Origin of the sequence: Amycolatopsis sp. NPDC023774, from assembly GCF_040639695.1 — a bacterium.
Classification (GTDB): Bacteria; Actinomycetota; Actinomycetes; order Mycobacteriales; family Pseudonocardiaceae; genus Amycolatopsis.
On record NZ_JBFAAJ010000011.1, the window covers coordinates 167,766 to 221,783 of the forward strand.

Below are 54,018 nucleotides of genomic sequence, written 5' to 3' on the forward strand. Positions count from 1 at the left end.
CCCTCGACCGCCGGCGCTCACCCCACCCACACCCGCACCCCAAAGGGGGCGTTCGGTGCGTTCAACGCACCGAACGCCACATTGGGGTGCTTTCGCCACCGGCCAAGGTGACGGGACAACCCAGGCGCGCACCCAGCCCTGCCCCGCCGCCTTGGGCCATCGCGCGCTCCACGCTTCGAGCCATCGCCGCAGCTCAGTCCGAAGTGGACGTTCCACCCCGCGCCAGCACCGAATGCCGCCGACTGTACCCGAAATACACAACCATCCCGAGCACGAACCAGATCGCGAACCGCAACCACGTCTCCGGCTTCAGGAACGTGATGAGCCAGATCGAGAACACCACCCCGATGATCGGTACCACCGGCATCCCCGGCGTCCGGAACGTCCGCGGCAGGTCCGGCCGCTTGTACCGCAACACGATCACGGCAATACACACCACCACGAACGCCAGCAGGATCCCGATGTTGGTGAGCTCGGCCGCCTCACCGATCGGCAGGAACCCGGCGATGATCGCCGACGCCACGCCCAGGATCCACGTGGTGCGCGTGGGCACCTTGCGCACCGGGTGCGTCTTGCCGAACCACTTCGGCAGCAGGCCGTCGCGGCTCATCGAGTAGCCGACGCGCGTGGCGCCGAGCAGGAAGGTGAACAGTACGGTGAGGATGCCGATGATGGCGCCGACCGCGATCACCGCGCCCAGCCAGCCCAGGCCCACCGACGCGAACGCGCTGGAGAACGCCGCCTCCGGGTCGATGTCCTTGTAGTTCACCATGCCGGTCAGCACGAGGCAGGCCAGCACGTACAGCACCATCGAGATCGCGAGCGAGTACAGGATCGCCTTCGGCATGTGCTTCTGGGAGTCCTTGGACTCCTCGGCCGCGGTGGACATGGCGTCGTAGCCGAACACGGCGAAGAAGACCGTGGCCGCGCCCGTGAACGCGCCGCTCACACCGAACGGGAAGAAGTTGCTGTAGTTGCCCGTCTTGATGTGGAAGGCGCCGACCACGATCACCAGCACCACGAGCGCGACCTTCAGGTACACCAGCAGCGTCTCGAATCGCGCCGCGTTCTTCATGCCCTGGTTGAGGATGAACGCGATGAGCAGGCACAGCACCACGGCGAACAGGTTCACCACGTACGAACCTGCCGCCACGCCTTCGGGCTCCGTGCCCGGCGCGCCCGACATCCACTGCGGCAACGAGACGTGCAGGAAGCCCAGCAGGTCGTTGAAGTAGCCGGAGATGCCGATGGCCACCACCGCGACGATCGCGGTGTACTCCAGCAGCAGGTCCCACCCGATGAACCACCCGACGATCTCGCCGAGCACCGCGTAGCCGTAGGTGTAGGCCGAGCCGGCCCGCGGGATCAGCCCGGCGAACTCCGCGTACGAGAACGCCGCCGCCGCGCTCGCGACGCCCGCGATGAGAAACGAGATCAGCACGGCGGGGCCGGCCGTCTGGTTGGCCACCGCACCCGCCAGCGAGAAGATACCGGCGCCGATGATGCCGCCGACGCCGATCGCCGTCAGCTGGCGCAGCCCCAGCGTGCGTTGCAGCCCGTCACCGCCGCTCTCGATCGTCTCGATCGGTTTGCGCCGGAAGATGCCGGACCCTGATCCCAGGCTGCGCGGAGCGGACATCGATGTCTCCTCATACGTCGTGAACCGAGCCCGGGTCACGGGCTCTGGCAGCGCACCGTACTAGGCCGTGTCCACTGTGTCACCGATGTTCCTGCGGACGAGCCGAGCCGGTCGGCGGTCTTCGCTGTCACGGAAGAATCAGGAAGGAACTCATCGTGCACCGCACCACCGGCCTCTCCGCCGGGATCTTCGGCGAGCACGCCCGCGTGCACACGAGAGTCCTGGTCGAGGAGATCGCCGAGGGCGGCTGGGGCATCGGCGACGCCGTACTCGCCCTCGCCCGGCTCCGAGGCGACTGAACCGGGATCTCAGCCCGCGGCAGTGTCCTCCGCGGCCTGGGAGGCGGCGCGGGCCGGACGTTTCACGTCGCCGGAGCGGACGGCGCCGACGGCGAAGAAGGTGAGGAGCTCGGCGATCTCGGGCGGATCGTCGAGCTGGGGGCAGTGGCCCCAGTCCTCGCGGACGAGGAGGCGGCTGTGCGACACGAGGGTGTGCAGGCGGCGCCCGGCGGCCGAGGACACGAGCTTGTCCTTGCCGCAGGCCACGACCAGGAGCGGGACGTGCACGCGGTCGAGCTGGTAGGCGTCGGCGAGCTCGGTGACGAGCTGGCGCGCCTGCTCCAGGCGGGAGGTGGTGGCGCGGTAGTCGGGGAAGAGGGTGGTGAAGCGGCGCACCTGGCCGGCGTCGGCCGTGCCCGCGTCGGCATACAGCAGGCGGGGGACGACCTGCTCGGCGACGGCGCGGACGAGGAACCCGGGCACGGGCAGGGGGAGCGCCGAGTACAGGCGCAGCGGCAACGGGTTGCGCGCGACCGTGCGGACGAGCCACGAGTCGACGAAGCCGGGCGCGGCGATCGACACGACCCCGCCGAGCGGCAGCCGCGGGTTCTGGGCCGCGCGCAGGCCGAGCGTGCCGCCGAGGGAATTGCCGGCCAGCACCACGAGGCCGAGCACGGCCTGCTCGCGCACCACGGCGGCGGCGAACGCGTCGAGCTGGGGGAGCATCGGGCCCGGGCGCAGGGGCTGGGCGTCGCCGAAACCGGGCAGGTCCACGGCCACGGCCGAGATGCCCGCGGTGGCGAGCTCGGCCAGCACGGGACGCCAGGTGTCGGCGCTGTCGCAGTAGCCATGGAGCAGCACGAGCCGGGGTGCGCGGGGCTTCTCGGTGCCGCGCTTGCGAGACCGCTTGGGTGCCTCGGCTTCCACCACCGGTGGACCGACTTCGAGCACCCGCGTCCGCACTCCGGCGAAGCGCCGGAAGGAGACCCGGACGGGATCCGGTTCGCTGCTGGGCCGACCGCCCCGGACAGCGGGTGCGGGCCGCTTCGATGCGGTCATGTCTACAGGTTAACCGTTCAAGGTCGAGTTCTGGTCGAACTTCGGGGGTAACAAGCCGATTGCGAACTCGGGGAGTTGACGGTTCACGGAATGCAGCGTACAAGCACCGGCCCGGGCTGATCCGTGACGGAAAAGCCCAGGCCGGAGGGGTTCTGTCGACTCAGCGGGCGAAGACGATCTTGCCCGCGGTCTCGCCGTCGAGCATTGCGCGGAAGCCTTCCGCGGCGTCCTTGAGGGGCAGTTCTGTGCCGATCCGGGGCTTGATGCCCTTGAGATCGAGGTAGCTCAGCATGTCGGCCAGCTCGTCGCGCGTGCCCATGGTCGAGCCGGCGACGCGCAGCTGCAGGAAGAACACGCGCTGCAGGTCGGCCGACGGGTCCGGGCCGCTCGTGGATCCCGACACCACCACGATGCCGCCCGGCTTGAGCGACTTCAGGGTGTGCGCCCAAGTGGCCTTGCCCACGGTCTCGAACACCGCGTCGACGCGTTCGGGCAGCCGTGCGCCGGACTCGAACGTCTGGTGCGCGCCGACGCTCTCCGCCACCGCGCGCTTCTCCTCGCTGCGGCCCGTCACCCACACGCGGAAGCCCGCCGCGCGCCCGAGCGCGACGAGCGCCGTGGACACGCCGCCGGAGGCGCCCTGAACCAGCATCGTCTGGCCGGGGCGCAGGCCGGACTTCACGAACAGCATCCGGTACGCGGTGAGCCACGCCGTGCCCATCGTTGCGGCTTCGGAGAAGGTGAGGCCGGCCGGCTTGGGCACCGCGTTGCGCGCGGGCACCACGACCTGTTCGGCGAACGTGCCCTGGTGCTTCTCGGTCAGCAGGGTGCGTTTCGGGTCGAGCGTGTCGTCGCCCTGCCAGCCCGGGGCGTTGACCACGGAGTGGATCACGACCTCGGTGCCGTCGTCGAGCGTGCCGGCGCCGTCGCAGCCCAGGATCATCGGGAACTGGTCGGGCTTGATGCCGACGCCGCGCAGCGTCCACAGGTCGTGCATATTGAGGCTGGCGGCCTTGACGTGCACCCGGACCCAGCCTTCGGGTACCTCGGGCTCGGGCCGCTCGCCGGCGACCAGAGAATCGAGCGGAGCCTCGGCGTTGGGTTCCTTCGCGTATACGGCGAACATGGCAGCAACCTACCGCCCCTGGGCGCGCCGACGCAGCCTGGCGCGCGTACGCTCACACCTGTGTTCAACGGGCTGGCCGACTGGTGGGACGGGGTCGAGCTGTGGCTCGCCCAGGCTTGGTTCCCCGTGCAGTTCGTGCTGGTCATGGTCGTGGTCGTGCCGCTGTGCCTGCTCGCCGCGTGGATCATCGACAAGCTCGTGGGCCGCTTCGCACGCTGGTTCGGCCCGGCCCGCGACGACGACAACCCGCCCTCTTAGGCTCACTCACCATGGTCAACCGTAGGCGGATCACCGCCGCACTCGTCGGTCTCCTCGTGCTGGTGCTCGGGGGCTGGCTCGTGAAGGAGAACGTCGGGGACTCGTCCTCGTCGGCCCCCGTCGCGCCGAGCACCTCCGCCCCGGCCGGTGCTTCGGGCGTCGCCGCGAAGCTGCCGGGCAGCGACTCCGGGTTGCCGGTGAAACCCTTGTCCGCCTTGCCCTCGCAGGCGCGCGACACGTGGAAGCTGATCGAGGCGGGCGGCCCGTACCCCTATCCGCGCAACGACAACGTCGTGTTCGAGAATCGCGAGAAAGTGCTGCCGCGGAAGCAATCGGGTTACTACCACGAGTTCACGGTGGCCACGCCGAAGAGCCCCGACCGCGGCCCGCGCCGCCTGGTCACCGGGCAGGCCAAGGAGCTGTTCTACACCGACGACCACTACGCGTCGTTCGTCGTCGTGGACCCGAGCCGGTGACGCCGGCCGACGAGGCGAAGGCCGCCGCGGACGAGGCTTTCGCGCGGGGCGCTTACCCGCACCTGGTCGACGGCGGCACGGTGGACAAGGCCTCCACGCTCGACGCGATCGCGAAGGCGATGTCCTTTCCGGACTACTTCGGCCGCAACCTCGACGCGTTGTACGACATGCTCACGGACCTGTCGTGGCTGCCCGCCGGCGAACACGTGCTGATCTGGCGCGGGTCGGAAGCCCTGCGCAAGGCCGAACCGAAGAACTACCTGGCGATCCGCAGCGTGCTTTCCGACGCTCAGCGCACGCTCGGCCCGGCGGACGGCAAAGCCGATTCCTGGCAGCTGACGGTCGTTCTGGCCGACTCGTAACGTCTCGATCCCCGCCGGCGGTACGGGGATCGAGACGTGTGTGCTCAGTCCGTGTTGTCTGCGGGGACCCAGTTCGGCTTGCGCTTCTGGGCGAAGGCGAGGATGCCTTCCTGGCCCTCCTCACTGGCGAAGAACCCGGCCGACAGCTCGTTCATCGCGGCGAAGCCTTCCGAGGGCGTCGCCGGACGCGGCTTGCTCAGCAGCGTTTTGGTCGCTGCCAGCGCCTTCGGGCCGCCGAGCGTCAGCGATTTCAGGTACCGCTCCACGGTCTGGTCGAGCTCAGTGGCGGGCACGGCAGCGTTGAGCAAACCGATCTCCACGGCCCGCTGCGCGTCGAACACGTCGCCGGTGAGGAACAACTCGTGCGCGGCCCGGGGGTTCAGCCGCGGCAGCACCGTCAGCGAGATCACGGCCGGGACCACGCCGATGCGGACCTCGGAGAACGCGAACGTGGCCTCAGGAGCGGCGACCGCGATGTCGCACGCGGCGACCATGCCGATGCCACCGGCGCGGGCGGGGCCGGCCAGGCGCGCGACGACGGGCTTCGGGCTGGTCCAGAGCTGGTCGAGGATCTTCGGGAACTCGTTCACGCCCTGGTTGCCGGCATCGGCGCCGCGGGCCTCCTTGAGGTCCATGCCGGCGCAGAAGACCGGGCCGGTGTGCGTCAGGAGCACCACGCGCACGGCGTCGTCCTCGCGGGCCCTGTCCAGCGACTCGCTCAGCTCTCGGCGCAGCTGCGCGGACAGGGCGTTGCGGTTGTGCGGGGAGTCGAGGGTGATCGTGGCGGTGCCGCCCACCACGTTGTAGTGCACCAGTTCGTCAACCATGGCACCACAATCGCACACGCGGGCGGCGGAGACCGCTGTGACGTGCGTCGGGGGCCGCCCGGACGTGGGCGGCCCCCGGCAGTATTCAACCTCCGGCGGGTCAGCGGATGGTGGCGGTCGTGAAGACTCGCCCTGGACGAGGCTGACCTGATGCGGGCCGACGATCGGGGCGTCGGCCTGGCAGTCGAACGAGACGGTGGTGGCCGCCGAGGCGGGCGGCGAAACCGACCGAGAATCACAGTTCCCATGTGCGGGCGGTGAAGACCTGGCAACAGGCGCGCCCAAAACGCGCATTGGATATGCCTGCCTGCGCAGGAGCGTGCTGCTACAGCGGTATCCGGGTCACGACGTCGGCGTAGCGGTGCAGCACGGCGGCGGCCACGCGCGGGTCGGTGCCCAGCGGTTCGGCGAGGAACACTCCGCGATCGGCCTCGCGGGCGTGCACCGCGATGCGATCCGGCAGCAGGCCGGGCGCGAGGAACCACGACGCGACGGCGAACCGCCGCACGCCCCGCGCCCGCAGCCGTGCCACGGCGGCGCGTACGTCGGGCTGCGCCGCGCTCGCGAACGCCTCGGTGACCGGCAGTCCCAGCTCACCTTCCCAGCGTGCGGCCAGGTCGGCGACGGCCGCGTTGGCCCCGGCGTTCGACGAACCGACGGCACTCACCACGACCCCGTCGCCGGGACCGAGGCCGGCCCCGGAGAGCCGGTCGAGCGCCACGCGTTCCAGCACCGGGTCGACGCCCAGGACGTCGGACACGCGCACGTCGAACCCGGGGCACTCCGCCCCCACCTCGGCGACGAGCGCGGGCAGGTCCACGCGCGCGTGGAACGCGCTGCCGAGCAGCAGCGGCACCACGACGGCAGCGCGGTGCCCCTGCGTGTACAGGCGGCGCAGGACGTCGGTGACCCGCGGTTCCGAGAGGTCCAGGAAGGACTCGTAGACCTCGATCCTCGGCGCCTGCACGCGCACGCGCTCCACGAGCCCCCGCACGGTCATGGCCGAGCGGGGGTCGCGGCTGCCGTGCGCGACGGGGACGAGGGGAGCCGTCACGGGAACCGTTCGCCGACCAGCCCGGCGGCGAGGGTGTCGCCGTCCTTCGGGTCGATCACGAGGAACGCGCCCGTGCGCGGGCTGTCGGTGTAGTCGTCCACGCCCAGCGGTTCGGCCAGGCGCAGCTCGACGCGGCCGATGTCGTTGAGATCCAACGATTCCGGATCGTCCACGCTGGACAGCGTCTGCTCGTCGAAGCGCGCCGTGAGCTCGGTGACGACCGCCTGCACCGTGCGCGTGCCGTGCTTCACGAGCAGGCGCGCGCCCGGCTTGAGCTGCTTCGACGAGAGCCAGCACAGGGTGGCGGTCAGCTCGTCGGTCACGCGGGGTTGACGGTCGGCCACGGCGATGAGGTCGCCGCGGCTGATGTCGAGGTCGTCGGCCAGCAGCAGGGTCACGGACGTGCCGGCGCCCGCCTCTTCCAGCGGCCCGTCGGCGGTGTCGATGCGCTCGACCGTGCTGCGCAGCCCGGCGGGGAGCACCACGATCTGGTCGCCCGGGCGGATGGTGCCGGCGGCGATCTGCCCGGCGTAGCCGCGGTAGTCGAGGTACTCGGGCGTGCGCGGCCGGATCACGTACTGCACCGGGAAGCGGAACGCCGCCTCGTGCGGGTCGGGCGCGACGGGCACGGTTTCGAGGTGCTCCAGCAGCGTCGGGCCGTCGTACCAGGGGGTGCGCTCGGAGGTGGTGGCGACGTTGTCGCCCTCCAGGGCGGAGACCGGGATGGTGACGACGGAGCCGTGGCTGTAGCCGAGGGATTCGGCGTGGGCGGCGAATTCCTTGGCGATGACGGAGAACGTCTCTTCGTCGTAGTCGACGAGGTCGATCTTGTTCACCGCCAAGACCAGGCGCGGCACGCCGAGCAGGGCGAGCACGGCGGCGTGGCGGCGGGTCTGCTCCACGACGCCCTTGCGCGCGTCGACCAGCAGCACCGCCAGCTGAGCGGTCGAGGCACCGGTCACCGTGTTGCGCGTGTACTGCACATGCCCCGGGGTGTCGGCCAGCACGAACGAACGCCGCGGGGTGGCGAAGTAGCGGTAGGCGACGTCGATGGTGATGCCCTGCTCCCGCTCCGAGCGCAACCCGTCGACCAGCAGGGACAGGTCCGGAGTGGACAGTCCCTTGTCCACCGACGCGCGGGTGACCGCGTCGAGCTGGTCGGCCAGCACCGATTTCGTGTCGTACAACAGCCGCCCGACGAGAGTGGACTTGCCGTCGTCGACGCTGCCCGCCGTGGCGAGCCTCAGCAGCGAACTCATCAGAAGTAGCCCTCCCGCTTGCGGTCTTCCATGGCCGCTTCCGACATCCGGTCGTCCGCCCGCGTCGCCCCGCGCTCGGTCAGCCGCGACGCGGACACCTCCGCGATCACGTCCTGCACGGTCACCGCGGTGGACTCGATCGCGCCGGTGCACGAGCCATCACCGACGGTCCGGTAGCGCACCGACAGTTCCCGCACCTGCTCGCCGGGACGGGGGCCGCCCCACGGACCTTCGGCCAGCCACATCCCGTCGCGCTGGTAGACCTCGCGCTGGTGGGCGTAGTAGATCGAGGGCAGCTCGACCTTTTCGCGCGCGATGTAGTTCCACACGTCGGCCTCGGTCCAGTTCGACAGCGGGAAAACACGGACCTGCTCGCCGGGGCGGTGGCGGCCGTTGTAGAGGTTCCACAGCTCCGGCCGCTGCCGGCGCGGCTCCCACTGCCCGAAGGAGTTACGCAGGCTGAAGATGCGTTCCTTCGCCCGCGCCCGTTCCTCATCCCGACGGCCGCCGCCGAACACGGCGTCGAACTTGTGCTCCGCGATAGTGTCCAGCAACGGTGTGGTCTGCAACGGGTTGCGCATCCCGTCCGCGCGCTCCTCCAAGCGGCCGTCGTCGATCCAGTCCTGCACCCGCGCCACGACCAGCCGCAGCCCGTGCTTCTCCACGACATGATCTCGGAAAGCGAGCACCTCGGCGAAGTTGTGCCCGGTGTCCACGTGCAGCAACGGAAACGGCACCGGCGCCGGCCAGAACGCCTTGATCGCCAAATGCAAGAGCAACGTCGAGTCCTTGCCACCGGAGAACAAGATCACCGGCCGGTCGAACTCACCCGCCACCTCCCGGAAGATGTGGATGGCCTCGGACTCCAGTGCGGCCAGGTTGTCTGTGGCCGCGTCAGCCGCGGGTTCCAGAGTGGTCATCGGTCCCTTCCTCAGCCGTGCAGTCCGCACTCGGTCTTCGACTGGCCGGCCCAGCGGCCGCTGCGCGGGTCCTGCCCGGCCTCGACCTTCGCCGTGCACGGCGCGCAGCCGATGGACGGATAACCCACCGATACCAACGGGTTTTCGAGCACGCCGTGGTCGCGGATGTAGCCGTTGAACTCGTCGTCGGTCCACGCGGCGAGTGGGTTGACCTTCACCAGGCCGTTGCGCTCGTCCCAGGTGACGATCGGGGTGTTCGCGCGGGTCGGCGCGTCCACGCGGCGCACGCCGGTGACCCACGCCGAGTACTTCGACAGCGTGTCGCGCAGCGGCACGACCTTGCGCAGGAAGCAGCACTGGTTGGGGTCTCGGGCGAACAGGTCCTTGCCGTACTCGGCGTCCTGCTCGGCCACGCTCTGCTCGGCCTGCGCGTTGACGATGGTCACGTCGGGGTACACGGTCTGCACGGCGTCGCGCGTGCCGATCGTTTCCGGGAAGTGGTACCCGGTCTCGAGGAACAAAACGTCCACATCGGATTTGACCTGGGTGGCCAGGTCGATGAGCACGGCGTCCTGCATGTTCGACGCGACGATGAAGTCGTCGCCGAACTGCTCGACCGTCCAGCGCAGGGCTTCCTCCGCGGTGGCCTGGGCCAACTCTTTCTCCGCGCGTTCGGCCAGGGTCCGGTGGTCAGCTGTGGCCGTCATCCGAGCGCCTCCTCCGGTAGGGACAGTCCGTGGAACTCCACCGAGAACCCGCGCCGGCAGGCGCCGCAGAGCCAGCCGCCGTCCTCGGCGGGGCGCAGGTCCTCGTCACCGCAGAACGGGCAATAGTAGGGCACCGCTCGTTCCGTCGAGGTCACTGCAGCAGGCTTTCGTCCGCACGCCCGACCCACTGCGCGAACCGCTCGCCGGGCTCACGGCCGTCGAGGTAGGCGCGGACCACGCGCTCGACGTACTCGACCAGCTCGTCGGCGACGACCTTGTGCCCACGCAGCTTGCGGCCGAAGCCGGCGTCGAGGCCGAGCCCGCCGCCGAGGTGCACCTGGAAACCCTCGACCTGGCGGCCGCCGGCGTCGGTGACGATCTGGCCCTTGAGCCCGATGTCCGCGGTCTGGATGCGGGCGCACGAGTTGGGGCAGCCGTTGAGGTGCACGCTGACCGGGTTCTCCAGATCGCCCTGGACGTCGGCGAGCCGCTTCTCGAGATCGGTGACCAGCGCCTGCGCGCGGGCCTTCGTCTCGACGATCGCGAGCTTGCAGAACTCCAGGCCGGTGCACGCCATCACGCTGCGCCGCCACGGCGAAGGCTTGGTGTGCAGGCCCAGCTCGGCAAGCTCCGTCTCCAGGCCCGGCACCTCGGTCTCGGGCACGTCGAGGACCACGAGCTTCTGCTGCGGCGTCAAGCGCACCCGCTCGGACCCCGCGCGTTCGGCGGCCTTGGCCACGGCGAGCAGCGTCTCGCCGTTCACGCGGCCGGCGACGGGCGCGGCGCCCACGTAGAACTTGCCGTCGACCTGCCGGTGCACGCCGATGTGGTCGATCGGGGCGGGCGGCACGTCGGGCGCGGGGCCGTCGAGCAGCGGGCGCTTGAGGTACTTCTCCTCCAGCACCTCGCGGAACTTCGCAGCACCCCAATCCTTGACCAGGAACTTGATGCGGGCGCGCGAGCGCAGACGGCGATAGCCGTAGTCGCGGAAGACGCTGATCACGCCCTCCCACACGTCCGGCACCTCGTCGCGCGGCACCCAGGCGCCGAGGCGCTGGCCGATCATCGGGTTGGTCGACAGGCCGCCGCCCACCCAGACGTCGAAGCCGGGACCGTGCTCGGGGTGGTTCACGCCGACGAACGCGACGTCGTGGATCTCGTGCGCCACGTCCTGCTGGCCCGAGATCGCGGTCTTGAACTTGCGTGGCAGGTTCGCGTACTGCGGGTCGCCGATGTAGCGGCGCTTGATCTCCTCGATGGCGGGCGTGCCGTCGATGATCTCGTCGGCCGCGATCCCCGCGACGGGCGAGCCCAGGATCACGCGCGGGCTGTCGCCGCACGCCTCCATGGTGGTCATGCCCGCGTTCTCGAGCTTTTGCCAGATCGTGGGGACGTCCTCGATCCGGATCCAGTGGTACTGGATGTTCTGGCGGTCGGTGATGTCCGCGGTGCCGCGCGCGTGCGTCTGCGAGATCTCCGCCAGCACCGCGAGCTGCTGCGTGGTGAGCATGCCGCCGTCGAGACGCACGCGCATCATGAAGTAGCGGGCGTCCAGCTCTTCGGGCTCGAGCGTGGCGGTGCGGCCGCCGTCGATGCCTTCCTTGCGCTGGGTGTAGAGGCCGAACCAGCGGAAGCGGCCGCGCAGGTCGCCCGGGTCGATCGAGTCGAAGCCGCCGCGGGCGTAGATGTTCTCGATGCGCCCGCGGGCGTTGAGCGGGTTGTCATCCTTCTTCGACCGCTCGTTGGGGTTCAGCGGCTCTCGGTAGCCGAGCGCCCACTGTCCCTCGCCGCGCTTCTGCCGCGGGCGGCTCTTCGCGGGGGTTTCGCGCGTGGGTGAGGCCATGAGGAGTCCTCCGGTTAGTGGCTCCGGACGCCGCTGAGGTCGTGCCGCTTAGTGGCGGGCAACAGGGGATTGCGGCGGGTCCGGCGCCTGCGGTCCAGCTTCGGTGGGCTGAGCGTGGTGGGCTGGGTCGGGCGTCGGGAGTCAGCGGCGAGGGCGGCAGAGCGCGCTCGCGACCCGCAGAAGGTCGACGTGGCGGCGCGCCACGAGAAGGACACCGGCAGGACTCACCGCGTCAGACAACCACGCGTTCAGAACGTGGTTCAAACGCGTCCGGATCGTGGGAGGGCGTTCACGGGGGGCTTGCGTGTGCGCCGCCGATGTGGGTGGCGGATGCCGCTGCCTGCGGTTTTGTGCCGCGGCAGGGCTGCGGCGGGCGGCCGTCCGGGTGAGGTTCGGGCCGGGTCGGGCGGCGGTGGGGTTCGTTCGGCGGCCGAGCTTCCGCCCGGGTGGCGCGGGGCCGGGCGAGCACCCGGGCGGCGCGAGGGACAATGGACGTCGTGCCTGACGTAGCCGAGATGCCAGCCGAGACCGGATTGCCTGAAAGCGCCCTGGAGGGGCTGGGGCGGCGGCCGTTCGGCGTCTACGTGCACGTGCCGTTCTGCGCGACGCGCTGCGGGTACTGCGACTTCAACACCTACACCGCCGGAGAGCTGGGGTCGGCGGCGTCGCCGAGGTCGTGGCTCGACGGATTGCGCCAGGAGCTGGAGCTGGCCGCGCGGGTGCTGGGGGAGCCGCCTGCGGCCGACACGGTGTTCGTGGGCGGGGGCACGCCGTCGTTGCTGGGCGCGGACGGCCTGGCGGAAGTGCTGGACGTCGTGCGCGGCGCGTTCGGGCTGGCGCCGGGCGCCGAGGTGACGACCGAGTCCAACCCCGAGTCGACCTCGCGCGAGTTCTTCGAGCGGATCCGGGCGGCCGGGTACACGCGGGTGTCGCTGGGGATGCAGTCGGCCGCGCGGCACGTGCTGCGGGTGCTCGACCGCGTGCACACGCCCGGTCGGCCCGTGGACGCCGCGCGCGAGGCGCGGGCCGCCGGGTTCGAGCACGTGAACCTCGACGTTATCTACGGCACGCCCGGCGAGCGCCCGGAGGACCTGCGGGCCTCGCTCGACGCCGTGCTGTCCGCGGGCGTCGACCACGTCTCGGCGTACGCGCTGATCGTGGAGGAGGGCACCGCGCTCGCCCGCCGCGTGCGCCGCGGGGAGCTGCCCGCGCCCGACGATGACGTGCTCGCCACCGACTACGAGATGATCGACTCCGTGCTCTCGGCCGCCGGCCTGCGGTGGTACGAGGTGTCCAACTGGGCCACCGGCGACGCGGCCCGCTGCCGGCACAACCTCGGCTACTGGCAGGGCGGCGACTGGTGGGGCGCGGGTCCCGGTGCGCACAGCCACGTGGGCGGCGTGCGCTGGTGGAACGTCAAGCACCCGGCCAAGTACACGTCGCTGCTGGCCGAGGGAAACAGCCCCGAGGCCGGTCGTGAGCTGCTCACGGAGCAGGACCGGCACCTCGAGCGCATCATGCTCGAACTCCGTGTCGCGGAAGGACTCGCACTCGACGCGCTCGATGCCGCCGGCATCGCCGAAGCCCGCGCCGCGGCGGCGGAAGGACTCCTGGAACCGTCCGTTCTGGACAGTCGCGGCCGCGCCGTGCTGACGGACCGCGGGCGGCTGCTCGCCGACGGTGTGGTCCGCCGCCTGGCCGGCTGAATTTTCGCTCAGCGGGCATAAACCCGGCGGATGGTTCGTTGGTCGAAGTATCGACGAGCGAGGGAGTCGCGGATGCCGCAGGCGGTCAGGTACAGCGAACACGGCGGGATCGACGTCCTGAGGGTGGAAGACGTCGCCCGGCCGGTGCCCGGCCCCGGCCAAGTGCTCGTGGAGGTCAGAGCTGCCGGGATCAACCCCGGTGAAGCCGCCATCCGCGAAGGCGTGTTCGCGCAGCAGTTCCCCTCGACGTTCCCGTCCGGGCAGGGCAGCGACCTGGCCGGCGTGGTCGCCGAGCTGGGTGCGGACGTCGACGAGATCGAGCTCGGCGACGAGGTGATCGGCTTCGTGCACACCCGGTCCAGCCAGGCCGAGTTCGTGCTGGTCGACGCCGAGAACCTGACTCCGAAACCCAGCGGCGTGTCGTGGGAGGTGGCGGGCGGGCTGTTCGTCGCCGGCACCACCGCGTACGCCGCGGTGCGCGCGATCGGCCTGCGCGAGGACGACACCCTCGTGGTGTCCGGGGCGGCGGGAGGTGTCGGCTCCCTGGTCGTGCAGCTGGCGAAGCTCACCGGCGCGACCGTGGTCGGGATCGCGAGCGAGGCCAACCACGCGTGGCTGGAGGAGCAGGACGTGCGCCCGGTGGCCTACGGCGAGGGTCTCGAAGACCGTATCCGCGAGGTCACCGGCGGCAAGGTCGACGCGTTCATCGACACCTACGGCGACGGTTACGTCGAGCTGGCGCTGCGCCTGGGCGTCTACACAGGACGGATCGACACCGTGATCGACTTCGCCGCAGCGCGGAAGTACAACGTGAAGACCGACGGCAACATGGCCGCCGCGAGCGCCGAGGTCATGCGCGACCTCGCCGCGCTGGTGGACAAGGGCCTGCTCGAGGTGCCTGTCGCGGCCACGTACCCGCTGGCGCAGGTGCGGGACGCCTACCGCGAGCTGGAACGGCGCCACACGCGCGGCAAGATCGTGCTCAAGCCCTGACGAGGCTCTGCAGTCCGCCCACGAACATCGCGAGGGCGAACTCGAAGCGGTCCTTGCTCGTCTCGCCGGTGAAGAACTGCCCGGACTGCAACAGGTTCGGGAACGCGCCGGCCGGCAGGGACCGCATGTAGCCGGCCATCTGACGGCCGCGTTCGGCGACTTCCGCCTCGTCGTAGTCGCCGAACGTCCAGCTGCTCGCCTCGTAGGCGTAGGCCTTGGCGTACAAGCTCAACGCGTCGCCCGCGAACACCGCCTGCTTCAGATCCAGCCCCCCGGCGCGCAGGATCGCGAGCATCGCCTCGCCTTGGCGCAGTGAGTGGGGCGTGACGGGCACCGGCGTGTTCCACGCGACCTTCGCGATGCCGGGATAGGCCACCATCGCGCGGACCTGCTGCCGCACCTGCTCCTTCACCTGCTCGGCCCAGTTTTCGGGATCCGGCTCCGGCACCGGCACGTCGCCGAGCACGGCGTCGAGCATGAGCTCGTCGAGCTCCTCCTTGTTAGCCACGTGTGCGTAGAGCGACGCGGGCCCGGTCTCCAGTCGCTGCGCGATCCGGCGCATCGACACGGCCTCGAAGCCCTCGGCGGCGAGCATCTCCAGCGCCGTCTTCACCACCAGATCCCGTGACAGCAACGGCTTTTCGGCGCGCCGGCGGGGGCTCGGGCTACGGCGCCACGGCGGGGGCGGGACGGTCATGGACAGCAGCCTAGACGAATACCGGGCTTGACTCGAACGCCGTTCGTCGATAGAACGGTGTTCGTTATAACGAACGCCGTTCGACAAGGAGCGCGTCATGACCCAGCAGGAAGAAGTCCTCGCCGTGCTCGGCCGCCTCGCCGACGCCTGGAACAGCGGTGACGCCGCCGCGTTCGCGAGCTTGTTCACCGAGGATGCCGACTACGTGACGTTCTTCGGCATGCAGCTGTCCGGCCGCGAGCTGATCGAGAGCTCGCACCGCGCGTTGTTCGAGGGGCCGCTTCGGGGTTCGACGATCGGGGGGCCAGGCGACGCGTCGGTGCGCTTCCCACGCGAGGACGTCGCGATCGTCGTCTCCGGCGGCGGTTCGGCGCTCGACGGGGGCGACGCCGCTGCTCAGGGGCGGGCGAGCACGGTGACGTTCGTGCTGGTCCGCTCGGAAGCGGGCTGGTTGATCACGGCGTTCCAGAACACCCGCGTGCGCGATCCGCGCGCCGCGGCGTGATCCGTTCTGCCGGAGTGGAGCGGATGATCGCGCACGGCACGACGCGGGTCCGCAGCTATGCCCAGGTCGACGTCGACTGCGGGCTGGAGACGCTCGACGCCGCGCTGGCCGCGAAGGAGAAGTTCGCGGACCGAGCCGAGGTGCACGTGATCGCGTTCGCCCAGGCGGGGATCCTCCGCGAACCGGGCACGCTGGACGTCCTCGACACGGCTCTGCGGTTTGGCGCGACGGCGATCGGCGGCCTCGATCCGGGCACGCTGGACCGCGACCCGAAGGGCGTGCAAGACCGTCCGGTCCCGGCCGCGATCCATCACCGCGCTCGTCGGCGTCTCGCCGTCCACCAGGAACGATGTCCGCCCGGTCGCCCGCCGCGAGCCCGGGCGATCCGACACCCCGGCCAGGCAGGGCACGTCGTGGCTCAGGATCGAAGCCCCGCCCGTCGTCGCCACCGCCAAGGCCGGCTCGATGTGCTCGCCCCGCCGAAACCCGCGCGTGAACGCCGGCTGGGAGTCCGTACGGCAACTGCGACCTGCTGGACCAGACGTGGCAAGACGGCGTGGTCGTGGCCGACGGCATAGCCGTTGTCTGACCAATGCCGCTAGGCGGGACGGGGGACGGGCGCGTACGGTAGAGGCCAGATTAGGTAAGCCTTAGTGAATGGGTGGTGTCCGATGGCCGGTGCTCCGGCGCGCAAGGGAAACCCGGGCGTGCGCTTGTCGGTTCTGCGCAAGGAGAACCTGACCCCGCACATGATCCGGATCGTGGCCGGGGGCGAAGGCCTGCGCGATTTCACGCCCAACGCGTTCACCGACGCGTACGTGAAGGTGATCTTCAAGGTGCCGGGCGTCGAGTACCCGGAGCCGTTCGACCTGCAGCGCATCCGTGCGGAGTTCCCGCGTGAGCAGTGCCCGCGGATGCGCTCGTACACCGTGCGGTCCTACGACGAAGCGGCCGGCGAGCTCGTGCTCGACTTCGTGGTGCACGGCGACGAGGGGCTGGCCGGCCCGTGGGCGATGCGGGCGCAGCCGGGCGACGAGCTGCTGCTCGCGGGCCCCGGTGGCGTGTACGCCCCGCGCGCCGACGCGGGTTGGCACCTGCTCGTCGGCGACGAGGCCGCGTTGCCGGCCATCGCCGCGTCGCTGGAGGTCATGCCGGCGGGCGCGCGGGCGCACGTGTTCCTGCTCGTGTCCGACGCCTCGGAGGAGCAGCCGCTGGTGACGAAGGCCGACGCGCAGATCACGTGGCTGCACCGGTCGGCTGGTGCGGACCTCGCGGCCGAGGTGAAGGCGCTGCCGTGGCCGGGTGAGGACGTGCACGCGTTCGTCCACGGCGAGGCCGGCTTCGTGCGCGAGCTGCGGCGGTATCTCTTCGCCGAGCGCGGCGTCGCGAAGGAGTCGGTGTCGATCTCCGGCTACTGGCGCGAGGGCAAGAACGACGAGGCGTGGCGCGAAGAGAAGGCGGCCGAGCGGGCGCGCGAAAGGGCGTAATGTCGCCGGCATGAACGTGGAGACCGACCCGTCTTCGGCGGGGTTCGACGCTGACCGTCTGAAGCGGATCGACCGGCACTTCGACGCCTATGTGGACGACGGGCGGCTGCCCGGTTACCTCGCGGTGGTGAGCAGGCACGGGCGCATCGTCCACGTCGCTTCCCACGGCAAGCGGGACGTCGAGTCGGGCGCCCCCGTAGAGCACGACACCATCTGGCGCATCTTCTCGATGACCAAGCCGATCACCTCGGTGGCGGCGATGACCTTCGTCGAAGAGGGCGTGATCGACCTCACCGACCCGATCTCCCGCTGGCTGCCGGAGTTCGCGGCGCCGCAGGTGTACGTGAAGGGCTCGGCGCTGAGCCCGGTGACGGTGCCCGCGATCGAGCCCATTCGCCTGTGGCACCTGCTCACCCACACCAGCGGCCTCACCTACGGCTTCCACCACACCCACCCCATCGACACGATCTACCGCGCCGCGGGCTTCGAGTGGGGCACCCCGCCGGGTCTGGACCTCGCCGCCTGCACCCGCGCGCTGGCCGAGCTCCCCCTCGTCTTCCAGCCGGGCAGCGAGTGGAACTACTCCGTGTCGACGGACGTCCTCGGCCGCCTCGTGGAGGTCCTCGCGGGCAAGCCCCTGGACGAGGTCTTCGCGGAGCGGATCTTCGGGCCACTGGGCATGACGGACACCGGCTTCTTCACGAAGGACACGGACCGCCTGGCGGCCCTGTACGTCGCTCATCCGCGGACCAAGCTGCCCACCCGCAACGAGGCTTTCGGCTCCATCGGGGTTTCGCGGCCGGACTCGTTCTCGGGCGGCGGTGGGCTCGTGTCCACCGCTGCCGACTACCACCGCTTCACACAAATGCTGCTGCGCGGCGGCGCGCTGGACGATGCGCGAATCCTGGGGCCGCGCACGGTGTCGATGATGGCGAGCAACCACCTGCCGGGTCACGTCGATCTCGAGGCCTACGGCCGGCCGCTGTTCGCGGAGATGCCGTTTGACGGGTTCGGGTTCGGCCTCGGGTTCTCCGTGCTGGAGGACCCGGTGAAGGCGAAGACCCTGTCGAGCGCCGGTGAGTACGCCTGGGGCGGGGCCGCGTCGACGGCGTTCTGGGTGGATCCGGACGAGGACCTGACGGTGGCGTTCTACACGCAGCTGCTGCCGTCGAGCACGCATCCGATCCGGCAGCAGTTGCGGCAGCTGGTGTATCAGGCGCTGGTCGACTGAGCCGGCTGGTTTTGACCGGTGCCGGGGATCGGCCTGGTTCTCGTCCCCGGTGCCGGTCCACGACTTGCAGGCGGGCGCTTCGGCGGCCCGCCTGCGAACCGTGGATGGGCTGGGGTCACCGGGCGAAGTCCCACCGCGTCGCGCCGTGGGGTTCGGCCGTGGCGACGCCCACCGCGGTGCGCAGGTCCAGGCGGTAGACGGACCAAGGCGGTGGCCCCGCGCTCGGTGCGCTGTACGGAGCGGTGAAGGTGTCACCGTCGGCGGTGACGGGCCAGCCGTTGGCGTGGTAGACGGCAGCGAGGTGTTCGACCGTGGCGGGGTCCTTTACGCGGGTGGCGAAGCCTTCCAGCGTCAGGTCGATGCCCTGCAAACGGACGCCGACGCTGCAGGCCGCGTGGGATGCCAACAGACGTGACTTCAGGGTGTCCGGGCCGCTGGTGAAGTACAGGGCGTCCGAGTCCCAGAGGGCGTCCACTCCGGCCGAGTGGGGGCGCCCGTCGGGGCGGACGGTGGTGAGGAAGAAGGTCAGGTCGGCGCTTGGCGAAAGGATGAGGGCGTCGTGGGCACGGCTCCAGGGGAGTTCCACGTGGCCGTAGATGTCCAGGTTTCGGGTTCGGATGGGTTCAGTCATGTCAACGCGTCGAACGGCACCAGCGAGAATCGACAGCCCCTAAGCAGTTAGTTTGCCGACGATCTGCCCGCCGTACGCGGCCAGCGTCTCCTCGCGTTCGTCGTGCATCAGGTACAGGGCGAACTGGTTCACGCCCAGCTCCGCGAGCTCCTGCAGGCGCGCGATGTGCGCGGGGGCGGCCCCGAGCAGGCAGAACCGGTCGACGATCTCGTCCGGCACGAAGTCCGTGGACGGGTTGCCGGAGCGGCCGTGGTGGCTGTAGTCGTAGCCGGTGCGGGCGCGGATGTAGTCGGTGAGCTCGTGCGGCACCGGGCCCGCGTCGCCGTACCGCGCCACCAGGTCCGCGACGTGGTTGCCGACCATGCCGCCGAACCAGCGCAGCTGCTCGCGCTGGTGGGTGAGGTCTTCGCCGACGTACGCGGGCGCGGCCACGCAGAGCGTGATGCCACCCGGGTCGCGGCCGGCGGCGCGCGCGGCCTCACGCACCGCGCCGATCGTCCAGCGCGCGATGGCCGGGTCGGCGCACTGCAGGATGAAGCCGTCGGCGTGCTCGCCCACGGTCTTCAGCGCCTTCGGCCCGTACCCGGCCATCCACATCTCCAGCCGCCCGTTGCGCACCCACGGGATGCGCACGGCCGTGTCGTTCATCGTGACCTCGCGCCCCTCGGCGAGGTCGCGCACCACGCGCATGCAGTCGCGCAGCGTGGCCAAAGTGGACGGTGGCTTGCCGACGACCCGGTGCGCCGAGTCGCCGCGGCCGATGCCGCACACCGTGCGGTTGCCGTACATGTCGTTGAGGGTAGCGAAGGTCGACGCCATCACCGACCAGTCGCGCGTGGCCGGCGAGGTGACCATCGGCCCCACCACCAGCGAAGACGTCTCCGCCAGGACCCGCGAGTAGATCACGAAAGGTTCCTGCCACAGCACACACGAGTCGAACGTCCAGCCGTACCGGAACCCCTGGTCCTCGGCCGACTTCATCAGCCGCACGACGTCCGACGCCGGCGGGTCCGTCTGCAGCACGATCCCGAAATCCACGACGCCCCCTTCAGCTCAAGTATTGGTTGAGTCCGCGCGAGAGGAACTTCCCGTGCCCGGCCGAGCCGCTGAAGCCGGAAGGAGACACCACGACCCGGCCCCGCGACAGGACAGTGTGGACCTTCCCGGTCAGGGAAAACCCTTCGTACGCCGAGTAATCCACGTTCATGTGATGTGTCGAAGCCGACAGCGTCTGCGTCGCCGCGGGATCGTAGATCACGATGTCCGCATCCGATCCGGCCGCGATCACACCCTTGCGCGGATACAGCCCGAACATCCGCGCCGGCGTCGCCGAGCACGTCTCGACCCAGCGGCCCAGCGTGATCTCACCCGCGACCACGCCTTGGTGCAGCAGGTCCATCCGGTGCTCGACGCCCGGCATCCCGTTGGGGATCGCGCGGAAGTCGTCGCGGCCGAGCTCCTTCTGGTCCTTGAAGCAGAACGGGCAGTGGTCCGTGGACACCACCGACAGGTCGTTGGTCCGCAGCCCGCGCCACAGGTCCGCCTGGTGTGACTTGTCCCGCAACGGCGGCGAGGCCACGAACTTCGCGCCCTCGAAGCCCGGCCGCGCCAGATCCTCGATCGACAGGTACAGGTACTGTGGGCACGTCTCGGCGAACACGTTCTGCCCGTCGCCGCGCGCCTCCGCCACGGCCGCAAGCGCTTGCGACGCCGACAGGTGCACGATGTAGAGCGGCGCGCCCGTCACGGCCGCGAGCGTGATCGCCCGCGACGTCGCCTCGCCTTCCAGCTGCGGCGGCCGCGTGAGGCCGTGCTGCAGCGGGTCGACATTGCCCGCCGCCACCGCCTGCGCGGCCAGCTGGTCGATCGCGATGCCGTTCTCCGCGTGCATCATGATCGTCGCGCCGATCTCGCGCGCCTGTTGCATCGCGAGCAGGATCTCGCCGTCCGTGCTGTAGAACACGCCCGGATAAGCCATGAACATCTTGAAGCTGCCCACGCCGGCGTCCACACAGGACTGCATTTCCTTGAGCGTGGAGTCGTTGACGTCCGACATGATCATGTGGAACCCGTAGTCGATCGCGCAGTTGCCGTCGACCTTCGCGTGCCACTTGTCCAGCGTGGACTGCAACGACGTCCCCTTGGCTTGCACGGCGAAGTCGATGATCGTGGTCGTCCCGCCCCACGCCGCGGCGGTGGTGCCGGTCTCGAACGTGTCCACCGAGTGCGTGCCGCCGAACGGCATCTCCATGTGCGTGTGCGCGTCGATCCCACCGGGCAGCACGTACTTGCCGGTGGCGTCGATCGTCTCGTCGGCGTCGAGCACGCCGGGCGCGGCGACGGCGGCGATGCGCTCGCCGTCCACCAGCACGTCGGCAGACACCGCACCGGACGGTGAGACGACCTGGCCGCCCTTGATCAGTGTGGTCATCAGGCCTCCGTCAGGGGTCCGTAGCTGTCGGGGCGGCGGTCGCGGTAGAACGCCCACAGGTCGCGCACCTCGGCGAGCCGGCCCATGTCGAGATCGCGCACCACGATCTCCTCCTCGGTGTCCGACGCGGCGTCGCCCACGAGCTGGCCCCGCGGGTCCGCGAAGTAGGACTGGCCGTAGAAGTCGTTGTCGCCCAGGGGTTCCACGCCGACGCGGTTGATCGTGCCCACGTAGTACTCGTTCGCCACCGCGGCGGCCGGTTGCTCCAGGCGCCACAGGTACTCCGACAGGCCGCGGCTGGTCGCCGACGGGTTGAACACGATCTTCGCCCCGGCCAGGCCCAGCGCGCGCCAGCCCTCGGGGAAGTGGCGCTCGTAGCAGATGTAGACGCCGATGCGGCCCACCGCCGTGTCGAAGATCGGGTAGCCGAGGTTGCCGGGCCGGAAGTAGAACTTCTCCCAGAACCCCTTCACCTGCGGGATGTGGTTCTTGCGGTGCTTGCCCAGGTACTTGCCGTCCGCGTCGATCACCGCCGCGGTGTTGTAGTAGACGCCCGGCTGCTCCTGCTCGTACATCGGCACCACGAGCACCACGCCGTGGCGCTCGGCCACTTCTTGCATGAGCTTCGTGGTCGGGCCGTCGGGGATGCCCTCGGTGTAGGAGTAGTAGTCGGCGTCCTGGATCTGGCAGAAGTACGGGCCGTAGAACAGCTCTTGCAGGCAGACGACCTGCGCTCCCTGCGAGGCCGCCTTGCCGACAGCGGCCACGGCGTTCGCGATCATCGAATCCTTGTCACCCGTCCACCGCTGCTGGATCAATCCGGCTCGAACCAGGTCGCTCACTTGTCTCCTCCTCCTTCTTCTTCTTCTTCACCGGCAGGGCGAGCAGCACGTACGCGACGAATGCGCTGGCGAAGCCGATCACCCAGTTGTAGTCGTAGAGCGGTTTGAGGAACGGGATGAGACCGTCCGCGGGGAAGGGGCCGCCGTACGCTCCGCCGACGGCGAGGACCGCCCCCACCAGCGTCGCGACGAGGGCGCGCCAGTTCCAGCCCCCGCGGAACCAGTACACCCCACCGGGTGTGTAGAGGTCACGCAGCCGAAGCCGGGTCCGGTTGACCACCCAGTAGCCGGCCACGAGCACGCCGGCGACGGCGCCGAGCAGGCCGCCGTAGAACCCGAGCCACGCGAAGATGTAGATGCTCGGGTCGGAGTAGAGCCGCCACGGCTGGATCGCGATGCCGAGGATGCCGGTGATCAAGCCGCCGACCGCGAAGGTGACGCGCTTCGGGAAGGCGTTGGAGAAGTCGTAGGAGGGGCTCACGACGTTGGCTGCCAGGTTCGCCGAGATCGTGGCCAGTACCAGCGCCACCAGTGCCACGACCACCACGACCGGGCTCGCGAAGCGGTCGGCCAGCTGCGCCGGGTCCCAGATGTCCTCGCCGTAGAGCACGTGCCCGCCCGACGTCGTGAGAATCGCGACGATCGCGATGAACGTCATCGTGGTCGGCAGGCCGAGGACCTGCCCGCGCGCCTGCTTGCGCTGGCTGCCGCCGAAGCGCGTGAAGTCCGGCATGTTGAGCGAGAGCGTGGACCAGAACGCGATCATCGCCATCAGCGACGGCGCGAACACCTTCCAGAAGTCCGAACCCCAGCCGAGCTTGCCGCCGTCTTCGAGGATGGGGCCCAGGCCGCCGGCCTTGATGAGCACGTAGCCGAGCAGGATGAGGAACCCGACCGACACCAGCGGGGCCGTCCAGTTCTCGAACTTGCGCACCGCCTCCATGCCGCGCCAGATGATCAGCATCTGCACGATCCAGAACACGGCGAAGCTCAGCCACAGTGTCCAGTGCTGGCCCCACACGACCGTCGTGTCGCGCCAGCCGGAGCCGGCGAGGCGCCCGACGATCACGTAGATCGCCTCGCCGCCCACCCACGTCTGGATGCCGAACCAGCCGCACGCGATGAACGCGCGCAGCAGCGCGGCCAGGTTGGCGCCGCGCAGGCCGTAGAACGCGCGGGCGTACACCGGGAACGGGATGCCGTACTTTGTGCCGGCGTGGCTGTTGAGCAGCATCGGCGCGAGCACCACGAGGTTGCCGATGGTGATCGTGATGAGCGCCTGGACCCAGTTCATGCCGAGTGCGATGAGCGACGCGGCCAGGGCGTAGCTGGGGATGTTGTGCGCCATCCCCATCCAGAGCGCGAAGTAGTTGTACGTGGTCCAGGTGCGTTTGGCGACCGGGACCGGGGCCAGTTCCTCGTTGAAGAACCTGCTGCCCGCGAGGGACCGCACATCGGCGAGTTCCACGCGGCCGTCGGCGTGTTCGCGTGTCGTCGGCTCCATTGCGGAATCCTGCGCGCCGGGCGCGGGCGGGTGGCAGAGGCAGACTGTTCACTCTTCGCGTGCGCTCGGCGCAGACTGTCGATTGCACTTCGTCGCCCGGCAGTGCATGACGTGCGTCACAATCTGCCGGTATCTTCCGGGCAAAGTGACCGAAACACGGCGGGAGTTCTCCACAAGATCTCCACAGCTCACCCGGATGGCCTCCACGTTGGTTCCCTAGAGTCAGCGGCATGGACAAAGGGGGACGGCGGGTGCTGGTCGTCGAGGACGACCTCACGATCGCCGCGTCGATCGCCGCCCGGCTGCGGGCCGAGGGATTCACCGTGGACGTGGCCCACGATGGCCCGGCCGCGGTGGCGGGTGAAGCCGAGTTCGGCCCGGACCTCGTGGTGCTCGACGTGATGCTGCCGGGGTTCGACGGGCTCGAGGTGTGCCGCCGGATCCAGGCACGGCGCCCGGTGCCGGTCCTCATGCTCACCGCGCGTGCCGACGAGACCGACCTGCTCGTGGGCCTCGGTGTCGGTGCCGACGACTACCTGACCAAGCCGTTTTCGATGCGCGTGCTCAGCGCCCGGGTGAGCGCCCTGCTCCGGCGGATCGAACGGTCGGCGCAGGTCACGGCCCCGGAGCGGATCGTGCTGGGCGACCTGGAGATCGACATCGACCAGCGCCGGGTGGCCCGGGGCGGCGTGCCGGCGCAGCTCACCCCCATCGAGTTCGACTTGCTGGTGCACTTCGCGCGCCGGCCGCGAGCGGTCCAGCCGCGCGAACGGCTGCTCAGCGAGGTGTGGGACTGGGATGTGCCGACGGGCGGCGCCGGCACGCGCGCCGTCGACAGCCACATCAAAGCTCTGCGGCGCAAGCTCGGCGCGGATCTCATCCGCACGGTCCACGGGGTCGGGTACGCGTTGGAGGTGCCGGCGTGAAGGCCCTGCTGTCGAAGGCCGTCGACTTCCTGCCGCGGCCGCTCGATCCGATCCGGTCGATCAAGCTCAAGCTGGCGATCCTCATGCTGGCGGCGGGGGCGATCGCGTTTCTCTTCTTCTGGTCCCGCATCGGCTGGCTGCCGCCCGCGACCACGATCACGGCCATGCTCATCGCCCTGGTCACCTCGCAAATCCTGGCCCACGGCATGACCCGGCCGCTGCGCGAGATGACCGCGGCGGCCCGCGCGATGGCGAAGGGCGACTACACGCGCCGCATCCGCGCGACGGCCCGCGACGAGGTCGGTTCCCTCGCCCACGCGTTCAACCAGATGGCTGCCGACCTCGCGACCGCTGACCAGCAAAGGCGGGAGCTGATCGCGAACGTCTCGCACGAGCTGCGCACGCCCATCACCGCGTTGAGCGGCGTGCTCGAGAACCTGGTCGACGGCGTTTCGTCGCCCGACGCCGCGACCCTGCGCACGGCCCTGCACCAGAGCGAACGGCTGGGCCGGCTCGTCACCGAGCTGCTGGATCTCTCGCGGATCGACGCCGGGACGTTGTCGCTGGACCTCACTCGCGTGGACCTGGAGGCGCTGCTGGCCGAGGTGGCCGCCGAGGCGGAGGCCATGGCCGCGGCCACGGGGCGCGGGGTGCGCTTCGACGTGTCGGTGTCGCCCCCGGGCGCGTGCGTGCGGGCGGATCGCGAACGGCTGTACCAGGTGGTGGTGAACCTGCTGGAGAACGCCGCTCGCCACGGTCCCGCGGGTGGCTCGGTGGAGGTCCGCGCGGTCGTGAACGCCGGCGAGACCCGTATCGAAGTCCGCGACGAAGGCCCCGGCATTCCCGCCGCCGACCGCGACCGCGTCTTCGAGCGCTTCACTCGCGGTGAGCGCGCCGGCGGTGGCGGGACCGGATTGGGCCTGGCCATCGCGCGCTGGGTCGTGGAGCTGCACGGCGGGACCATCGCCGTGGTCGAACCCCCGGCCGACGTCGTGCTCGGCCCGGCGCCGGGGTGCCGGATCCGCGTGACGTTGCCGGCCTGATCTTCCTGGCGCTTCCCGTGAGGGACGCCGCCGCGCCCGACCATTTGCTAACGCGAACAAGGAGGTTTTTCGTGACCGAGGAAAGGCCGAGAGTCGCCCACGCGGTACCGCCGGAGAACGCGGTGGGTGGGGCAGTCGAGGGGGCTGCCCCACCCGCCGAGGACGCGGGAGCCGCCGGTTCGGGGGGAGCCGGCGGCGTCGCCGTCGCGGAGCCGTTCACGCCGATACTGGTGAGGCCCGCGCCGAAGTCGGCAGTGGTGCCGATGGTGGCCGGGGTGCTGCCGGCCGTCGCGGTGGCCGGAGTCGTGACCGCGACGTTGGTGCCACTGGATCGGCCGGGGCTCGGGTGGCTGCTGGCGGCGCTGGTGGTGACGGCGCTGATCGTGGTCGTGGATCGCCGCGCGCGGGAGGAGAAGACGACCCGGCGGGCGAGCGTCGCGTGGGCGCTGCTGGCGCTCGCGCTGGTGGCGGTCGGCGCGGTGCGGGCGTCGGAGTGGCTGTTCGGGCTGTGCGTCGTGGCCGCGCTGGTGGCCGGGTCGCTGGCGGTGGTGGGGCCGCGGTCGGTGAACTCGGCGGTCTACGACGCGCTCGCCGTGCCGCTGGAGGCGTTCCACGCGATCCCGTGGGTGGCGCGCGGGCTGCGGGGCCGGGGGACGCAGCACGGTCGCGTGCTGGGGGCCGCGCTCGGGGCGGCGGCGGTGCTGGCGGTGTTCCTGCCGTTGCTGACGAGTGCGGACGCGACGTTCGCGCACTTCGTCGGGGCGCTGGTGCCCGATCTGCGCGCGGATTCGGCCGTGCGGTGGGGATTCCTGTTCTGCGCCGGCGCCTTCGGCACGGCGGGGGCGTACTACGTGCTGGCCGCGCCGCCGCGCCGGGCGACCGACGGCAACCGCAAAGCCCAGGGCGAAGGTCTATTGTGGACGGTCCCGCTCGTGACCCTGGTGGCGCTGTTCGCCGCGTACGTCGTGGTGCGGCTCGTGGAGTTGTTCGGTGGCACGGGCTACGTGCTGCGCACCGGTGGCCTCACCTCGGCCGAATACGCTCGCGGCGGCTTCTGGCAGCTGTGCGCGTGCACGGTCCTCACGTTGGGCATCATCGCGCTGGCGTTGCGCTGGGCGCCGCAGGTGACCGCCGCGGAACGGTTGCGGCAGCGGGTGTTGCTCGGTGGCCTGGCGGCGCTGAGCCTCGTGCTCGTGGTGTCCGCGCTCAGTCGCATGTGGACCTACCAGGAGGCCTACGGCTTCACCGTGCTGCGGCTGCTCGTGGAGGTCTGCGAGCTCTGGCTCGGCTGCGTCTTCCTGCTCGTCGGGGCGGCGCTGGTCACCCTGCGCTCGTCGTGGCTGCCGCGCGCGGCCATCGCGACGGCCGCCGGCGCGTTGCTGGCGCTCGCGGTCGCGAACCCCGAGGCACTCATCGCCGGCGCGAATCTCGACCGCGCGCAGCACGGGAAATCGCTCGACCTGGCCTACCTGCGCGGGTTCTCCACCGACATCTTCCCCGTGGTCGCCGAACGCCTGCCGAACGCCGACTGCGTGCTGGGGCCGATGCTGCTGCGGCTGGACGACGACAGCTGGCCCGGCTGGAACCTCAGCCGGGCCAGGGCACTGGACGTCGAGCTACCGCCGCCGGGACACTGCTAGAAGCCGAACACGCCCGCGGTTTGGGCGTCGGCCGCGCACTTGTTCGAGAACGTGGCGTGGAACGTGACCGGCTTGCCGTGCCACGTGCCGAAGGCGGCGGCATCGACCGGCGAGTAGATCATCGTGCAGCGCTGCAGCCGCGGCTTGATGTGGGCGATGTCGCCGTCGACGCCCGCGAGGGTGGCACAGGCCGCGTCGGACTGGGGGTGGCTGCCGCCGGCCGGCTCGCAGGTGAGCGAAACGGAGCTGAGGCGGCCCGTCGTCTCGTGCAGGCTCAGCTGGAGCGTGGACGCGGGCAGCTGCGGCGCCGCGACACCACTGAGGCCGAGCACACACGCGGCGATCGGAGCGAAGGAAGAAAACACCATACTTCGGCTATCGGCACCCGGCAGCTGATCACTGTGCTGCACGTCCGGGTGAGTTTTCCTCCCCCGGAAGGGTGGGGTCGCCGGTCAGGTCGTGGGCCAGGAGTGCGACGTAGAGCGACAACATCGACTCCGGGTCTTCCAGCCGCACGCCGAGGACCTGCTCGATCCGCGCGAGCTGCTGGTAGTACGCCGTGCGCGAGGTGTGGGCCGCGACGGCCGCCGCCGACTTGTTGCCGCCGTGGGCGCAGTAGTGCCGCAGCGCCTGCACCAGCCGGCTGCCGGAAGCGGCGTCGCGCTGCAGCAGCGGCCCCAGCTCGCGCGCGGCGAACGACGTGACGCGCTCGTCGTCGGCCAGCAGGTGCAGCAGCCCGCGCAGCCGCACGTCGCGCAGCCGGTGCAGCGGCCGTTCGGTTTCTTCACTCAGTGCGGCCGCGGCCACCTGCGCGGCTTCGACCAGCGTCCGCCGGGCCTCGGCGGGCCCGGTCACGGTCGTGCCGACGGCGAGCACGGCAGGCGCACTCGCGCGGGCTTCGTGGATGTCGGTGGCCAGCCGCTGCAGCACGGCGTCGGCGTGCGCCTCGGGCGAAAGGGCGAGCAGGGCCCGCACGCCCGTCTCGTCGGTCGCCACGAGCGCCGACACCTTCGCCCGCCGCGCGGCCAGCGCCGTCGCCTCGGCCAGCTCCCGAAGCAGCAGCGGGGTCGACAGCGACTGCCGCGTGGTCGCCGTGATGCGCGGGCGCACCGCTAGGCCGATCAGCCGCCGCCCGGTCAGCGGCACGGCCAGCGCCGACGCCCGCGCGAGCAGTTCCGCCGACGGCGCCGGCGAAGCCAGCAGTTCCGTGATCACGGCCCGGTGCGCCAGGCGTTCCAGCGTGTCGGAGTCGCGGGCCACCAGCCGGTGCACGGCCAGGGCCGACGCCGCGCGTTCGGCCACCACGCGGTGGCGGTGCGGCGGTGGTTCCGCGCAGACGAGCACGAGCCGGCCCCAGTCGTGGCCGCGGGCACCGACGACCGTCACGAGCCAGCCCGCGTTCGCGTGGTAGCCCGTGCGCTCGCCGAGCTGCACCACGCGCGAGCGCGCCGGCCAGCCCGTGAGCAGTTCGGCGGGGTCCGTGCCGGCCGCGTCGTAGGCGAGCACCTCGTGGGCCAGCGTCTCCAGCACCACCGGCTGCTCGGTCAGCCGCGTCACCTCGCCGAGCACCACCCCGGGCTCCGCGCCCGCGACGGTGAGCGCGGTGAACGTCTCGTGCACCCGCTCGGCCGCGCGCAGCTCGGCCACCTGCGCGTCGACGATCAGCCCGTTCACGGCCTCGGTCACGGCGACGTAGCGCGTCTCACGCGAGAGCGTGATCAGCGGCAGGCCGTGCTGCTCGGCCGCCTCGACCAGGGCGTTCGGCAGGCGGTCGCTCCAGTGCCGGACCAGTTCCACGACCACGCCGGCCACGCCCACCTCGGCGAGGTCGGCGACGTAGCGGGCGAGCGACGGGCCGTCGTCCGGCAGCGCGACGCCGGTGGTGAGCACCAGCTCGCCGCCGCGCAGGAGGTGGGCGATGTCGGCGACCTCGGCCACGTGCGCCCAGCGCACCGGCCGGTCGAGCCCCGCGCTGCCCGCCACGAGGTGGGGCCGGCCCTGGCGCAGGGCCGGCAGCGCGAGCACCTCGGACACGGTCGGGTACATCCGGTTCTCGCCCCTCTTTCGCACACCGGCAGGCACAGACTGTACGGCCGGGCGCGGGACTCCGTACACGTTGCCGATGGCGTCCGCGTGGCGCGCGAGCCGAGACTCGGGTGGAGAGCGACCCGACAGAGCCAGGCAACAGCGACCCCCAGTGTTGAATCAAGAACGAGGAGCCGACGTCGTGACCGACCGCATCAGCCACTGGATCGACGGCAAGCCGTACACCGGCGCGGCCGGGCGCACCGGCGACGTGTACGACCCCGCGACCGGCGAGGTCCGGGCGAAGGTCGACTTCGCGGGCCAGGCCGAGGTAGACCAGGCCGTGGCGGCTGCTTCCGCCGCATTTCCGGGATGGCGCGGCACGTCGCTGGCCGGGCGTACGCGGGTGCTGTTCGCGTTCCGCGAGCTGCTGTCCGCGCGCAAGCACGAGCTGGCGAAGATCATCACGAGCGAGCACGGCAAGGTCGAGTCCGACGCGGCCGGCGAGATCGCACGGGCGATCGAGAACGTCGAATACGCGTGCGGCGCCGCGCAGCTGCTCAAGGGCGGCTTCAGCGAGAACGCCTCCACCGGCGTGGACGTGTACTCGATCGCGCAGCCGCTGGGCGTGGTCGGCGTGATCTCGCCGTTCAACTTCCCCGCGATGGTGCCGCTGTGGTTCGTGCCCAACGCGCTGGCGTGTGGCAACACCGTGGTGCTCAAGCCGAGCGAGAAGGACCCATCCGCGTCGTTGTTCATCGCGGAGCTGCTCGCCGAGGCCGGGCTGCCCGCGGGCGCGCTCAACGTGCTGCACGGCGACAAGGCCGCGGTCGACGGACTGCTGGAACACCGCGACGTGAAGGCGATCTCGTTCGTCGGCTCCACGCCCATCGCGCGCTACGTCTACGAGACGGGCACTCGCCACGGCAAGCGCGTGCAGGCGCTCGGCGGGGCGAAGAACCACATGGTCGTGCTGCCCGACGCCGACCTCGACCTGGCGGCCGACGCCGCCGTGTCGGCCGGGTTCGGGTCGGCGGGGGAGCGGTGCATGGCGGTGTCGGTGGTGGTGGCCGTCGACCCGGTCGGCGACGAGCTGGTCGCGAAGATCACCGAGCGGATGACCCGGCTGCGCGTCGGCGACGGCCGCGAACCCGAGTCGGAGATGGGTCCCCTGGTGACCAAGGCGCACCACGAGCGCGTGACGTCCTATGTGGACGCCGGCGTCGCCGAAGGCGCGCAGCTCGTGGTCGACGGCCGCGGCATCGAGATCGCGGGCGACGGTTTCTGGCTCGGCCCCACGCTGTTCGACCGCGTCGGACCCGGGATGTCGGTCTACACCGACGAGATCTTCGGTCCCGTGCTGTCGGTGGCGCGCGCGACGAGCTTCGACGACGCGCTCAGCCTGGTCAACGCCAGTCCGTACGGCAACGGCACCGCGATCTTCACCGGCGACGGCGCGGCCGCGCGGCGCTACCAGAACGAGGTGGAGGTGGGCATGGTCGGCGTGAACGTGCCCATCCCGGTACCGGTCGGGTACTACTCGTTCGGCGGCTGGAAGGACTCGCTCTTCGGGGACACCCATGCGTACGGGCCCGAAGGCTTCCACTTTTTCACGCGCACCAAGGTGGTCACCTCGCGCTGGCCGGACACCTCGCACGCCGGGGTGAACCTGGGCTTCCCGAAGAACTCCTGATCTCCTGGCCCGGGGCAGCTTCGCGGGGTGCTGCACCCGGGCCAGGTTGGCGGGCGCGCCGGAACAGGCATAAAGTGAACTGTACGTTCAGTTCACTTTATGAAGGAGAACGTTCCATGTCAGCACAGCCCGCGAAGTCGTCCGGCACGTTCGCGATCGGCGGGGATCTGCCCGTCGTGCGGCTCGGGTTCGGCGCGATGCAGCTGCCCGGCCCTGGCGTGTGGGGCGAGTCGCGTGACCCGGAGGGGGCCGTGCGCGTGCTGCGCAGGGCCGTCGAACTCGGGGTCAACCTCATCGACACCGCCGACTCGTACGGCCCGTTCGTGGCCGACCTGCTCATCCGCGAGGCCCTGCACCCGTACGCCGACGACCTGGTGATCGCCACCAAGGCCGGGTTCACCCGGCAGGGCCCCAACCAGTGGATCCCCGTCGGCCGGCCGGAGTACCTGCGCCAGCAGGTCGAGCTGAACCTGCGCCACCTCGGCCTCGAGCGCATCGACCTGCTGCAGCTGCACCGCATCGACCCGAAGGTGCCCGTCGCGGACCAGGTCGGGGAGCTCGCCACGCTGCAGTCGGAGGGCAAGATCCGGCACATCGGCCTGTCGGAGGTCTCGGTCGAGGATCTCGTCGAAGCCCAGAAGACGGCCACGATCGTCTCGGTGCAGAACCGCTTCAACCTGGCCGACCGGTACTCCGAGCCGCTGCTGGATCACGTGACGAAGGAGGGCATCGCGTTCATCCCGTGGTTCCCGCTGGCCACGGGTTCGCTGGCGGGTCCGGACAGCCCGCTTTCGCAAGTGTCGAAGGAGCACGGCGCGTCGCCTTCGCAGCTCGCGCTGGCGTGGCTGCTCAAGCGGTCGCCGGTGATGCTGCCGATCCCGGGCACGTCCAGTGTCGCGCACCTCGAGGACAACGTGGCGGCGGCCGAGATCGAGCTGACCGACGACGAGTTCGCGGCGCTGAGCGCGGCGGCTTCCCGATGAGTGTCTGGTTCGTCACCGGCGCGTCGCGGGGTTTCGGCCTCGAGATCGCGCGGGCGGCGCTGGAGCGCGGTGACCAGGTGGTGGCCACCGCGCGCCAGGCGTCGGCCGTGGAGAAGGAGTTCCCGGGCAATCCCCACGTGCTCGCGGTGGCGCTGGACGTCACGGACGAAGCCGCGGCCGCGGCTGCCGTGGGCGCCGCGCTCAACCGGTTCGGGCGCATCGACGTGCTGGTGAACAACGCCGGTCGCGGCCTGCTCGGCGCGGTGGAGGAGGCGTCGGACGAGGCCGTGCGCGCGGTGTTCGACGCCAACGTCTTCGGCCTGCTCGCCGTGACGCGCGCGGTGCTGCCCGTGCTGCGGCGCCAGCGTTCGGGGCACGTGGTGAACGTCAGCTCGGTCGGCGGGTTCACGACCGGCCCGGGCTGGGGCGTGTACGGGGCGACGAAGTTCGCCGTCGAGGCGCTTTCCGAGGCGCTGCACGGGGAACTGGCGCCGCTCGGCGTGCATGTGACGGTGGTCGAGCCGGGCTTCTTCCGGACCGACTTCCTCGACTCGTCGAGCCTGCACCGCGCCGAGGGTGAGATCGCCGACTACGCTGTTTCCGCCGGCGCGACGCGAGCGGCGGCGGACTCGCGGAACCACGCGCAGCCGGGCGACCCGCGCAAGGCCGCCTCGGCCATCGTTTCGGTGGTCGCTTCTTCCTCGCCGCCCCTGCGCATCCAGCTGGGCGCCGACTCCGTCGCCCGCGTCGAGGCGAAACTCGACTTCGTTCGCGACGAACTTTCGCGCTGGCGCGACCTTTCGGTTTCCACGGACCATGACTGACGAGGTGTCCTTGCGGCCCCGCAGCGCGCGCGCCCACGCGTGCGCAGTGTCGGCCGCGCGCGAACTGCTCGCCGAGGGCGGCCTCCCGGCCGCCACGGTCGATGCCATCAGCGCCCGGTCGGGCGTCAGCAAGGCGACGCTGTACAAGCACTGGCCCAGCCGGACGGCTCTGGCCGCGGAGGCCTTCGGTCGGGAGATGGCGGAGGCTCTGCCGTTGCCGTCCACCGGCGATCCGCGCGCCGACCTGGCTGAGCAGGTGCGCCGGGTGAGCGCCTTTTACGCGGGCCCGACGGGGGAGGTCTTCGCGCAACTGCTCGCCGCATGCGTCACCGATCCTTCGGCGGCTCCGTTTTTTCGGGAGTTCTTTTTGGACGGTCGACGCGCGGCGATCGCTGTGCTGTGGAAGCGGTTGGTGGATGGTGGTCTGGCCTCGCCGTCGGTGGATGTCGAAACGGCGACGGATCTGTTGTTCGGGCCGCTGATCTTTCGCCGTCTGACGGGCCACGCACCTCTGACGGTCGCGGAGGCCGATGCGATCTCTTCGGCTGCGTTGGAGGGGTTGCTCAAGCGGGGATGACGTTGATGATCAGCTTGGTCTTCGGGTACAGGCACAGAGTGTTGTTCCGCGCCGGCTTGATCTTCTCCCAGGTCTCGCGTTCGGTGAGATGTGCCTTCCTTCGACCCGGACCTCCCACCGGGCCACCGTGCGGGTGCTGCCGGCGCCGAAACGCAAGCCGGTCGGGTAGGTGTTCGTCGTCGGGGCCTGGCCGAAGTCGTGGGTCCAGCCGGTTACCACCACCAGCGGCTTGTGCAGGACGCGGTAGCGCCCCGGCGCGCAAACCCAGGTACACGACAGCGAGCAGCACGAGGAAGGGGAACGCGGCGAACGACTTGGCCCGCTGGGGTCCTTCGAACACGTCCATGGCCATTGGCAGTACCACGCACAGCAGTGCGGCGATCCCACCGACGGCGAGGCAGAGCCAGAACTTGAAGTCGATGACGATGTGGCGCTGACCCGGGTGGAGTCGCCCGGCGAGGTTGGCCGCGATGATTTCGTCGACCTTCACGACGGGATGACGTTCACGATCACCTTGCCGTTGGGGGTGAGGTAGATCGTGTTCTCGTGTTCGGGGCGGAACTTGGCGTGGACATCGTTGTGGATCTGTCGCTTCAGGCCGTTGAAGACGACGGTGTGCATCGGATTGCCGCCCTGGCTTTTGACGGTGTAGAGCAGAACCGGGTAGTTCGTCGGGAGCGGCCGGCTCAGTGCTGCGTCGTGGGTGAAGCCGGTGAAGGTCGTGACCGTGCCTTTGCGGAGGAAGAGCAGACGGCGTATGCAAAACGCCAGGAGCAGCAGCATGATGACGATGACCGGGACGGCGAACATGAAGCCGTACCCCTCCTGATAGCCGGGGATGCGCACCAACGCGTAGACGCCGAACGCGAGGCCGATGACGGCGAACCAGAAGTTGGACTCCAGCACGTTGCGCCACTGCGACGGATGAAGCCGACCGCTGCGGTTGAAGCGGTCGACTTCGGCTTGGTCGGCTTTCACAACGGGATCACGTTGATGATCTGCTTGCGGTTGGGGATGAGCACGATCGTGTTCTCCTGGTCCGGCTGGGCCCGTGCGTAGAGGTCTTTGGGGAGCAGCGGACGGCGGAGGCCGTCGAAGCGGGCCCAGTAGTACGGGTTGTTGCCTCGGCTGCGTTGGGTGTAGAGCAGGATCGGGTAGCGGTCGGGCGGCGGCAGCGGCCGGTGTTCTTCGGCGTCGTGCGTATAGCCGGTGAAGGTCACCACTTTGCCGCGCCGGACGATGCTCAGCCGGTAGAGGCAGTACCACGCGCACAACGCCATGCCGACTCCGATCGCCACCGCGGCGACGATGGTGTCGGTGGTGCCATAAGGCAGGGTCGCGAGGGCGAGGATGCCGATCGCGAACACGATGAGCACGAGCCAGAAACCGGCGTTGATGATCTGCCGGCTCTGGGCGGGGTGCAGCCGGCCCTCGAGGTTGAGGCGATCGACTTCGGGCTGGTTGACCTTCACTCGCCTCCGCCGCCCTCGGATCCAGCACCTTCGGATTCGGATTCGCCGTGTTCCTTCTCGTACGCCTCGCTCGCTTCGTGTTGACGCGCGAGCTGCTCGTTCTCCTGCCGGCGACCCTCGGTGGCTGCTCCCACTCCGTCCGCGAGGTTGAAGTCCGGGGGCGTACCGCCCGACTTCCGCCACTCCTTCTGGTTGAAGAAACTACGACCGTCCTCGGAAACGGCGTCACCAGCCCCTTCCAGGTGATCACGGAGCGGGACCTTCTTTTCCCACGCTTCGCCCCATCGATCGGCCTTCGCGGCGGCGCTTTCGTTCACGTGGGGCCGACCGGCGGCGCGTGCAGCGTCGGTGAGGTCGTTGCCCTTCTTCTCCATGTTCGCGGCGATGTCCACGCTCTTGTCGGTGATCTTGTCGGCGGCCTTGCCGACCTTCTTGAGCGCGTTGGTGGCCTCTTCGAGGGCGCCGCGGGATTTGCCGGCGCTCTGGATCAGCTTCTCGAGCTTTTCGACGACCTGGGCGATCCGGCCGCTGATCTTCTCCGCGAGGATCCCGCCCTCGATGACCGTGTCGGCGATGAAGGCCGCGACCGTGCCGCCGAAGGTGCACCACGAGGCGGCGAGCGCGGCGATCGCCTTGACGATCAGTTCGCCGACAAACGACGAGATCATGTCGCGGATCAGGCCGCGCTCGGTCCCGACCAGCGCGGCGGCGACGTTCATGCCGATCGCCGCGGCGTGCGCCTGGCCGGAGGCGCCGCGCAGCGTCGCGGCGTAGCCCTTGGCCGTGTTCTGGTACGCCGTGCCGCCGGCGCCCTGGAACTCGGGCGCCACCTTCGCGGCCGCCTGGTCGTACTGGGTGGCACTCTGCTCGAGCTGCTTCGAGACGTTCTCCCACGTCACAGCCTTGGCCGTGACTGCCTCGGGATTGCCGGCCAGCTTGTCGAGACCTTCTTTGAGGAAGCTGATGTGCTCGATCAGCCAGCCGACTCCGGCGCTGGCCAGCGAGCCCAGCGGGTCCATGGCCATGCCGAGCAGATCGAGGCCGACCGTCACGCCGTCGAACGCGAGGTTCGTCCAGTCCTTGCTGCGCCAGTCCGTGATGCCCGATGCGATGTCGTTGAAGACGCCCGCACCGGAGGTCTGGGCGTTGAGGTTGTCGAGCTCGTCGCTCGACGTGCCCATGTTCGTGGTGAAGCCGCTCGGCGACTCGGACTCGGCGACGAGCTGGTTCTCCTGCGTCTCGGTCATTCAGGGAGCTCCTTGCCGAACGAGTTGAGCTTGTTCTTCGAGGCCGTCTCGTGGTTGTCGTACTTGTCGTGGGCCTGCTGGAGCTTGTCGGCGATGTCCTCCGCCGAGTCCGCAACGCTGTTGATGAAGATCGACGCGATGCCGGTCCACAGCTCCATCGCCGCGCCGAACGGGGCGCCGACGATCCCGAACGCGTCGTCTCCCATCGCCTGGCCCTCGACGGTCGCCTCGGCGGCGGTCTTCACGCCCTCACCGATGTCCTGCACCTCACCCTTGTGCGTCTGCAACGCCGTGAGGTTCACCTGCTGCGTGCCTGCCATCAGTAGCCCCTCCCCAGGATCGAGCCGCCGTTGTAGTAGTCGTCGTCATCGGAGGGGTCGGCCGGGGGCCGGGCCGGGCGCGAAGGCCGGGCCGGGGGCGCGGGCGGGGCCGGGGGGCGCAGGCCCGGGGCCGGAGGAGCCGGCGGCCGGGGCGTAGGTGCTCCGCCGTCCTCATCCCGATTGAAGAATTGTCGCGTTTCCGGCTGCGCGGGCGGCGTCTCCTCGGGCACTTCCGGCGTGGGAATCTGCTCGTCGAGGAATTTCATCGCGTCGCTGTTTTCGCCGATGAGCGGGGCCATGATGGCGTGCAACTGCTGGGCTGCCTGCGCCTGGGCGCGGTGCGCCGTGGCGACGACGGCGGCGGCGAGCGCGCTGCGGCTGATCTCGTCGGCGCGGGGGCCGAAACTGAGCTGTTGCAGGGCTCCGCTGGTGTTCACGGTCACGGTCACCGCGCCGTCGTTGCTCGTCGCCGTGGCGGCGACGCGCTTGAGGCGCTCCTGGGCCTCCGCGGCTCGCTGTCCGATTTCGGCGATTTCGGGTGCGCGCCCGTTATTGTCCACGACTGCCCTCGGCTCTTGGGGATCCACCACGTTCTTCTGAGGCAGCAAACCGGTTAACGGTTCCCCTAGCAAGCGAAGATTTGATATGTCCGGTTCGCCGTTATTAATGGCTATTTGCCATTCTTTTACCTTGACGCAGCCGTCACGCGCGGAGCTCCGAGACACCACCGTGTCCGCGGGGTTGAGCGCCGGGCACTCAGGCTTCCGTAAACTCGTTGTGAGTAGCGGGGTCGAAAGCAGGGAGGTGCCGGTGGCGAACACGGACGAGCGTCGCTTCGAGGTGCTGCGCGCGATCGTGGCCGACTACGTCTCGAACCAGGAGCCGGTGGGTTCCAAGACGATCGTCGAGCGGCACAACCTGGGCGTTTCGAGCGCGACCGTGCGCAACGACATGGCCGCGCTCGAGGAAGAGGGGTACATCACCCAGCCGCACACCAGCGCGGGGCGGATCCCCACCGACAAGGGCTACCGGCTGTTCGTGGACAGGCTCTCGGAGATCAAACCGCTCTCGGCGGCCGAGCGGCGGGCGATCACGACGTTCCTCGATTCGGGCACCGACCTCGACGACGTGCTGCGCCGGTCGGTGCGGCTGCTCGCGCAGCTGACCCGGCAGGTCGCGGTGGTGCAGTATCCGATGCTGACCAACGCGGCGGTGCGGCACCTGGAAGTGGTTCCGCTCACACCGGCGCGGCTCATGCTCGTGCTCATCACCGACTCGGGCCGGGTCGACCAGCGCACGGTCGACCTCGGCGACGTGCTCACCGAGGAGAGCGTGCTGCGCCTGCGAACCGTGCTCAACGGCGCACTCGCCGGGCGCCGGCTCGTCGAAGCCGCCGCGCGCGTGGCCGAGCTGCCCGAGGTGGCGCCGAACGAGCTGCGCGACAGCCTCACCCGCATCTGCACGGTGCTGGTCGAGTCGCTGGTCGAGCACCCGGAGGAACGCCTGGTGCTGGGCGGCACGGCCAACCTGACCCGCAACGTCGCGGACTTCCCTGGCTCGCTGCGGCAGGTCCTCGAAGCGCTCGAGGAGCAGGTGGTCGTGCTCAAGCTGCTGGCCGCGGCCCGCAACCCCGGTGCGGTGACGGTCCTCATCGGCGAGGAAAATGAAGACGAGCAGATGCGCAGCACCTCGGTCGTGTCGATCGGCTACGGCCGGGACGACATGCTGCTGGGAGGCATGGGCATCGTCGGACCCACCCGGATGGATTACCCGGGCACCATCGCGGCCGTCCGCGCGGTGGCCAACTACGTGGGGCAGATCCTGTCCGGCCGCTGACGGCCCGGACAGAGCAGAAGGAGAAGGCAGAAAACGTGGCGAGGGACTACTACGGGATCCTCGGGGTGGCCAAGAACGCGACGGATCAGGAGATCAAGCGCGCGTACCGCAAGCTGGCCCGTGAGCTGCACCCCGACGTGAACCCGTCGGAGGACGCGCAGCACAAGTTCGGCGAGGTGACCACCGCCTACGAGGTGCTCTCCGACCCGCAGAAGCGCAAGATCGTCGACCTCGGCGGCGACCCGATGGACTCGGGCGCGCGCGGCGGCGGTGGCGGCGACCCGTTCGCCGGCTTCGGTGGGCTGGGCGACATCATGGACGCGTTCTTCGGCGCCGCCGGCGGCGGTGGCGGCGGTCGGGGCCGGGGACCGCGCAGCCGCGTGCAGCCGGGCTCCGATGCGCTGATCCGCCTCGCGCTCACGCTCGAGGAGTGCGCCACCGGCGCCGACCGCGAGATCACGGTCGACACGGCCGTGGTCTGCGACCTGTGCCGCGGCGCGGGCACCGCGGAGGGCACCACCACCAAAACGTGCGACACCTGCGGCGGCGCCGGCGAGGTGCAGTCGGTGCAGCGCTCGTTCCTCGGTCAGGTCGTCACGGCCCGCCCGTGCCCGGTCTGCCGCGGCTTCGGCGAGGTCATCCCCGACCCGTGCCGCCAGTGCGGCGGTGACGGGCGTATCCGCGCGCGCCGCAACGTCACGGCGAAGATCCCGCCGGGTGTCGGCGACGGCATGCGCATCCGGCTCTCCGGCCAGGGCGAGGTCGGGCCCGGCGGCGGCCCCGCGGGCGACCTGTACGTGGAGATCGACGAACTGCCCCACGAGGTGTTCGTCCGCGAGGGCAACGAGCTGCACTGCAACTTCCGCATCCCGATGACCACCGCGGCGCTCGGCGCGACCGTGCCGATCAGCACGCTCGTGGACGGCGACTACGAGCTCGACGTCGAGCCCGGCACCCAGCCCAACACCGAGCTCGTGCTCACCGGCAAGGGCATGCCGCGGCTGCGCTCGTCCGGGCGCGTCGACGGCCGCGGCGACCTCCACGTGCACATCGACGTGGTGGTGCCGACCAAGCTGGACGAGGCGCAGCGCGACCTGCTCGTGGAGCTGGCCCAGCAGCGCGGCGAAGAGGTGCCCACGCTGGCGGCCAACGGCAGCAAGCACGGCGGCCTGTTCTCCAAGCTGCGCACGAAGCACCGCTGACCCGTGCCCGACACCACGCTGCCGGTCTTCCTCGCCACCGCCGTGCCCGACCGCGGGTCGGCCGTGCTCGACGGCGAGGAAGCCCGGCACGCCGCCACCGTGCGCCGGCTGCGCGTGGGGGAGCAGCTCGTGCTCTCCGACGGCGCCGGGGCGATGGCCCGCTGCACCGTCGACGCGGTGCAGGCCGGGCGAGACGCCGCCCTCACCCTGACGGTCGTCGAACGCTGGACCGAGGAGCCGCCGGCGCTGCGCGTCCACGTCGCGCAGGCGCTGGCGAAGGGCGACCGCGGTGAGCTGGCCGTGGAGCTCGCCACCGAGGCCGGCGCCGACGCGATCGTGCCGTGGCGCGCGGCCCGCAGCGTCGCGAAGTGGGAAGACGGGGCACGCGGCGACAAGGCACTGGCCCGCTGGCGCGCGACCGCCCGCGCCGCCGCCAAGCAGGCCCGCCGCGCGCACGTGCCCGACGTCATCGAGCCCGTCGGCACTCGCGAGCTCGCTCAGCTGGCCGCCACGATGTCCCGCACGCTTGTGCTCGAGTCGGGCGTGAGCAGCCGCCTCACGGAGATCGACCTCCCGGACACCGGCGACATCCTGCTGGTCGTCGGCCCGGAAGGCGGCATCACCGACGACGAGCTCAGCACGCTCGAAGCCGCCGGCGCCACCACCGTCCGCCTCGGCCCGACTGTGCTGCGCACCTCCACCGCGGCCGCCGTCGCCCTCGGCGCCCTCGGTGCGCTGACCGGCCGCTGGAAGTGACCCGCAGGACACACCGCGCGTCCGGGAACGCGAATGCGGCCACATTTTGCGGCGAGTCATGGCGCGATCACACTCCGGACAGCTACGCTCGTCACCAACGCGCGACACGACGTTTGGGCGCGCCACTGGGTGGGTAACCCAGCTGCGCGCATCGGAAGACCCCGCCGGGCACCTCCCCCCTCGGTCCGGCGGCGCCGCGGCGCGGTGGGCCGACCCCCAGGGCCCACCGCGCCGCGGCATCTTCCTTTGTAGGGTGGGCGCATGAGTGATGCGGAGACCTTGTTCGAGCGGATCATCGCGGGGGAGATCCCGGCGGACGTGGTGTACGAAGACGACCGGACGTTCGCGTTTCGCGATATCAATCCGCAGGCCAAGGTGCACGTGCTCGTGGTGCCGAAGAAGCGCTACCGCAACGTGGGCGAGCTGGCCGCTTCGGATCCGGAGCTGCTGAGCGCGCTGGTCCTCGGCGCCCGCAAGGTCGCGGAGCTGGAGGGCATCGTGGAGTCCGGGTACCGCGTGGTGTTCAACACCGACGGCGACGCGGGGCAGACGGTGTTCCACGTGCACGCGCACGTGCTGGGCGGCGAGCAGCTCGGATTGTTCGGGCGCCACGCCTAAACCGACCTGCGGTGGGCAGTCGCGAGCAAGTAGCATCGGCAACGTCAGAAGTCCGTCAAGCGAAGCAGCAGAAAGCAGGCCAGAGGCCACGTGGCCGGAACCGCACAGGGTGGAGCCGCCCGACCCGACACCACCGCCGGCAAGGCGGCGCAGTCGAAGAATGAGGACGCCACCCCCGTGGCCCAGTCCCGCTTCCCCATCCCCGAAGCCGCCGTCCTGAGCCTGCTCGGCTCGCGTGACGAGAATCTGCGCGTCGCCGAGGAGCTCCTCGCCGCCGACGTGCACGTCCGCGGCAACGAAGTGACCCTCACCGGTGCTCCCGCCGACGTGGCGTTCGCCGAACGCGTCTTCACCGACCTCGTGCAGCTCGCCACCGGCGGCCAGCAGGTCGGCCCCGACACGGTGCGCCGCACCGTCGGCATGCTGTCCTCCGGCGACGCGTCCCCGGCCGAGGTACTGAGCCTCAACATCGTCTCCCGCCGCGGCAAGACGATCCGGCCCAAGACGCTCAACCAGAAGCGCTATGTCGACGCCATCGACAAGCACACCATCGTCTTCGGCATCGGCCCCGCCGGTACCGGCAAGACCTACCTCGCCATGGCGAAGGCCGTGCAGGCGCTGCAGGCCAAGCAGGTCACCCGGATCGTGCTGACCCGTCCCGCCGTCGAGGCGGGCGAGCGGCTCGGCTACCTGCCCGGCACGCTCAACGAGAAGATCGACCCGTACCTGCGCCCGCTCTACGACGCGCTGCACGACATGGTCGAGCCCGAGTCGATCCCGCGCCTGATGCAGGCCGGCACGATCGAGATCGCCCCGCTCGCGTACATGCGCGGCCGTACCCTGAACGACGCCTTCATCATCCTCGACGAGGCCCAGAACACCACGCCCGAGCAGATGAAGATGTTCCTCACGCGCCTCGGCTTCGGCTCGAAGATCGTGGTCACCGGTGACATCACGCAGGTCGACCTGCCCAACGGCCAGAAGAGCGGCCTGCGCGTGGTCCGCGACATCCTCGACGGCGTCAACGACCTGCACTTCGCCGAGCTGACCAGCCAGGACGTGGTGCGCCACCGGCTCGTCGGCGACATCGTCGACGCGTACGAGAAGTGGCAGGCGGTGCAGGACGCCCAGGATCAGCAGCAGGGCGGCTGGAAGGGCAACCGCCGATGAGCATCGAGATCGCCAATGAGTCGGGCGTCGACGTCGACGAGGCGTCGGTCGTCTCGGCCGCGCGCTACGCACTCGACAAGATGGAGGTCAGCCCGCTCGCCGAGCTGTCCATCCTGCTCGTGACGCTCGAGGTCATGGAAGACCTGCACGAACGCTGGATGGACCTGCCCGGGCCCACCGACGTGATGGCCTTCCCGATGGACGAGCTCGACTCGTCGCGCCGCCCGGACGCGCCCGACGCGTCGCCGGCGCTGCTGGGTGACATCGTGCTGTGCCCGGCGTTCGCGAAGGACCAGGCGAAAACCGCGGGCCACGCGCTGATCGACGAGCTGCACCTGCTCACCGTCCACGGCGTGCTGCACCTGCTCGGCTACGACCACGCCGAACCGGCCGAGGAACGCGAGATGTTCGGCCTGCAGAAGCGCATCCTGACGGAGTTCCAGTCGGCCCTGGCCGAGCTGAACCGGAAGAACGCGCAGCGCAACGCCGACGACCGCGTGCTCGGCATCGCGGGCCTCGACGCGTCGGCCGCGCCCGCGGCGCCGAAACCGGCCGAGGAAACCCCCTAGGCAGCGATCATGGGCAGTCCCACGGCACAGCTCGTCGTCGCGGTGGCGCTCGTGCTGCTGGCCGGGGTGTTCGCGGCCGCCGACGCGGCCGTCAGCACCGTTTCGCAGGCCCGCACCGAAGGGCTCGTGCGCATCGGCCGGGCCGGTGCGCGCCAGCTCGCCGCCGTCGTCGCCGAACGCCGCCGCCACATCAACCTGCTCCTGCTGCTGCGCCTCGGCTGCGAGCTCACGGCCACGGTGCTCGTCACCGTGTCGTTCCTCGCTTGGTTCGGCAAGCTGTGGCTCGCCGTGCTCGTCTCCGCCGTGGTGATGGTGGTGGTGAGCTACGTGCTCATCGGCGTCGGCCCGCGCACCATCGGCCGGCAGCACCCGTACCGCGTCGGCACGATCGTCGCCGGGCCCGTGCGGGTCCTCGGCTCGATCCTCGGCCCGCTCTCGCGGCTGCTGATCGTGATCGGTAATGCGATCACCCCGGGCCAGGGTTTCCGCGAAGGCCCGTTCACCTCCGAAGTCGAGTTGCGCGAGCTGGTCGACCTCGCACAGGAACGCGGCGTGGTCGAGGACTCCGAGCGCGAGATGATCCACTCGGTGTTCGAGCTGGGCGACACGGTGGCGCGGGAGGTGATGGTGCCGCGCACCGAGATCGTGTGGATCGAGCGCACGAAGACCGTGCGTCAGGCGCTCGCGCTCGCCCTGCGCACCGGGTTCACTCGCGTGCCGGTGATCGACGAGTCTGTGGACGACATCGTCGGCGTGGTCAACATCAAGGACCTGATGCCGGCGTACATGGACCCGGACGGCCCGAGCACAGTCGTGGACCAGGTGATGAACCCGGCGAGCTTCGTGCCCGACTCCAAGCGGCTCGACGAGCTGCTCAAGGAGATGCAGCGCACGCACAACCACGTGGCGATCGCGGTCGACGAGTACGGCGGCACCGCGGGCCTGCTGACCATCGAGGACATCCTCGAGGAGATCGTCGGCGAGATCACCGACGAGTCCGACACCGACGAGCGGCCCGACGTCGAGGAGCTCGAGGGCGGCGCGGTGCGGGTGTCGTCGCGGCTGAGCATCGACGACCTCGGTGAGCTCTTCGGCATCGACCTCGAAGACCACGACGTGGAGACCGTGGGCGGGCTGCTCGCGGAGCGACTGGGTAGGGTCCCCCTTCCGGGGGCCGAAGCCGAGGTCGCCGGCCTTCGGCTGTTCGCCGAAGGGGGCAAGGACCGCCGCGGCCGCATGCGGATCACGTCGGTCGTCGTCCACCCGGCCGACGCGGACGCCGTGACCGAGTCCGGCACGCGCCGGCGCACCCGGGTGCCCCAGCCCGAAGAACGCGACAGGAGAGTCGAACATGCCTGACCTCGACGCCGAGGACCAGAAGCTCGTCACGCTGGCCCGGTCGTCGCGCGCCCGCGTCGGCGCCGAGGAGGGCGCGGCCGTGCGCGACACCGACGGCCGGACGTACACCGCGGTGACCGTCGACCAGCCCTCGTTCAAGCTCACGGCCGTGCAGGCCGCCGTGGCCGCCGCGCTGTCGAGCGGCGCCGAAGGGCTCGAGGCGGCGGCCGTGGTGACGGGCGACGCGCTGGTGCAGGAGGCCTCGGTGCACGCCGTGCGCGACGTCGCGAAGACCGCGCCGATCATCCTGGCCGACCCGAAGGGCGACGTCGTCGAGGTGCTGCGCTGATGGCCGACGCGCACCGCTCCGGCTTCGCGTGCTTCGTCGGGAGGCCCAACGCGGGCAAGTCGACGCTCACGAACGCGCTCGTGGGCTCGAAGGTCGCCATCACCTCCAGCAAGCCGCAGACGACCCGGCACGCGATCCGCGGCATCGTGCACCGCGAGGACGCGCAGCTGGTGATCATCGACACGCCCGGCCTGCACCGCCCGCGCACCTTGCTCGGGCAGCGGCTCAACGACGTGGTGCACGAGACGTGGTCCGAAGTGGACGTCGTCGGGTTCTGTGTGCCCGCCAACGAAAAGATCGGCCCGGGCGACAAGTTCATCGCCGCCGAGCTGACGAAGATCGCGCGCCGCACACCCGTGATCGGCGTGGTGACCAAGACCGACCTCGTGAAGCCCGAGCAGGTGGCCGAGCAGCTGCTGGCGCTGCAGGGCGTGATGGAGTTCGCCGACCTCGTGCCGGTGTCCGCTGTGGACGGTTTCCAGGTGGCGACGGTGGCCGACCTGCTCGTGGCGCGGCTGCCGGAGGGCCCCCAGCTCTACCCGGGCGGCGAGCTCACCGACGAGCCCGAGATGACGCTCGTGGCCGAGCTGATCCGGGAGGCCGCGCTCGAAGGCGTGCGCGACGAGCTGCCGCACTCCATCGCCGTGACGGTGGAGGAGATGCTGCCGCGCGAGGGTCGCGACGACCTCGTGGACGTGCACGCGTTCCTGTACGTGGAGCGGCCCAGCCAGAAGGGCATCATCCTTGGGCACAAGGGTGAACGCCTGCGTGAGGTCGGGGCGGCGGCCCGCAAGCAGATCGAGGGCCTGCTGGGTTCGAAGGTGTACCTCGACCTGCACATCAAGGTGGCCAAGGACTGGCAGCGTGACCCGAAGCAGCTGCGCCGCCTCGGCTTTTGACCGGCGGCCGCGGGCGGTAGCGTCAGCACCCTCGCCCACCACCGACAGCAGGGGGACGCGATGACCGGCCCGTACCCGCCGCCCGGCGGGCAGTACCCGCCTCCTCCCGGCGGCCCGTACTACTACGGCGGCCCGCAGCCGAACTTCCCACCGCCGCCGGACAACCGGCTCGTGTGGGGCATCCTCACCACGATCTTCTGCTGCCTGCCGCTCGGGATCGTCTCGATCGTGAAGGCCAACGAGGTCAACTCCCTGTGGTACCAGGGCCGCTTCGCCGAAGCGCAGCACGCCGCGGACCAGGCGGGCAAGTGGGCCATGTGGTCGGCGCTGGCGATTCCCATCGGCATCGTGGCGTACCTGCTGGTGGTGCTGTTCGTGTTCCTGATCGCGGGTACGTCCGCCGGGTTCTGGTCGTCGTGAGCACCGTCTACACGGGACTCCCGGTGCGGGGCGCGCGAGCCACGGCGCGAGCGCTGGCCGGCCCGGCGGCCGTGGTCGCGGGGCTCGGCGTCTGCTGCGCGGCCGTGTGGCTCGGCGATCCGACGACGCCGGGCGGGCCGTTGCCGGTATGCCCCACCAAGTTCCTCTTCGGCATCGACTGTCCGGGTTGCGGCGGCATGCGGATGGCCTACAGCCTCATGCACGGCGACCTCGCCGGCGCCGTGCACTACAACGCGGTGGCGCTCGTGTTCGTGGTGCTGTTCGTGTGGAGCGGCGTCGCGTGGACCGTCGGGCGGCTGCGCGGCCGGGCGGTTCGGTCGTGGCTGCACTGGCGCCGCACCCCGCTCGTGGTGGCGGTGGTGTTCGCGATCTGGTTCGTGGTGCGGAACCTGCCGTTCGCGCCGTTCACCGGTTTGTCGGTCTGAGTTTCCCTTCTCCTGGAACCGGCTTCGCTGCCCGTTCGTCGTACGGGTTTCGGGTCGCCACCCGCTGCGGACGCCTACCTGGGCCGACCGAGTCCGGACCGGGTACGCTCCCGCGCACCGGCCTGTCCACGTAGGACTCGGCCGGTTCTCGCGTGCCACCGCGCGCGGGTCAGGACGAGCGAGGGGGAGAACACGATGACCGATCCCTACGGCGGGCCCCTGGGGCAGCCGCAGGGCCAGCCGCCCTTCGGACAACCGCAAGGGCAGCAGCCGTTCGGCGCACCGGGCGGCTTCGGCCAGCAACCGCCTTCGGGCGGGTTCCCCCAACCCGGCGGTTTCGGGCAGCAGCCCGGTTTCGGCCAGCCGGCTCAGGCGCAGCCGGGCTTCGGGCAGCCCGGATTCGGGCAACCGCCCGCCGGTGGTTTCGGCCAGCCGCCCGCGTTCGGGCAGCCCAGTGGGTTCGGTCCGCCGAACCCGTACGGCCCGCCCGGTGGCGGCTACGCGAACTGGGGCCAGCGCGCCGGCGCCTACCTGATCGACTTCGGTCCGTTCCTCGCCGCCATCATCATCGCCTTGCTGGTCTCGATCGCCTCGTGGAGCGCCGGGGCGATCATCTACGGGCTCGCGATCTTCGGGAACATCGGCTGGCAGATCTACAACCGCTGGATCACGGCCGGGAACACGGGGCAGTCGCTCGGCAAGCGCGTCGTCGGCATCAAGCTCGTCAGCGAGGCGACCGGGCAGCCCATCGGCGCCGGCATGGCGTTCCTGCGCGACCTCGCGCACGTCCTCGACGGCTTCCTCTGCTCCCTCGGTTACCTGTGGCCGCTGTGGGATGACAAGTCCCAGACGTTCTCGGACAAGATCGTCGGCACGATCGTGGTACCCGCCGACGCCGCGCCCGCGGGCCAGTTCGGGCAGCAGGGCTTCGCGCAGCAACAGCCCTTCGGTGGCGGATTCCCGCCCGCCGGGCAGCAGCCGGGCGGGTTCGCCCAGCAGCCCGCCGGGTTCGCCCAGCAGCCAGCCGGGTTCGGGCAGCAGCCGGACGGGTTCGGCACGCAGCCCGGTTTCGGGCAGCCGGGTCAGCCGGCCACCGGTGGTTTCGGCCAGCCGGTCCAGCCGGTCCAGCCGGGTCAGGCGCAGTCGGGCGGCTTCGGCCGGCCGGGTGTCCCGGCCAGTGGCGGGTTCGCGCAGCCGGGCGCCGAGTCGCCGGGCGCGACCGCGTTCGAGCAGGCCGAGCCCACGCAGATGCTCAAGCCGGGCGGCGCCGCCCAGCCCGAGAGCGGCGCGTTCGACGGAGCCGAGCGCACGCAGATGCTGCAGCCGGGTTCGCCGGTCGCGGAAGCGCCCGCGCAGCCCGGAGAGACGCAGGCGATCCAGCCGGGCGAGTTCGGCCAGCCGCCGCAGCATTGACCGGCGAAGCCGCGACGCCGATCGAAGGCGCCGAGTCGCGCCTTCGATCGGGGCGGTGGTGTGGACCAAGACCCACGGCGGGGGGAGCTCGCCGGAAGCACGAGAAGTTTGGGGAACCCGTCATGACCAATCCGTACGGTCAGCCGCAGCCGCCCTACGGCCAGCAGCCGTATGGCACGCCGTCCGGCCCGATGCCGACGCCCTACGGCCAGCCGGGCCAGTACGGCCAGCAGGCGCCGTTCGGGCAGCCCGGCTTCGGCCCCGGCATGGGGATGCCGCCGGGTGGCGACATCAACGCCATCAAGGAGTACAAGGGCTGGGCGATCGGCTGCATCTTCCTGATGTGGATCCTCGCGATCTTCGCGATCATGAAGTCCAACGAGGTCCGCACCTTCAAGATGCAGGGCAACTACGCGATGGCCCAGCAGGCTTCGCAGACCACGAAGACGCTGTGCCTGATCGCCACGATCATCGGCGGCATCGGCTACGCCCTCGCGATCACGTTCCTCATCATCGGGATCGTCGCGGCGACCACGGTCACCACGTACTGCACCGGCTACTACGGCTGCTGACGCGCTGAACCAGGGTGTCACCGCCCCGGCATCGCCTGAAAGTGGGACGATGTCGGGGTGGTGAACCTCTACCGCGACACCGGAGTGGTGTTGCGCACGCACAAGCTGGGTGAGGCCGACCGGATCGTCACCCTGCTGACCCGCCGGCACGGGAAGGTCCGTGCCGTGGCCAAGGGCGTGCGCCGCACCTCGTCGCGGTTCGGGGCCCGGCTGGAGCCCTTCGGGCACGTGGACGTGCAGTTCTACACCGGCCGCACCCTCGACGTGATCACCCAGGTCGAGACCGTGGACGCGTTCGCGCTGCCGCTGGTCGCCGACTACCAGCGCTACACCGCGGCCAGCGCGATCGCCGAGACGGCAGACCGGCTCTCGGCCGAAGAGGGCGAGCCGGTCCTCAAGCTGTACCTACTGGTCGTGGGTGCGTTGCGCGCGCTTGCGGGCGGCGAACGCGACGCCTCCCTCGTCCTCGACGCGTTCTTTCTGCGCGCCATGGCCTACGCCGGCTGGGCCCCCGCCATCACCGAGTGCGCCCGCTGCGGCCTGCCCGGTCCGCACGCCGCGTTCAACGTGGCCGCCGGCGGTTCGATGTGCCCGGACTGCCGCATCGCGGGTTCCGTACACCCCTCGCCCGAGGTGCTCACCCTGCTCGAGGCCCTCTTGCACGGCGAATGGCCGGTGGCGGAGGCCTCGCACGGCGTCACCCGGCGTGACGCGTCGGGCCTGGTGGCGGCTCACCTGCAGTGGCACCTCGAACGCCAGCTGCGTTCGCTTCCGCTGGTCGAACGGCGTGCCCGGGAAGCCGTGACCCCGGCCAAGTAGGGTCTTGCGCGTAGGAAATTTTCACTCTTCCAGGAGGCGCGAAGTGCTGCGCAGGGGACGCGAGGTCCGGGCGTCGGGGTACGAGCTGCGGGCACCGGATCCGCACCCGTCGGGAGCAAGGCCGCCGGAGATCCCGAAGGATCTCGTGCCGAAGCACGTGGCGCTGGTGATGGACGGCAACGGGCGCTGGGCCAACCAGCGCGGCCTGCCCCGCATCGAGGGCCACAAGCGCGGCGAGGCCGTGATGATCGACGTCGCCAGCGGCGCCGTCGAGCTCGGCGTGAAGTGGCTTTCGGTCTACGCGTTCTCCACGGAGAACTGGAAGCGCAGCCCGGAGGAGGTGCGCTTCCTCATGGGCTTCAACCGCGACACCATCCGGCGCCAGGTCGACTACCTGGGCTCGATCGGCGTGCGCATCCGCTGGGCGGGGCGCCGGCCGAAGCTGTGGGCCAGTGTGATCAAGGAATTGCAGGTCGCGGAAGAGAAGACCAAGAACAACACCAAGCTCAACATGACGATGTGCGTCAACTACGGCGGCCGCGCGGAGCTGGGTGACGCGATGCGCCGGATCGGCCAGGACGTGGCCGCGGGCAAGATCAACCCGGACAAGATCGACGAGCGCACGATCGGGAAGTACCTTTACCAGCCCGAGATGCCGGATGTCGATCTGTTCCTGCGCCCCTCCGGCGAGCAGCGGACGTCGAACTTCATGCTGTGGCAGTCGGCGTACGCGGAGATGGTCTACCAGGACACGCTCTTCCCCGACTTCGACCGCACGCACCTGTGGAACGCGTGCCTCGAGTTCGCCAAGCGCGACCGCCGGTTCGGTGCGGCGGTCGACCAGGCGGAAGCCGAGCGCGCGGCCGGGGAAGCGTCGTGAGCACCTCGGAGGCCGCCGACACGGCGGCGCTGCTCGCGCTCGCGCGCGAGGCCCTGGAGCGCTACCTCGACGTGCACGTGGACGACGACGGCGCGATCACCTTCCGCCACGCCGAGGTCCCATGCGTCATCCAGGCCACACGCCTGGCCGACGGGCTCACGGTGCTGAGCCTGACCTGTGTGGTCGCGTGGGATCTGCCCGACAACCCGGCGATCGCCGTCGCCGTGGCCGAGCGCGCGGGCCAGGGCCTGTTCGGCACGCTCGGCGTCGGGCACACCGACAGCGGGGTCGACGTGACCTTGCGCTACGCGTTCCCGGCCGAGGGCATGGACCCGTCGGCGCTGGGCACGTTGTTGATGCTCGTGGTCTCCACCGCGTCGCAGCTGCGGACGGAACTGCCGGGGCTGGGCCAGGACTGAGGTCCGCGCCCGGCTTGTCCGGTTGACGGGGGAGCGAACGGCGGATTCGGGCCGAAAACGGTCTCAGCGGTCCCGTCGCGCGGTGTCCCGCTGGGGTCGAGCCGGTACGGACTGGCATCATCGGGCCTCGTGAAAATCCTTGTCGACAACGCGCCCGAGCAGAAACGGCGCGCGCGGCGGATCCGGGTCACCTCGATCGAGATCCTGTGCGTGGTGCTGCTCGTCGCGATCCTCGCTCAGGGCCGGTTGCAGGACCTGTTCGACGTGCCCGCGCTGCGCACCGGCGCCACGGTGTTCGTCGCCGTGTGCGTGCAGGCGCTGCCATTCCTCGTGCTCGGCGTGCTGATCAGCGGCGCGATCGCCGCGTTCGTGCCCGCGCGGGTGCTCGAACGCGTGCTGCCGAAGCGCGCGGGCGCGGCGGTGGGCGTCGCCGGGCTCGCCGGCGTCGCGCTGCCGGGGTGCGAGTGTGCGTCCGTGCCGGTGGCGCGGCGGCTGATCGGCCAGGGGGTCGCGCCGGCCGCGGCGCTCACGTTCCTGCTGGCCGCCCCCGCGGTGAACCCGGTGGTGCTCGTGGCCACGGCCGTCGCGTTCCCGGGGCGGCCGGAGATGGTGCTGGCGCGGTTCCTGGGTTCGCTCGCGACGTCGATGGTGATGGGCTGGATCTGGGCCCGCTGGGGCAAGCTCTCGTGGATCACCGAACGTGCGATGCGGCGGCTTCCGGACGTGGAGCCAGGGCAGCGGTGGAAGGTCTTCGCGGAGACGGCGCGCACGGATCTCGTCGAAGCCGGCGGGTTCCTGGTGCTGGGCGCGCTGATCTCGGCGACGCTCAACGTGCTGGTGCCCGCCAAGTGGTTCGGGGTGCTGGCGGACCAGGTCGTGGTCGGCGTGATCGTGATGGCGGTGCTGGCCGTGGTGCTCGCGCTGTGCAGCGAGGCCGACGCGTTCGTGGCCGCTTCGCTGACCGCGGTGCCGATGCTGCCGAAGCTGGTGTTCCTCGTGGTCGGCCCGGCCATCGACGTGAAGCTGTTCGCGCTGCAGGCCGGCACGTTCGGGAAGTCGTTCGCGGTGCGGTTCGCGCCGGTGACGTTCGTGGTCGCCCTCGCGTGCGCCACGATGGTGGGCACGCTCGCGCTCGGGGGTGCGCGATGAAGCGCGAGACGCAGAACGTGCTGCTGATCCTGCTCGGCGGGGCGCTGGTGAAGATCGTGGTGAACGGCGACTACCTGCGCTACGTCAAGCCCGCCCAGCAGCCGTGGATCATCGCGGGCGGCGTGGTGATGCTGGTGCTCGGCGCGGTCGCGATCCTGCGCGACCTCGTGGCGGCGCGGGCCGCGGCGAAGGCGGCGGCGCTCGAGTCCGAGGCGGTCGGCCCCGAAGCCCGCGAATCCCACGAGGGCCACGACCACGTCGACGACGGCCACGGGCACGCCCACCCCGCGTGCTCGGCCTGGCTGCTGGTGGTGCCCGTGCTCGCGGTGTTCCTGGTGGCCCCGCCTGCGCTCGGCGCCGACTCGGTCACACGCACCACGGCGCGCGTGCCGCAGAGCGCCGCGACCACGTCGGCGGCCGCGTTCCCGCCGTTGCCGGCGGGCAAGGTCGTGGAGCTGGCGATGAACGAGGTCGTCACGCGCGCGGGGTGGGACTCCAACGGGACGATGAACGGCCGGACCATCGGCATGTCGGGGTTCGTCGTGCACGAGGGCAGCACCACGCTGCTGGCGCGCCTGGTGATCAGCTGCTGCGCCGCCGACGCGGCACCCGTCACCGTGCACCTGAAGGGCGGGGCCGCCGACCGGTTCCCGAGCGACACGTGGCTGCGGGTCACCGGGCAGGTCGTGGCCGGCACGGCCGACGAGAACAACGGCTACACGCCCGATTTCGCGCCCGCGACCGTCGAGCGGATCGCTGCGCCGAAGGACCCCTACGAGTACTGAGAGGACGTCAGCCCGCGTGCTCGGCGCAGGTGCCGGTGATCTCCACGGTGTGGCTGATGTCGGAGAACCCGTGCTCGGAGGCGATCTTCTCGGCCCAGCGTTCCACGGCGGGGCCCTCGACCTCCACCGTGCGCCCGCACACGCGGCACACCAGGTGATGGTGGTGGTGCGTGGAGCAGCGGCGGTAGATGGCCTCGCCGGAGTCGGTGCGCAGCACGTCGATCTCGCCGGCCTCCGACAGCGACTGCAGCGTGCGGTACACGGTGGTCAGGCCGATGCCGTCGCCGCGCTTGCGCAGCTCGTCGTGCAGCTCCTGCGCGGAGCGGAAGTCGTCGACCGTGTTGAGCAGGTCGACGACCGCCGCGCGCTGCTTGGTCGAGCGGCGCCCGGGCACCGGGGCCGGGGTGGTACTGGGGCTCGGGGTGGGGGCCGAAGCCGGGGTCATGGTCACTTCCCTTCCTGCACGTGGGCGACCGCGTCGACGACGATGTGGGCCAGGTGGTCGTCCACCAGGCGATACACGACTTCCCGGCCCCGGCGTTCGCCCTGCACCACGCCCGCCGTCTTCAGCACCCGCAGGTGCTGGCTGATCAGCGGCTGAGCGACGTCGAGGGCGTCCACCAGCTCGTGGACGCACCGGTCGGCCTCACGCAGTTGCAGCACGATGGCGATCCGGACGGGGGCGGCGAGCGCGCGCAGCAGGTCACCGGCGTCGGCGAGCGCGGCTCCCGAGAGGCCAAGCGGACCCTGCGGTCCCGGAGCGGAACCGGAAGCCTCGAGCGGGCCGGCCGGCGCCGTCACCGGGTCGCCGGACGTGCCGGTGCCGGCCGAAAGAGCGCCCGTGCTGGCCGGTGCCATCGTTGCCTCCCCTTGCGCGCGAAGCCACCGGACGAACCGGCGGGTCCCGAAGTCGGATGTCATTGTCGACAACGGTCACGGTCATCGTAGTGTTCCCCTCAATGGCCGCTGTTCAATGGCCGCTGTCGGTCACCGGCCACCCACACCGGCCTCACCCGATTGGGTGAGTTCGTCAGGAATCGGCACTTCGGCTTCGCAACCGGTGGCCGACGGTGCAAGGTTGACGCGAGGCGTTTCGTCGCTTCTCGTACGCTGACGATCCGCCCGAATCGAGGCGGAGGCAGTGGGGAGACAATGACTCGTTTCGTGACGAAGGCAGTGATCCTGGCGGTGGCGGCGTTGCCCGCGCTCGCCCCGGTGGCAGCTGCCCAGACTCAGCCGACGCAGACCGTGAAGGCCGTGGACGAAAAGACCGGTCCCGTGTCGTTCGCCAACGTGGCGTCGGTGCGGCTGGGCTCCGACCCGCAGCACGGCGGCTCGCTGATCACCGAGACGCAGCGTTCACCGCTCACCCCCGGACAGTCGAAGCTGTCGGCCGACCGCGTGGCCGTGCCGAAGAACGACGGCGAGCGCTCGACGTTCGGCGGCAACTGGGAGATCGACCTCGGCAAGTTCGGCGATGCGGCCACGAGCCCGTTCCCGGCCGGGATCGCGAGCCGCGACCACAACGTCGTCGCGGCTCTGCAGGCCACGAACGTGCCGACGGCCGTCGCCGAGACCAACTACGCCCTGCGCGACAACAACCGCGGCAAGGCGCGCCCGGTCGACAACACGATGCTGGTGCTCGAGAGCGCCCGCAGCGCCGCCGACTGCTCGGCCCCGAACAAGGTTGCCGGCACCACCACGCTCACCCGGCTCTGGGTGCGGGGCGAGGACGACACGCTCAAGCAGGTCGCGATGCCCGCGGGCTCGGCCTCGCTGAGCGTGAAGAACCT

The 54,018-nt window shown here is 70.5% G+C and carries 63 protein-coding genes (1 of these 63 cut by a window edge); 36 read left to right on the forward strand and 27 right to left on the reverse strand.

From position 1 onward, the window contains the following. Positions 1-193: 193 nt before the first annotated feature. Entirely contained in the window at positions 194-1,639 is a 1,446-nt protein-coding gene (locus AB0F91_RS23650) for an amino acid permease (RefSeq protein ID WP_360600493.1), read from the reverse strand. 155 nt (positions 1,640-1,794) lie between these two features. On the opposite strand from AB0F91_RS23650, the gene AB0F91_RS23655 reads away from it, so the two are divergent. Further along, positions 1,795-1,938, forward strand: coding sequence for a hypothetical protein (locus tag AB0F91_RS23655; RefSeq protein WP_360600495.1), 144 nt, complete (start codon positions 1,795-1,797; stop codon positions 1,936-1,938). 9 nt (positions 1,939-1,947) lie between these two features. On the opposite strand, the gene AB0F91_RS23660 is transcribed toward AB0F91_RS23655, so the two are convergent. Together AB0F91_RS23660 and AB0F91_RS23665 are read right to left on the reverse strand one after the other, a co-directional pair. Beyond that, positions 1,948-2,976 carry an alpha/beta hydrolase gene (locus AB0F91_RS23660; RefSeq protein ID WP_360600497.1) on the reverse strand — a complete coding sequence of 343 codons (1,029 nt, stop codon included), beginning with the start codon at positions 2,974-2,976 and terminating at the stop codon, positions 1,948-1,950. A 160-nt stretch (positions 2,977-3,136) separates the two neighbouring features. Continuing rightward, positions 3,137-4,102 (reverse strand): zinc-binding dehydrogenase, encoded by a 966-nt coding sequence (locus AB0F91_RS23665; RefSeq protein WP_360600499.1) that lies wholly within the window; start codon positions 4,100-4,102, stop codon positions 3,137-3,139. 60 nt (positions 4,103-4,162) lie between these two features. Here AB0F91_RS23665 and AB0F91_RS23670 point away from each other — a divergent pair, with 60 nt between their 5' ends. From AB0F91_RS23670 to AB0F91_RS23680, 3 genes are read left to right on the forward strand one after another with little or no spacing between them, the layout of a single operon-like run. Beyond that, positions 4,163-4,360, forward strand: coding sequence for a hypothetical protein (locus tag AB0F91_RS23670; RefSeq protein ID WP_360600501.1), 198 nt, complete (start codon positions 4,163-4,165; stop codon positions 4,358-4,360). Between the two features lie 11 nt (positions 4,361-4,371). Continuing rightward, on the forward strand, positions 4,372-4,836 hold the full coding sequence (locus tag AB0F91_RS23675; RefSeq protein WP_360600503.1) for a ribonuclease domain-containing protein: 465 nt from the start codon (positions 4,372-4,374) through the stop codon (positions 4,834-4,836). Continuing rightward, entirely contained in the window at positions 4,833-5,198 is a 366-nt protein-coding gene (locus tag AB0F91_RS23680) for a barstar family protein (RefSeq protein WP_360600505.1), read from the forward strand. Before AB0F91_RS23675 ends, AB0F91_RS23680 begins: the two co-directional genes overlap by 4 nt. Positions 5,199-5,242: 44 nt before the next feature. Here AB0F91_RS23680 and AB0F91_RS23685 read toward each other — a convergent pair whose 3' ends face one another. The 8 genes from AB0F91_RS23685 to AB0F91_RS23720 form a co-directional block, all read right to left on the reverse strand. Further along, complete coding sequence (locus AB0F91_RS23685) at positions 5,243-6,025, reverse strand: enoyl-CoA hydratase family protein (RefSeq protein ID WP_360600507.1); 783 nt, start codon at positions 6,023-6,025, stop codon at positions 5,243-5,245. A 325-nt stretch (positions 6,026-6,350) separates the two neighbouring features. Next, a complete protein-coding gene (locus tag AB0F91_RS23690) occupies positions 6,351-7,079 on the reverse strand; it encodes a sirohydrochlorin chelatase (protein ID WP_360600509.1) in 729 nt (242 codons plus the stop codon). Next, entirely contained in the window at positions 7,076-8,338 is a 1,263-nt protein-coding gene (locus tag AB0F91_RS23695) for a GTP-binding protein (protein WP_360600511.1), read from the reverse strand. The genes AB0F91_RS23690 and AB0F91_RS23695 overlap by 4 nt, the downstream gene beginning before the upstream one ends. Beyond that, the gene (cysD, locus tag AB0F91_RS23700) at positions 8,338-9,258 is read right to left on the reverse strand and encodes a sulfate adenylyltransferase subunit CysD (RefSeq protein ID WP_360600513.1); all 921 of its coding nucleotides are present in this window, start codon (positions 9,256-9,258) and stop codon (positions 8,338-8,340) included. Before cysD ends, AB0F91_RS23695 begins: the two co-directional genes overlap by 1 nt. 11 nt (positions 9,259-9,269) lie before the next feature. After that, positions 9,270-9,965 carry a phosphoadenylyl-sulfate reductase gene (locus AB0F91_RS23705; RefSeq protein WP_360600516.1) on the reverse strand — a complete coding sequence of 232 codons (696 nt, stop codon included), beginning with the start codon at positions 9,963-9,965 and terminating at the stop codon, positions 9,270-9,272. Then, on the reverse strand, positions 9,962-10,120 hold the full coding sequence (locus AB0F91_RS23710) for an Insertion element protein (protein WP_360600518.1): 159 nt from the start codon (positions 10,118-10,120) through the stop codon (positions 9,962-9,964). Before AB0F91_RS23710 ends, AB0F91_RS23705 begins: the two co-directional genes overlap by 4 nt. Further along, a complete protein-coding gene (locus tag AB0F91_RS23715) occupies positions 10,117-11,808 on the reverse strand; it encodes a nitrite/sulfite reductase (protein ID WP_360600520.1) in 1,692 nt (563 codons plus the stop codon). Before AB0F91_RS23715 ends, AB0F91_RS23710 begins: the two co-directional genes overlap by 4 nt. 141 nt (positions 11,809-11,949) lie before the next feature. Further along, the gene (locus AB0F91_RS23720) at positions 11,950-12,036 is read right to left on the reverse strand and encodes a putative leader peptide (RefSeq protein WP_360600660.1); all 87 of its coding nucleotides are present in this window, start codon (positions 12,034-12,036) and stop codon (positions 11,950-11,952) included. A gap of 287 nt (positions 12,037-12,323) precedes the next feature. On the opposite strand from AB0F91_RS23720, the gene hemW reads away from it, so the two are divergent. Both hemW and AB0F91_RS23730 read left to right on the forward strand, forming a co-directional pair. Then, positions 12,324-13,514: a radical SAM family heme chaperone HemW gene (gene hemW, locus AB0F91_RS23725; RefSeq protein WP_360600662.1), complete on the forward strand. Its 1,191-nt coding sequence runs from the start codon at positions 12,324-12,326 to the stop codon at positions 13,512-13,514. A gap of 72 nt (positions 13,515-13,586) precedes the next feature. Beyond that, positions 13,587-14,507, forward strand: a complete 921-nt coding sequence (locus tag AB0F91_RS23730) for an NADP-dependent oxidoreductase (protein WP_360600522.1) — start codon at positions 13,587-13,589, stop codon at positions 14,505-14,507. Here AB0F91_RS23730 and AB0F91_RS23735 read toward each other — a convergent pair. Next, positions 14,497-15,204: a TetR/AcrR family transcriptional regulator gene (locus tag AB0F91_RS23735; protein WP_360600524.1), complete on the reverse strand. Its 708-nt coding sequence runs from the start codon at positions 15,202-15,204 to the stop codon at positions 14,497-14,499. The genes AB0F91_RS23730 and AB0F91_RS23735 overlap by 11 nt on opposite strands. 97 nt (positions 15,205-15,301) lie before the next feature. Between AB0F91_RS23735 and AB0F91_RS23740 the strand changes: the two genes are divergently transcribed. The 4 genes from AB0F91_RS23740 (at position 15,302) to AB0F91_RS23755 (ending at position 18,427) form a co-directional block, all read left to right on the forward strand. Then, positions 15,302-15,709: an SgcJ/EcaC family oxidoreductase gene (locus AB0F91_RS23740; RefSeq protein WP_360600526.1), complete on the forward strand. Its 408-nt coding sequence runs from the start codon at positions 15,302-15,304 to the stop codon at positions 15,707-15,709. Further along, positions 15,706-16,287: a hypothetical protein gene (locus AB0F91_RS23745; protein ID WP_360600528.1), complete on the forward strand. Its 582-nt coding sequence runs from the start codon at positions 15,706-15,708 to the stop codon at positions 16,285-16,287. Before AB0F91_RS23740 ends, AB0F91_RS23745 begins: the two co-directional genes overlap by 4 nt. A 93-nt stretch (positions 16,288-16,380) precedes the next feature. Beyond that, positions 16,381-17,196, forward strand: a complete 816-nt coding sequence (locus tag AB0F91_RS23750) for a siderophore-interacting protein (RefSeq protein ID WP_360600530.1) — start codon at positions 16,381-16,383, stop codon at positions 17,194-17,196. A 10-nt stretch (positions 17,197-17,206) separates the two neighbouring features. After that, positions 17,207-18,427, forward strand: a complete 1,221-nt coding sequence (locus tag AB0F91_RS23755) for a serine hydrolase domain-containing protein (RefSeq protein ID WP_360600532.1) — start codon at positions 17,207-17,209, stop codon at positions 18,425-18,427. 115 nt (positions 18,428-18,542) lie between these two features. Here AB0F91_RS23755 and AB0F91_RS23760 read toward each other — a convergent pair whose 3' ends face one another. From AB0F91_RS23760 to AB0F91_RS23780, 5 genes are read right to left on the reverse strand one after another with little or no spacing between them, the layout of a single operon-like run. Continuing rightward, entirely contained in the window at positions 18,543-19,058 is a 516-nt protein-coding gene (locus AB0F91_RS23760) for a pyridoxamine 5'-phosphate oxidase family protein (protein ID WP_360600534.1), read from the reverse strand. A gap of 39 nt (positions 19,059-19,097) precedes the next feature. Further along, entirely contained in the window at positions 19,098-20,096 is a 999-nt protein-coding gene (locus tag AB0F91_RS23765) for a TIGR03842 family LLM class F420-dependent oxidoreductase (protein ID WP_360600536.1), read from the reverse strand. A gap of 10 nt (positions 20,097-20,106) precedes the next feature. Beyond that, complete coding sequence (gene hydA, locus AB0F91_RS23770) at positions 20,107-21,489, reverse strand: dihydropyrimidinase (protein ID WP_360600538.1); 1,383 nt, start codon at positions 21,487-21,489, stop codon at positions 20,107-20,109. Continuing rightward, complete coding sequence (locus AB0F91_RS23775) at positions 21,489-22,331, reverse strand: nitrilase-related carbon-nitrogen hydrolase (RefSeq protein ID WP_360600540.1); 843 nt, start codon at positions 22,329-22,331, stop codon at positions 21,489-21,491. Before AB0F91_RS23775 ends, hydA begins: the two co-directional genes overlap by 1 nt. Continuing rightward, positions 22,282-23,835, reverse strand: coding sequence for an NCS1 family nucleobase:cation symporter-1 (locus AB0F91_RS23780; RefSeq protein ID WP_360600542.1), 1,554 nt, complete (start codon positions 23,833-23,835; stop codon positions 22,282-22,284). Before AB0F91_RS23780 ends, AB0F91_RS23775 begins: the two co-directional genes overlap by 50 nt. Positions 23,836-24,065: 230 nt before the next feature. On the opposite strand from AB0F91_RS23780, the gene AB0F91_RS23785 reads away from it, so the two are divergent. The 3 genes from AB0F91_RS23785 (at position 24,066) to AB0F91_RS23795 (ending at position 27,444) form a co-directional block, all read left to right on the forward strand. Continuing rightward, positions 24,066-24,761, forward strand: a complete 696-nt coding sequence (locus AB0F91_RS23785) for a response regulator transcription factor (RefSeq protein WP_360600544.1) — start codon at positions 24,066-24,068, stop codon at positions 24,759-24,761. Further along, positions 24,758-25,804 (forward strand): HAMP domain-containing sensor histidine kinase, encoded by a 1,047-nt coding sequence (locus AB0F91_RS23790; RefSeq protein ID WP_360600546.1) that lies wholly within the window; start codon positions 24,758-24,760, stop codon positions 25,802-25,804. Before AB0F91_RS23785 ends, AB0F91_RS23790 begins: the two co-directional genes overlap by 4 nt. Before the next feature lie 71 nt (positions 25,805-25,875). After that, a complete protein-coding gene (locus AB0F91_RS23795) occupies positions 25,876-27,444 on the forward strand; it encodes a DUF4173 domain-containing protein (RefSeq protein ID WP_360600548.1) in 1,569 nt (522 codons plus the stop codon). Here the strand turns inward: AB0F91_RS23795 and AB0F91_RS23800 are convergent. Both AB0F91_RS23800 and AB0F91_RS23805 read right to left on the reverse strand, forming a co-directional pair. Continuing rightward, a complete protein-coding gene (locus AB0F91_RS23800) occupies positions 27,441-27,812 on the reverse strand; it encodes an SSI family serine proteinase inhibitor (RefSeq protein WP_360600550.1) in 372 nt (123 codons plus the stop codon). The two genes, AB0F91_RS23795 and AB0F91_RS23800, sit on opposite strands and share 4 nt — an antisense overlap. 28 nt (positions 27,813-27,840) lie before the next feature. Continuing rightward, complete coding sequence (locus AB0F91_RS23805) at positions 27,841-29,490, reverse strand: PucR family transcriptional regulator ligand-binding domain-containing protein (protein WP_360600552.1); 1,650 nt, start codon at positions 29,488-29,490, stop codon at positions 27,841-27,843. A 181-nt stretch (positions 29,491-29,671) separates the two neighbouring features. Here AB0F91_RS23805 and AB0F91_RS23810 point away from each other — a divergent pair, with 181 nt between their 5' ends. The 4 genes from AB0F91_RS23810 to AB0F91_RS23825 all read left to right on the forward strand — a co-directional run bounded on the left by AB0F91_RS23810 (position 29,672) and on the right by AB0F91_RS23825 (position 33,546). After that, positions 29,672-31,162 carry a CoA-acylating methylmalonate-semialdehyde dehydrogenase gene (locus tag AB0F91_RS23810; RefSeq protein ID WP_360600554.1) on the forward strand — a complete coding sequence of 497 codons (1,491 nt, stop codon included), beginning with the start codon at positions 29,672-29,674 and terminating at the stop codon, positions 31,160-31,162. Positions 31,163-31,278: 116 nt separating this feature from the next. Continuing rightward, on the forward strand, positions 31,279-32,145 hold the full coding sequence (locus tag AB0F91_RS23815; protein ID WP_360600555.1) for an aldo/keto reductase: 867 nt from the start codon (positions 31,279-31,281) through the stop codon (positions 32,143-32,145). Beyond that, entirely contained in the window at positions 32,142-32,969 is an 828-nt protein-coding gene (locus AB0F91_RS23820; RefSeq protein ID WP_360600557.1) for an oxidoreductase, read from the forward strand. Before AB0F91_RS23815 ends, AB0F91_RS23820 begins: the two co-directional genes overlap by 4 nt. After that, positions 32,962-33,546, forward strand: a complete 585-nt coding sequence (locus AB0F91_RS23825; protein ID WP_360600559.1) for a TetR/AcrR family transcriptional regulator — start codon at positions 32,962-32,964, stop codon at positions 33,544-33,546. Before AB0F91_RS23820 ends, AB0F91_RS23825 begins: the two co-directional genes overlap by 8 nt. On the opposite strand, the gene AB0F91_RS23830 is transcribed toward AB0F91_RS23825, so the two are convergent. The 6 genes from AB0F91_RS23830 to AB0F91_RS23855 are packed head-to-tail and all read right to left on the reverse strand — an operon-like array spanning position 33,533 to position 37,193. Then, positions 33,533-34,036, reverse strand: a complete 504-nt coding sequence (locus AB0F91_RS23830; protein WP_360600561.1) for a hypothetical protein — start codon at positions 34,034-34,036, stop codon at positions 33,533-33,535. The genes AB0F91_RS23825 and AB0F91_RS23830 overlap by 14 nt on opposite strands. Further along, positions 34,033-34,524, reverse strand: coding sequence for a hypothetical protein (locus tag AB0F91_RS23835; protein WP_360600563.1), 492 nt, complete (start codon positions 34,522-34,524; stop codon positions 34,033-34,035). Before AB0F91_RS23835 ends, AB0F91_RS23830 begins: the two co-directional genes overlap by 4 nt. Further along, entirely contained in the window at positions 34,521-35,018 is a 498-nt protein-coding gene (locus AB0F91_RS23840; protein WP_360600565.1) for a hypothetical protein, read from the reverse strand. Before AB0F91_RS23840 ends, AB0F91_RS23835 begins: the two co-directional genes overlap by 4 nt. Further along, positions 35,015-36,265, reverse strand: a complete 1,251-nt coding sequence (locus tag AB0F91_RS23845) for a hypothetical protein (RefSeq protein ID WP_360600567.1) — start codon at positions 36,263-36,265, stop codon at positions 35,015-35,017. Before AB0F91_RS23845 ends, AB0F91_RS23840 begins: the two co-directional genes overlap by 4 nt. Further along, complete coding sequence (locus tag AB0F91_RS23850; protein ID WP_360600569.1) at positions 36,262-36,585, reverse strand: type VII secretion target; 324 nt, start codon at positions 36,583-36,585, stop codon at positions 36,262-36,264. Before AB0F91_RS23850 ends, AB0F91_RS23845 begins: the two co-directional genes overlap by 4 nt. Continuing rightward, complete coding sequence (locus AB0F91_RS23855; RefSeq protein WP_360600571.1) at positions 36,585-37,193, reverse strand: YbaB/EbfC family nucleoid-associated protein; 609 nt, start codon at positions 37,191-37,193, stop codon at positions 36,585-36,587. The genes AB0F91_RS23850 and AB0F91_RS23855 overlap by 1 nt, the downstream gene beginning before the upstream one ends. A 202-nt stretch (positions 37,194-37,395) precedes the next feature. Between AB0F91_RS23855 and hrcA the strand changes: the two genes are divergently transcribed. From hrcA to AB0F91_RS23945, 18 genes are all read left to right on the forward strand, one after another. Next, positions 37,396-38,421 (forward strand): heat-inducible transcriptional repressor HrcA, encoded by a 1,026-nt coding sequence (hrcA, locus tag AB0F91_RS23860; RefSeq protein WP_360600573.1) that lies wholly within the window; start codon positions 37,396-37,398, stop codon positions 38,419-38,421. A gap of 35 nt (positions 38,422-38,456) precedes the next feature. Next, a complete protein-coding gene (gene dnaJ / locus AB0F91_RS23865) occupies positions 38,457-39,623 on the forward strand; it encodes a molecular chaperone DnaJ (protein ID WP_360600575.1) in 1,167 nt (388 codons plus the stop codon). 3 nt (positions 39,624-39,626) lie between these two features. Beyond that, positions 39,627-40,379 carry a 16S rRNA (uracil(1498)-N(3))-methyltransferase gene (locus AB0F91_RS23870; protein WP_360600577.1) on the forward strand — a complete coding sequence of 251 codons (753 nt, stop codon included), beginning with the start codon at positions 39,627-39,629 and terminating at the stop codon, positions 40,377-40,379. 261 nt (positions 40,380-40,640) lie between these two features. Further along, positions 40,641-40,997: a histidine triad nucleotide-binding protein gene (locus AB0F91_RS23875; protein WP_360600579.1), complete on the forward strand. Its 357-nt coding sequence runs from the start codon at positions 40,641-40,643 to the stop codon at positions 40,995-40,997. A gap of 90 nt (positions 40,998-41,087) precedes the next feature. Continuing rightward, positions 41,088-42,167 (forward strand): PhoH family protein, encoded by a 1,080-nt coding sequence (locus tag AB0F91_RS23880; RefSeq protein WP_360600581.1) that lies wholly within the window; start codon positions 41,088-41,090, stop codon positions 42,165-42,167. After that, positions 42,164-42,736 carry an rRNA maturation RNase YbeY gene (gene ybeY, locus AB0F91_RS23885; protein WP_360600583.1) on the forward strand — a complete coding sequence of 191 codons (573 nt, stop codon included), beginning with the start codon at positions 42,164-42,166 and terminating at the stop codon, positions 42,734-42,736. Before AB0F91_RS23880 ends, ybeY begins: the two co-directional genes overlap by 4 nt. A gap of 9 nt (positions 42,737-42,745) precedes the next feature. Further along, the gene (locus tag AB0F91_RS23890; protein ID WP_360600585.1) at positions 42,746-44,095 is read left to right on the forward strand and encodes a CNNM domain-containing protein; all 1,350 of its coding nucleotides are present in this window, start codon (positions 42,746-42,748) and stop codon (positions 44,093-44,095) included. Further along, entirely contained in the window at positions 44,088-44,423 is a 336-nt protein-coding gene (locus AB0F91_RS23895; protein WP_360600587.1) for a cytidine deaminase, read from the forward strand. Before AB0F91_RS23890 ends, AB0F91_RS23895 begins: the two co-directional genes overlap by 8 nt. Beyond that, positions 44,423-45,322, forward strand: coding sequence for a GTPase Era (gene era, locus AB0F91_RS23900; protein WP_360600589.1), 900 nt, complete (start codon positions 44,423-44,425; stop codon positions 45,320-45,322). The genes AB0F91_RS23895 and era overlap by 1 nt, the downstream gene beginning before the upstream one ends. A 60-nt stretch (positions 45,323-45,382) precedes the next feature. After that, positions 45,383-45,742 (forward strand): CD225/dispanin family protein, encoded by a 360-nt coding sequence (locus AB0F91_RS23905; RefSeq protein WP_220242783.1) that lies wholly within the window; start codon positions 45,383-45,385, stop codon positions 45,740-45,742. Continuing rightward, the gene (locus AB0F91_RS23910) at positions 45,739-46,188 is read left to right on the forward strand and encodes a DUF2752 domain-containing protein (protein WP_360600591.1); all 450 of its coding nucleotides are present in this window, start codon (positions 45,739-45,741) and stop codon (positions 46,186-46,188) included. Before AB0F91_RS23905 ends, AB0F91_RS23910 begins: the two co-directional genes overlap by 4 nt. A 195-nt stretch (positions 46,189-46,383) precedes the next feature. Next, positions 46,384-47,601 (forward strand): RDD family protein, encoded by a 1,218-nt coding sequence (locus tag AB0F91_RS23915; RefSeq protein WP_360600593.1) that lies wholly within the window; start codon positions 46,384-46,386, stop codon positions 47,599-47,601. 122 nt (positions 47,602-47,723) lie between these two features. Continuing rightward, on the forward strand, positions 47,724-48,173 hold the full coding sequence (locus tag AB0F91_RS23920) for a CD225/dispanin family protein (RefSeq protein ID WP_360600595.1): 450 nt from the start codon (positions 47,724-47,726) through the stop codon (positions 48,171-48,173). A 57-nt stretch (positions 48,174-48,230) separates the two neighbouring features. Continuing rightward, complete coding sequence (gene recO, locus AB0F91_RS23925; RefSeq protein ID WP_360600597.1) at positions 48,231-48,992, forward strand: DNA repair protein RecO; 762 nt, start codon at positions 48,231-48,233, stop codon at positions 48,990-48,992. Between the two features lie 43 nt (positions 48,993-49,035). Further along, positions 49,036-49,872, forward strand: coding sequence for an isoprenyl transferase (locus tag AB0F91_RS23930; protein WP_360600599.1), 837 nt, complete (start codon positions 49,036-49,038; stop codon positions 49,870-49,872). Continuing rightward, the gene (locus AB0F91_RS23935) at positions 49,869-50,291 is read left to right on the forward strand and encodes a YbjN domain-containing protein (RefSeq protein WP_285973986.1); all 423 of its coding nucleotides are present in this window, start codon (positions 49,869-49,871) and stop codon (positions 50,289-50,291) included. Before AB0F91_RS23930 ends, AB0F91_RS23935 begins: the two co-directional genes overlap by 4 nt. Before the next feature lie 129 nt (positions 50,292-50,420). Further along, positions 50,421-51,440, forward strand: coding sequence for a permease (locus tag AB0F91_RS23940; RefSeq protein WP_360600601.1), 1,020 nt, complete (start codon positions 50,421-50,423; stop codon positions 51,438-51,440). After that, positions 51,437-52,225, forward strand: coding sequence for a TIGR03943 family protein (locus AB0F91_RS23945; protein WP_360600603.1), 789 nt, complete (start codon positions 51,437-51,439; stop codon positions 52,223-52,225). Before AB0F91_RS23940 ends, AB0F91_RS23945 begins: the two co-directional genes overlap by 4 nt. 7 nt (positions 52,226-52,232) lie before the next feature. Here the strand turns inward: AB0F91_RS23945 and AB0F91_RS23950 are convergent, their stop codons facing one another. Then, the gene (locus AB0F91_RS23950) at positions 52,233-52,670 is read right to left on the reverse strand and encodes a Fur family transcriptional regulator (protein WP_360600605.1); all 438 of its coding nucleotides are present in this window, start codon (positions 52,668-52,670) and stop codon (positions 52,233-52,235) included. A 2-nt stretch (positions 52,671-52,672) separates the two neighbouring features. Continuing rightward, complete coding sequence (locus AB0F91_RS23955; protein ID WP_360600607.1) at positions 52,673-53,083, reverse strand: metalloregulator ArsR/SmtB family transcription factor; 411 nt, start codon at positions 53,081-53,083, stop codon at positions 52,673-52,675. Positions 53,084-53,389: 306 nt separating this feature from the next. On the opposite strand from AB0F91_RS23955, the gene AB0F91_RS23960 reads away from it, so the two are divergent. Beyond that, positions 53,390-54,018: the 5' portion of a hypothetical protein gene (locus AB0F91_RS23960; RefSeq protein ID WP_360600609.1), read on the forward strand. The gene runs 478 nt beyond the window's last position; 629 of the gene's 1,107 nt are visible here — the first part of the coding sequence; its start codon is at positions 53,390-53,392; its stop codon lies beyond the right edge, outside the window.

Bases quoted from the DNA above. Each gene is read 5' to 3' on its own strand.
- AB0F91_RS23735 (WP_360600524.1), bottom strand. From the start codon at position 15,204: ATGACCGTCCCGCCCCCGCCGTGGCGCCGTAGCCCGAGCCCCCGCCGG.
- AB0F91_RS23675 (WP_360600503.1), top strand. From the start codon at position 4,372: ATGGTCAACCGTAGGCGGATCACCGCCGCACTCGTCGGTCTCCTCGTG.
- AB0F91_RS23820 (WP_360600557.1), top strand. From the start codon at position 32,142: ATGAGTGTCTGGTTCGTCACCGGCGCGTCGCGGGGTTTCGGCCTCGAG.
- AB0F91_RS23845 (WP_360600567.1), bottom strand. From the start codon at position 36,265: ATGACCGAGACGCAGGAGAACCAGCTCGTCGCCGAGTCCGAGTCGCCG.
- hemW (WP_360600662.1), top strand. From the start codon at position 12,324: ATGCCAGCCGAGACCGGATTGCCTGAAAGCGCCCTGGAGGGGCTGGGG.
- AB0F91_RS23755 (WP_360600532.1), top strand. From the start codon at position 17,207: ATGAACGTGGAGACCGACCCGTCTTCGGCGGGGTTCGACGCTGACCGT.
- cysD (WP_360600513.1), bottom strand. From the start codon at position 9,258: ATGACCACTCTGGAACCCGCGGCTGACGCGGCCACAGACAACCTGGCC.
- AB0F91_RS23945 (WP_360600603.1), top strand. From the start codon at position 51,437: ATGAAGCGCGAGACGCAGAACGTGCTGCTGATCCTGCTCGGCGGGGCG.
- AB0F91_RS23780 (WP_360600542.1), bottom strand. From the start codon at position 23,835: ATGGAGCCGACGACACGCGAACACGCCGACGGCCGCGTGGAACTCGCC.
- AB0F91_RS23715 (WP_360600520.1), bottom strand. From the start codon at position 11,808: ATGGCCTCACCCACGCGCGAAACCCCCGCGAAGAGCCGCCCGCGGCAG.
- AB0F91_RS23705 (WP_360600516.1), bottom strand. From the start codon at position 9,965: ATGACGGCCACAGCTGACCACCGGACCCTGGCCGAACGCGCGGAGAAA.
- AB0F91_RS23825 (WP_360600559.1), top strand. From the start codon at position 32,962: ATGACTGACGAGGTGTCCTTGCGGCCCCGCAGCGCGCGCGCCCACGCG.
- AB0F91_RS23890 (WP_360600585.1), top strand. From the start codon at position 42,746: ATGGGCAGTCCCACGGCACAGCTCGTCGTCGCGGTGGCGCTCGTGCTG.
- hydA (WP_360600538.1), bottom strand. From the start codon at position 21,489: ATGACCACACTGATCAAGGGCGGCCAGGTCGTCTCACCGTCCGGTGCG.
- AB0F91_RS23875 (WP_360600579.1), top strand. From the start codon at position 40,641: ATGAGTGATGCGGAGACCTTGTTCGAGCGGATCATCGCGGGGGAGATC.
- AB0F91_RS23660 (WP_360600497.1), bottom strand. From the start codon at position 2,976: ATGACCGCATCGAAGCGGCCCGCACCCGCTGTCCGGGGCGGTCGGCCC.
- AB0F91_RS23815 (WP_360600555.1), top strand. From the start codon at position 31,279: ATGTCAGCACAGCCCGCGAAGTCGTCCGGCACGTTCGCGATCGGCGGG.
- AB0F91_RS23955 (WP_360600607.1), bottom strand. From the start codon at position 53,083: ATGGCACCGGCCAGCACGGGCGCTCTTTCGGCCGGCACCGGCACGTCC.
- era (WP_360600589.1), top strand. From the start codon at position 44,423: ATGGCCGACGCGCACCGCTCCGGCTTCGCGTGCTTCGTCGGGAGGCCC.
- AB0F91_RS23665 (WP_360600499.1), bottom strand. From the start codon at position 4,102: ATGTTCGCCGTATACGCGAAGGAACCCAACGCCGAGGCTCCGCTCGAT.
- AB0F91_RS23920 (WP_360600595.1), top strand. From the start codon at position 47,724: ATGACCAATCCGTACGGTCAGCCGCAGCCGCCCTACGGCCAGCAGCCG.
- AB0F91_RS23785 (WP_360600544.1), top strand. From the start codon at position 24,066: ATGGACAAAGGGGGACGGCGGGTGCTGGTCGTCGAGGACGACCTCACG.
- AB0F91_RS23950 (WP_360600605.1), bottom strand. From the start codon at position 52,670: ATGACCCCGGCTTCGGCCCCCACCCCGAGCCCCAGTACCACCCCGGCC.
- AB0F91_RS23905 (WP_220242783.1), top strand. From the start codon at position 45,383: ATGACCGGCCCGTACCCGCCGCCCGGCGGGCAGTACCCGCCTCCTCCC.
- AB0F91_RS23805 (WP_360600552.1), bottom strand. From the start codon at position 29,490: ATGTACCCGACCGTGTCCGAGGTGCTCGCGCTGCCGGCCCTGCGCCAG.
- AB0F91_RS23695 (WP_360600511.1), bottom strand. From the start codon at position 8,338: ATGAGTTCGCTGCTGAGGCTCGCCACGGCGGGCAGCGTCGACGACGGC.
- AB0F91_RS23895 (WP_360600587.1), top strand. From the start codon at position 44,088: ATGCCTGACCTCGACGCCGAGGACCAGAAGCTCGTCACGCTGGCCCGG.
- AB0F91_RS23685 (WP_360600507.1), bottom strand. From the start codon at position 6,025: ATGGTTGACGAACTGGTGCACTACAACGTGGTGGGCGGCACCGCCACG.
- AB0F91_RS23650 (WP_360600493.1), bottom strand. From the start codon at position 1,639: ATGTCCGCTCCGCGCAGCCTGGGATCAGGGTCCGGCATCTTCCGGCGC.
- AB0F91_RS23750 (WP_360600530.1), top strand. From the start codon at position 16,381: ATGGCCGGTGCTCCGGCGCGCAAGGGAAACCCGGGCGTGCGCTTGTCG.
- AB0F91_RS23740 (WP_360600526.1), top strand. From the start codon at position 15,302: ATGACCCAGCAGGAAGAAGTCCTCGCCGTGCTCGGCCGCCTCGCCGAC.
- AB0F91_RS23850 (WP_360600569.1), bottom strand. From the start codon at position 36,585: ATGGCAGGCACGCAGCAGGTGAACCTCACGGCGTTGCAGACGCACAAG.
- AB0F91_RS23915 (WP_360600593.1), top strand. From the start codon at position 46,384: ATGACCGATCCCTACGGCGGGCCCCTGGGGCAGCCGCAGGGCCAGCCG.
- AB0F91_RS23800 (WP_360600550.1), bottom strand. From the start codon at position 27,812: ATGGTGTTTTCTTCCTTCGCTCCGATCGCCGCGTGTGTGCTCGGCCTC.
- AB0F91_RS23760 (WP_360600534.1), bottom strand. From the start codon at position 19,058: ATGACTGAACCCATCCGAACCCGAAACCTGGACATCTACGGCCACGTG.
- ybeY (WP_360600583.1), top strand. From the start codon at position 42,164: ATGAGCATCGAGATCGCCAATGAGTCGGGCGTCGACGTCGACGAGGCG.
- AB0F91_RS23730 (WP_360600522.1), top strand. From the start codon at position 13,587: ATGCCGCAGGCGGTCAGGTACAGCGAACACGGCGGGATCGACGTCCTG.